Origin of the sequence: Cohnella sp. WQ 127256 (assembly GCF_024519285.1) — a bacterium.
Lineage (GTDB): Bacteria > Bacillota > Bacilli > Paenibacillales > Paenibacillaceae > Cohnella.
The window spans coordinates 749729-790735 of record NZ_JAMZCY010000004.1; the positions used below are offsets into that span (position 1 = coordinate 749729).

Sequence of the window (41007 nt, forward strand, 5' to 3'; positions counted from 1 at the left end):
GTAATGATCATATACCGATCGGAAGATAGCCGACGTAAGAGCAGTCCGTACTTCAGAGCCCATTCATTGATCTCACCTGTAACCTTGGATAACATCAATGCGCGCTGTTGCTCATCCATTCCTTGAGCGACCTCTTCGAGATTGTCCATCATGACGATCCCTAGCGCTAGCTTCTCTTCGTCATAGCGTTTCTTAATCATCCAACGTTCAGTGATATCCATGACATAGATAACGCGCTCGTTCGCTCGGAGCGACAACTGAAATACACGACCACTAATCGTAATCTCTATTGGTGCTTCCTTATCTTTACTAGGATGCTGGAGTACTGGAAAATGTGTGGCAAGCGTATCCCCAACAATGGAGGATCGACCTATTACGGTAGCAATGAACGCATTATGCCATTGAATTTCTTTTTCCTCGTTATAAATGATAATACCGAACGGAAGATGGCTTATGACTTCATTGCTAACGTTCTTAATCCGATGCGATAAGGTGAGTACATAATCGTCTAAATCCTTACGAAACGCTTTCTCCGCTAGTATAGCGTATACGGCGACAACTCCACCAAACAACAGTCCTAACAATCCGAATATCCATTGGTACCATGCGAGCGCAACAGTTAACATGAAAATAAGGACTAGTGCCCAGACAATATGCATACCGTGCCAACGCTGCGCAAGAAACTTGGGCATAACCACTTTCGCTCCCGTCTATTGGTGAGGGGGAGCAGGGTGCATTTCAAGCATCCTGCTCTCTGTTCCCACACTTTATTTCACGAAGTATTTGCGCAGCGGGAAAGCTGCGTCAATCAAACCAATAAATACGTAGAGCATAGGAAACACCAAAAATGGTATGCACATTAACAAAGGTACCACCTTGGGCCATTTCTTATTATCTGCAAGAAAGAAGAAAAATCCGATCGCTTGTATTATAAAGACAAATTGCAAGATGGGAACTAGGTTCGAGATGACGATTGTCCAATACCCGCTAGCCCCTTCCGATAGGCCGAAGCTTGCAATCATAGCAATTAAATAATACAGCACTAAGCTTCTAGGTACTCTCCACGTTCGTGCTTTCGGTAAGGCTGGCACTTCAATGGCTTCTTTCCGAAGAACAGCCCGTGACAACCCATGTGTTACGATTGTAAAGAGGAACGCCGATGTCAGAAGTAACATAGGCAGCATCATCATAATCGTATCCCCATAAGCTTTTGCGGAATCCACAGCCCAACCTGCATCAACCAAGTTTGCCGATTCAAACTGCTTAAAGCTATCCGTCAGCATAGCCACAAGTTCCGCTTTAAGGTTGATATCAAATAGCACGCTAAACAACACGAGCTCGAGCAATAACTGCGCTAGAACAACAACGAAGCCAGCCGTAATGGCGTTTCGAGCCGTTTTCCCCTTCTTGTACATATGCCCCATAACAAGCGATGGGACTAGGAAAAAGATGGCCAGCGTCACTACGATCGGACCAAATCCCCCTGATAAGAAGTAAGCGATAATCCCAATGGGGATTACATGTAGTACGAATTGCTTCGGGTTAAGCATTGTGTACAGGACAACGAACGGAGTCATCACTAGAAAAGTCGTAATAAAATTAAACGGTGACGCTAGGGTTAGCAGTAATACTACGGTCACTGCACTCCAAACCAGCGACTTCCAGCTCATATTCAATACATTCACCTCATGCGGATATGTTCGGACAGTTTGGCCTAATTTCACTGTCTCTGATGCAGAAGAACAGAAAACTGCAAACTTTATTATATCATAAAAAATGCACCCCACGGCAAACAGACGAAAACCCGGAAGCAAATGCCGCGACCGGGTTTTCCATAATCACATATCTACGATAAAGCAGCTTCCAACTTAAAGTCCGAGCCTTCTTTCGTCAGCTTCCATCCGTGCGCTTTCAAAGCCGAGAGGGGTACATAACTCCGATCACCAACGGATAACAGCTTATTCGTGGTAGCATGACCATCATCCCACACCGACTCATAGCCCCGCTCCAATATAAGCTCTCCTACTTGCGGCTTCGGAACACTAAGCTTAGTTGGCTTTGCCCCGCTCGTTATCGTAGCCTTGTGAGTAACCTTGTCCCACTTAATCTCATATCCAAGTGCTTTCAATGCCTCAAGATCAACATAATTTGCACTTCGATATTCCAGTAGGGTTGCTTGGCTCCCCTCCCAAGAGAGAGTTGAACCACCAGCTGTTACCCTAAGGAATTCACTTTTAATTGGCTCTCCTGCACGAATATCCTTATGGATACCTTGCTCATCTAAAGCCACTTGTCCGTTCACGAGCACATACTCGATACCCGCGGACACAATTTCCGGCTTCTCAACCGTGGACATATCGCTAATCTTGTCATAATCGAACACGACAATATCTGCGTCCATGCCTTTGGCAATGCGACCCTTCTTCTGCAAAGCAGGAGCTTGCTTCTCTAGCCGTTGCGCCGGCATAAGCGACATCTTAGCGATGGCATCTGAGAGTGAGATGACCTGCTCCTCACGAACATAGAGACCAACTGTCCTAGCAAAGGTTCCCGATGCCCTTGGGTGATTATTGAAGCCTGGTTCAAGAATCGCATCGCTGCCAATCATGACATAAGGTGCTTTAAGGGAATCAATAACATCCTGCTTCGGAATCGCATAGGCGACCGCAAGCTTGCCTTGCTTCTGGTATGTCCTGAACGATTCGGCTGTTAGCCGTTCCTTCGTCCCGGCAATCTGCAAGTCATTGTATGTAATGCGGAATCGGTCTTGCCAGCCTTCATCGAATCTTGCGGAATTCAAGTATGTACCCCAGTAATCATAAGGGTAAATACAAGACGTAATGTCTAAGCCTTCTGCGATGGCATCCGAAACCATCTTGAGCGATTGCGTCATGGAGAACGTTCCGCCCGTACTATTGATGTGATCAATATGTACCGCAGCGCCTGAAGCTCGAGCATAGCCGATCAATTCCTTGATCGCATCAATGTTCGTCCCCGGCTCTTCCATATCTGAGTACCTGGCGTGAAAGTAAACAGGAACATTATACTTATACGCCAGATTCATCATAGGTAATATTTCCTTATCATTAACACCAGGTACATATTCCAAACTGAACGAAAGCCCGAGCACCCCATTGTTGAGTGCTTTCTCTGCCTGATCTACCAACGTTTGCGTTTGTGCTGGCTTAGCTGTATCGTAGCGGCTCAGCTTGAACTGATTGCGAGCTTGTGTGTAGAAGAACGATGCACCGAAGTGTACAGGCGTTTTGTTACGCGTGTAGTAGGGATACCACTTCTCCGGACTAGCCGTTCCACCATGCATGGCCGTATTTGTTGTTACACCATCCGCAATCTTGTTCCATACCCCAACCGGATTTGGGTCATACGACAGATTGTCGATGAATCCAGGTGCAACAACTAACCCTGTTGCATCAATTTCCCGTTTGCCTTTAAGCTTCTGATCTGTGACCAGAACGATTTGACCATCTTGAACGGCTACATTAAGTCCTTCACGATCAAGCTTGGTCTCTGGATTAATCACCCTACCATTCGAGATGACCACATCATAAGTTTTGCCTAGCTCAGAAGCCGTCGGCTGATCAATTGCAGCCTCTTCCTCTGTAACTGGGATAACCGTTGCTGATGGGTCATTACTCGCAGGTCCTGAACTAGAGCTACCTTTAGTCGTCGAAGTGCTATTGGCACTGGGGCTTGATGTGGACAGCTTCCCCGAATTCTCTTCTCCAAATAACGAGGTTGCTGCCCATGTGCCACCCGCGATAACTACCACAGCGATTACGATTAGAAACAGAAACTTTCTGAGATTGCGTGGTTTGTGCCGGCTGTTAGTCATCGTTCCTCCAAGTGTAGTCCCGTATTTTCCTACGCTTCCCTCATTAACTCATCTTTTTTCGAAAGAAAGGGAAGAAGCAGCTTCTCGCAATAATCAATAATGTCACTCCGACGAACAATCCCGATAAACCGGTTCATGTCGTCCACTACAGGCACAAAGTTCTGTGTCTTAGCCAGTGAGATTAGATCTTCCATATTTGCATCAATACGTACAGCAAGATTATTCATTCTTAACGGAACATCACATAAGGATACACGATGCAGTTGATCGAAGCTTAATTCTGGATGAGCTTTCAGGTGCCATAGAAGATCGCCCTCTGTAACTGTAGACTTATATTCCCCCGTTTCGCTAATGACGGGTACCGCTGTATAACGATGACGCTCCATTCGTTCCAGTGTCTGACGCAATGTTGCATCTTCATTTACACATACAACTTCTTGTTTCGGTAATAGAAAAAAAGCGATATTCATGGTTTCCTCCTCCGTCCAAGCCGTGGCCGCAGTATTTTTATTATAACATGCGCGACTTGCGATTCACCATTGTTAGTGCCACATCTTGTCATTTTATGCAGCATTTTTTGGCGTTGCACTGGAATCTGTTGCTTGATTTGGATCCTGTGGAACCGTTAATTGCTCAATAGGTGTTTCGGGATTTAACCATGTTGAGATTGTCGCACGTACATGGTTTAAGTCATCTTCATCCGTTACAAAATACCACAAATTCTGCTTGCCCATCCGCTTGCCGTCACCCTTCAGCGTATAGCTCTGGATTTCATGACCGGTTTGCAGGAACTTCTTAGCTAGCTCATTCATTGATTCCGGCGGTAAATCCGTGCTGAAATTTTCTCCTGCAATGTCCAGAACTTCAGGAATTCTATTCCATTGTTTCAAGGATGACGCTCTATGCACGAGCTCCTCCAGGAATACGCGGTTGCGTTCAGTACGGGACATATCTCCACCCGCATCTTCACGATAACGCACATAGTTTAGTGCTTCAACACCAGTATAGCTATCCTTGTTTGCTTTTACAGTAAACTTCTCATGGTCCGCACCTTTGTTGACAATATCTTTACCAATCGGCAGATGAATGCCCCCAAGCGTATCTACGACTTGAACAAAGCCTTGAAAGTTAATAGAAGCATAATGATCAATCTGCGCATCAAGTAGCTTCTCTACACTATTCACGGCCATCTCTGCTCCACCGAATGCATATGCATGAGTAATTTTGTCCATCTTATCCTTACCCACAATATCCGCATACGTATCACGTGGGATTGAAACCATCAGCACATTCCCATCTTGAGGACGAACAACGGTATAGATCATCGTGTCCGAGCGACCTCTTTCTTGGGCTCGTGCATCTACTCCCATCAGCAGAATACTAAATGGGTTTTCGACTTTAGGCGCCTCCGTGGCCGTTGGACGGTCTGTTAACGGCTGATAAGAACCGGCAAAGCTAGCCTCGACTTTATCTGATAAGAATAGATCATAGCCCCAAGCTGTCAATGCATCCCGATTAGCATATCCGACTCCTGCCAATACAAGTAACGACATGCAAGTTGATATAAGTGCAATTTTAAGACGACGATATTTACGCATGATTTCTCTCTCCTTCTGTCTCTCCAATAAGTCTATTTTCTCTATCTCTATTAATCTCTCTTGCACCTTCTTAACTTCTAATTAAACGATTCACATTAAAAGATTGTTACATATTCACCTTAAACTTTCATTAAATTCATTAAATCAATTCCACTCTCTCCAAGATAAACCACAGCATTAAGCGATAATAATATTCGACTAAGGTCTAGTATTGAACTCACCTTGAGTCGATTTTATAATCGTTACGGCGGCGGTATAATTTAGAAATGTAATCCATACAGGGAGTTGAAGCAACATGCAGGAAGCTGTTTTGCAGCTACGAAACGTAACAAAGGTAATCGGTGGGCGTAAAATTGTCGACGATCTATCCTTTGATGTCCCCGCTGGGGAAGTATTTGGTTTTCTGGGTCCGAATGGTGCAGGAAAAACAACGACGATCCGTATGATCGTTGGATTAATATCGATGTCGAAGGGCGAGGTTTTTGTAAAAGGAATCTCTGTTCGCAAGCAATTCGAACAAGCGATGACCCATATCGGAGCGATTGTTGAAAATCCCGAAATGTATAAATTTCTAACGGGCTATCAGAATTTAGTTCATTTTGCCCGTCGGCATAGCGGTGTATCCAAGCAGCGTATCGATGAAGTGGTCAAGCTGTTAGGCCTACAGAACCGCATTCATGAGAAGGTGAAACGGTACTCTCTCGGGATGAGGCAACGACTTGGTGTCGCTCAGGCAATCTTGCATAAGCCTTCCGTTCTTATTCTGGATGAGCCAACCAATGGTCTTGATCCCGCAGGAATTCGTGAATTGCGCGACTACTTGAGCAAGCTTACTAAAGAAGATGGAATCGCCGTTATTGTCTCTTCTCACTTGTTATCAGAGATGGAATTGATGTGTGATCGTGTCGCTATTATTCAAGGAGGCAAGCTAATCAATGTTCGCTCCTTACAGGATGGCCATGATTCCATGCAGTCAAAAGTCGTGATCGACGTGAGTAACCTTCCTTCTGCCTATCAGCTTCTTACTGATTCCTTCAAGGATATTGAAGTATCTATTATTGGCAATCAGCTCGAGCTGAAGACGGATAAAGCCCGAATCCCTGACATCACTAGGGTGTTGGTTAAGGCAGACTTCGATATCTATGGGATATTTGCATCACAGCAATCATTAGAAGAGCAGTTCTTGGAAATGACCGGGGGTGAGATGGTTGTCTAGCCTTAAACATTTGATTCAGAATGAAAATATGAAAATATACCGTCGCCCCCGCACGTGGCTTATGATCGGATTCCTTGTGTTAGCCTTAGCTCTAATGAGTGGCTTAATGAAATGGGATGAGATCCGGTATGGAGACGATAATTGGAAGCAAAATATGACGCAACAAACCGAGCGTTTGCAGAAGGATCTTGTAGATAATAAGGATACCAACCCTGAATATACTAATTATTTGGTGGATGAGATCAAGCTAAACGAATATTACCTCGCAAATGACATCAACCCACATGAGCAGTCGCTATGGGATTACGTCAACAACTCGGCAATGCTCATTCTTCTGATCACGATATTAACCGTTATCGTTGCTGCAGATATGATCGCAGCAGAATTCTCATGGGGAACGATTAAGCTGTTGCTTGTCGGACCCGCATCGCGGACTAAAATTATGTTAAGCAAATATATCGCAACGATGGGTTTTGCATTGCTACTGCTTATAATCTCATTTGTTGTAGCCTTTATCGCAGGAGCAATACTTCAAGGCTTTAGCGGGGTAAGCGTACCGGAGTTATCGATTGGTGCAGACGGTTTGATCCATGAAAGCTCTAAATTTATAACCTCTCTTCAGAAGTACGGATATAGTATCGTTTCCCTTCTGATGTATGTAACTATGGCCTTTATGATCTCAGCAGCATTCCGTAGCTCTACGATGGCAATCGCCTTTTCACTATTGTTCATGCTTGTTGGTAATAGCCTGACGGCGATCTTTAGCTCCTATGAGTGGGTGAAGTACCTGTTGTTCGCCAACATTGACCTTACTCAATACCTAGATGGAGCAACGCCAATTCGACCTGATATGACTCTCGGCTTCTCGGTCATGATACTTGCAGCCTATTATCTTTTATTTCAACTGGTTTCATGGATCTTGTTTACTCGCCGTGACGTTGCGGCCTAATCACACAGAAACGCCTCCTAATTTTCCATTAGGAGGCGTTCTTACTTTCTATAGCTCGATTCCATTCTTTTTTCTACTTTCAAGCTCTCTAATAATGTTATTAAATCTATCCTTTGAAACATTGAGCTTCCATGCACATAGAATCGAGATGACGAAGCAAACGGCTGGAGCTACTGCCAATAAGATTCTTATTGCAGTCAGTGCTGTCTCAGGCTGTACAATAGCTTGTGCTGCACCAGCCGTCTCATCTGCTTTGACATAGCCATAAAACTCGATAATCAAGCTTACACCCGCTATGGATAGCCCCGTGGCAACCTTTTGCATGAGCTGTAAAATGCCGTTGAGTGCTCCTTCTCTTCGTATCCCGTTTTTGTGTTCATCGATATCAATGATATCTGGAATAATGGACATCGGAATGATCTGGCAAGCAGAAATGCCTATTCCCGCCAGTATACAAACAATCGTTGTATATAGAACATTTTTTTCTGGTAATAACAATACAAGAAGCATCACAAGTGATAAAAAAATAGAGCCAATAATATAAGCCAATCTCTTCCCGTACCGATTGCTCATCTGATTCCAGAAAGGTGCACACACGATCGCTGAGACCAGAGGTATCGCCATGAATAGAGTCGCATCGCCTTCCACCTTTAATACGTCACTAAGAAAGAAGATAAATAGAGCCATAATAATTCCTACGCCCACATTGTTGAAGAGGAATAGACCATACGTATTTCGGAATTCCTTTAGTTTAAGGAACGAATGAATCGTAGTAAAAAAGCCTTCATAATTCGTTCTTTCTCCATTTACTCTTTCTTTGGATACGATGCCCGTTAAGATCAGTAGAAGCATAATAATGATCCCAAATATAATTCCCACATATCCGAAAGCATCCGCTTTGCTGTAAGACTTAAACATAACATCAGTCATCAGGACAATGCCGGCTGCGGCTATGAGTGTCCCTACGAATGACAGCCCCACTCTATAGGTCGATAGTTCCGTACGTTCATCATAGTTTTGCGTCATTTGTGCCATCAGTGACCCATATGGAATCGCCACAATCGCCAAAACCGTGTTAAAAATCAGATAAGTAACCAAGAAATAAAAGAATCGGCCTATCTCTTCAAATGGAGGTGCGTACCAAATCGCGATGAAGCTTAAGCCCAGAGGAATCGCTCCATAAATAATATAAGGTCTACTTCTTCCAAGAGGATGTTTTGTATTATCGGATAAGCGGCCAACCACATAATCAAAAAAGGCGTCCCATACCCTTGCCACCAAAAAAATGATACCTGCCCAAGCTGGAGATATGCCGCCAATGTTTACAATAAACCAGAGCATATAAAAACTAATACTTCCGAACGCGATGTTAATTGCCAAGTCGCCAACGCCATATGCCACTTTTTCACTCGTAGGAATCACATACCCCGTTTTCATACAGGTCCCCCAAATCATTCATATATTCAGAGATTTTCTAAAGCGTGAGTGAATTCAGCTATCCCATTGGCAAAATTTCTGGCACCTTTTCACCTGCGTTATTCATACATCGTTTTAACCTTTCGGCTAATTCTGCTCTCATATTCATATAATATGGCTCTTTCACAAGGTTAGTCATCTCATGAGGATCACTTGCTAAATCATAGAGATAATCTTCTGTGTAGACATCGCTCGAGGACTCCCGTCGTCCATTTTTATCTAAAGCTCGAACCGCATATTTCCACCTCTTTGTCCTTATCGCCCTTCCGACTTGGGTTTCACTTATCTGTATAAAAACCTCTTCAGGCCATTCACTAGCTTCATCCTGTAAGAGCTTCTGTAGTGACTCCCCCCTCATGGAATTGCTCTCCATTTTGGCACAGGACAAAAGCGTGGGCGGAATATCCATTAGGCTTACTAATTCCTTAACAACCTTCCCCCCATAAAACCCCGGTCCATACGCAATCATCGGAATCCTTATGGAAGCATCGTGGCATGAACGCTTGTACTCGCTATTCCTTGTCTTGAAGTGACTGCCGTGATCACTGGTGTAGATGACAACAGTATTATCTTCAATTCCTTGCTCCTTCAAGGTATCCATCAATCGCCCCACATTGTAGTCAAGTCGGTTACAGCAACCGAGATAATCTGGATAGCACCTCTTCCAATTCCCTCTCTGTCCTACCAAGTCTCCAGGCGCTTCAAAGTTTCGGAACATCTGCTTGGAGCCTCGCGGACCTTCGTATCGAAACCTATCATTTTGATGGTGAGGCTCAATATGGGACAAGAACAAGAAAAATGGTTTATCATCCCTTCGGTTTCGAATGAAATCGAGGGCGAAATCCGTTATACAATCCGCTCGATAGCCCTTAAACTTTATCTTGTTATTATGCTCATCATGCACGTATCCGTTATATCCGTGAGAGGTAAATTCAAGAATTTCTGATGCTCTGTAGTAGCCATTATATCCACCTCTTCTTTCAAGTGGGATCGGCTTTTTGCTGTAGTTCTGTTTGCGACCTTGCGATGCAAGATGCCATTTCCCTACATAGGCCACTTCATATCCCGCTTCTATGAAGTAATGAGCAAGCGTCTTTTCATCTAGCGGTAGCGCTATATCATTTTTGTAGCATCCTGTCTCCGTTCCGTATTTGCCCGTTTGCACGCACGCTCTTGCTGGGGCGCATACGGGTTGGCAGGTAAAGGCATTCTCAAACCGAACGCCTAGCTCTGCTAGACGATCTAGATTTGGCGTAATGTTGAGCTTCTGACCATAACACCCCAAGGTATCCCATCGTTGCTGATCTGAGAAGAAAAAGACAACGTTCGGTTTTCTCTCCATACACACTCCCCTTTAATCAGAAGTCAGAGTCAACTCATGGGTAAGAATTTCTCTATCATTGCATCTGTGACTTTACATTCTCTGGCCAGTTCCCCATAGAATTGTCCGCTCCTTCTTATCGTCCGTTCCTGCGTCTCGTAATTGACCTCTATTAATCCGAATCTTCTCTGCAGCCCTTCATCCCATTCAAAGTTATCCATTAAAGACCAGTGATAATATCTTTCAACAGGTACTCCTTCTTCGACAAGCCTGGATATCACCTTGAGATGATCATAGATGAATGCTGCTCTTTGCTCATCCGTGGCATCGCAAATCCCATTCTCGGTAATGTAGATCGGCTTTGCGTAGATGTCCCAGTATTTACGGCAAATACGATACAAGCCCTCCGGGTATATTTCCCACCCCATATCGTTTATCTCGGAGCCCTTATTAACTTGTAGCTCTGCAAATAATCGAAGTGGGTTCCAAGAAAAAGCGACAATGTCTCTCGAATAATAGTTCACACCAAAGAAGTCGCAATAGATCCCCTTCCCATACGGATATCCACCGAATCCGATTGGGAACATAAATTTGCCGTTAATCATACCTTCCAAAAATAGAATATGAAAGCTGTGCTCCAGCAACTGTTGTGACAGCTTTGAGAGAAAGCTCACCTTCTGCACGTCGAATACCCGAATGTGTAGCGCAACGCCGACTTTTGTACCTGTATCAAATCCCATTTTCTCTCTTATATCGTGTATACGTTTATAAGCTTCAATATGGGATGCCGTCATATTTCTTAAGCCTTTGAAATAGTGAATAATAGATGGCTTTTCAGGTGGAAAAATAGCACTGCTATATGTACTTTCCAAATATACATTGGGCTCATTTATCGTAATCCATTCGGCAACAAGATCCCCTAGATAAGAGACCACTTTTTCCGCAAAGCATGTAAAACAGGCCACCGATTGTGGGTTCGTCCAGCCCCCCATATCCTCAAACCAAATCGGTTGTGAGAAGTGATGCAGCGTAACGAGCGGTTGGATATTATTATCCAGTAGCTTTTGAATTTCAGCACGGTAATGAATGAGCGGCTCTTCGAGATATTTACCCCGCTCCGGCTCTATACGGCTCCATTCGATGCTCATTCTATATACCTTATGATTTAATTGCTTCATTAACTCTATATCTTCTTCATATCGATTCCAGTGATCATCCGCAACGATGCAGTGAGTACCATCCTTTACTTTCCCCTGCTCACAGAACCTGTACCAATTGTTGGTTATGTCTCCACCCTCGATTTGCACGGATGCTGTCGCCGAACCAAGAAGTAATGAATGCGGAAGATTAAAGGCTTCAAAGCGGGTACTCTCTCTCTTAGGCATTAACATCCCTCCCCATATGAAGATCTATTACGCTTCCTTTACCTCAAGGCTGCTTAGTATAATATCGATCGCCTCTTCTAGTGCTTCAACATAGGTCATATTGTTGACCATGAGAAACTCATCATCAATGAGACTTCGATAAATACCCAAGATAATCTGCCTGATTAAGTTTACATTTACAGAGCGTATTACTTTTTGCTCGATCGCTATCTGTAATAAATCAAAAACGATTCCCCACTCACCGGAAAGATGGCCATCTATCTTTGTGAATAGCTTAGGATAATATTTTTTAATTTCATAAACCTTCTTATAATTGATGCCTATACTATTCTGAGGCATTAGACAAACAATCTTCTTTATCTTCTCGATAAGATCAAGCTCTTGATCATTAGCGATAGCACTATGCTTATCTTTAATATCTGCAAAAACCGAATCTATAATTTCAGCTATTAGCTCCTCTTTGGAAGAGATGTGCTCATACAAAGTACGTTTACTGATCCCCATCCTGTTCGCCAAATCATCCATCGTAAATCGAATTCCATTTTCATCAAACTCTTCTAATGTCGCAGTAAATATTTTGGTTTTAATACTAATGACTCCTTTCTAAAATCATAAAACTCATTTCTATTTTTTAGTTTTGTTAGTTAGAAGATATCCTTATTGTTATATGTTGTCAATATATTCCACACGAAAAGACTTGCCGTAATTGCCCTTTTATAGCGCACGCAAAAAGTCCCTCAAATCTACAGAAACTGTAGACTTAAGGGACTCTTAATTAATAGGCTTTATTCAAACCTATTCAGTTGTGTAAGGAAGCAATGCCATTTGGCGGGAGCGTTTGATCGCTACCGTCAACATACGTTGATACTTAGCTTTCGTACCAGTTACACGACGTGGCAAGATTTTGCCGCGCTCGCTGATGAACTTACGAAGCAAGTCCAACTCTTTGTAATCGACGTGTGTAATTTTATTTACAGTGAAGTAACAAACTTTCTTACGTTTGTTACGACCGCCACGGCGGAATTTACGAGGCTCGCGTTGCTCGCCACGGTCTCCACCACGATCTCCGCCGCCACCGCCGCCTGTACGGCTGTGCGCTGGGCGTTCTTCACGTGCTGCTGGTGCTGATTGTTGTTGTTCGCTCATTTGTTATCCGTCCTTTCCAGTTAAAATGGCAAATCATCGTCCGATATATCTATCGGTCGCCCGTCATCTGCGAAGGGATCACTACTGTTACCGCTACTGCGTGAGCCAGAGCTGCGGTTGCCGCCACTGTACCCGCCACCACTTGAGTTCGAGCTGCCAGCTGCACCTTCGTCTCTTCCTTGACTGCTACCCTCGCGGTTAGCTGATTCGAGGAATCGAACGTTGTCGGCAATGACCTCTGTCACATATACGCGTCGGCCTTCGTTGTTTTCGTAGTTGCGCACTTGAATGCGCCCTTCTACTGCGGCCAAACGGCCTTTACGAAGATAATTGGCACACGTCTCAGCTAATTGCCTCCAAGTTACAATCGGGATAAAATCCGCTTCGCGCTCTTCTTTACTTCCAGAGAACTGACGGTCTACCGCTAATGTAAATTGTGTAACAGCAACACCTGCTGGTGTGTAACGCAATTCGGGATCCTTGGTTAGGCGCCCTATGAGAATAACTCGATTCAACATCGCGGCTTCCCTCCACTAAACATGACATTAAGGCTTACGGCGGTTATCCGCCTGGTTCTGTGTGGCTTACGCGGTTTGTTCTCTGACAATGATATGACGGATAACTTCATCCGTAATCTTCAGAACGCGTTCCAACTCCGTCACTATTGTTGACGGCGCTGTAAAATGAACCAACACATACGTCCCATCGCGGTGTTTGTTGATTTCGTAAGCTAAACGACGTTTACCCATAATGTCGTGCTTCACGATCTCTCCGCCGTTCACGATGATGCCCTGGAATTTTTCCACGACAGCTTGAACGGTTTCTTGTTCCACGTCCGGACGGATGATGTACATCAACTCATAGTTGCGCATCTTCCGTTCACCTCCTTAAGGTCTTTGGCCCCCCACTTGGTATACCGATGTTTCTACCCACGCCATCCTAAGAGGGCAATAGAGCTTGTCATGCGGCTGGGAAGCAAGGAGCATGCTTTTATTTGCATGCCTGAATACTTTATCACAATCGCCCGAATATCGCAAGGAATTTCGCGTCACACTATCTTCAAGGACAGGGGGTGATGACAATGGGTGAACAAACACAGTTCGAGCCTGGTCAACGTGCACCAAATGATGGTGAGTATATGGAGGTTGGAGAGGATTCTTTCCACATGGGGATCAACAATCCCCAGCACGTAGAGCTTCAGAAAGGACAACCTTTCCCTGATACAACGAATCACAATCGCAAGTGGAAAAAGGTCAAACGACAGCATTAGATTTTTTATTTCATGAGGGTATATTACGTGAGCAATTGAGCCATTCTATATCTGGCGACGAAATAAGAGAGGTGTGGTTCCCTTGAACGACTGGGTGCAACAACCGCAAGAGTTGGCGTTCCATCGGAGTAGGTAAACGGAAGCGAGGCGTTGTGCTAAAGACACACATCTGCATCTGTAACACGAAGTGTTAGAGAATCCGGTCAACCGAAGCGCTGAGTTAAATCAGCAACGTTATGGTTACGAATCTCAAATTGCAACTCATTAAACGTCGCCCGAAGAACCCTGCAAAGGGTTCTTCGTTGTTTAAAATGTATCTGTTTGGAGACATCACAATCCTGATGGGCTCTGGCAACACTTAACAGCGTGACTTGATCTGCTAGTTTGGGTAACTGCGGTTTGGTTTTGTCTAGTTTCCATGCCACCTTACCTCCCCCTCCTCTCACCCGACTCTAGTCACTGGGAATCCCCCCACCTAACTGTGTGACACCGCATAGATACCTTACAAGAATAATTAAAGAGGAAAAATATGATAATTTTAGGGGATTTAGTACTTTAGCGTCGAATTACTATAAATTATAACGAATAGAAATATACCGGAGGCCATAACATGGAGCAGCAAGCAATGCATGGAGAAGAACTTCCATATCATCAGCAATATGTTGTACAGCAGACATCTTTGCTTCAGCGAATAGCATTAATTGCCTCATTAACCCTAGCCTTTCTCGCTATATGTGGGTTGGTGCTTCTAAATCAAAATGCGATAGAAACAAGAGCGGACTACAATGATCAACAAAAATTGATTGAAGAACAAAGAAAAGAAATTGCAAGCTTGACTAGAAGTACGAAAGCTTTAGAGAAAAACGCTGCACTAATTGCTGGCATCGATAATAAGACGATGTCTTTAGCATCAGCATTGTTCTTGCTTTACGTGCAACACGACGTTGAGGGCGGAGTCGTAACAGACGATTTCACCGTTGAAAAGCTACGCTTGAATGTTACAAATAACAATATACTCTCCATAACAATTGACGTAGAAAACCAACCGCAAATGGCCGTCAATTATAAAGGAAGTGGCGGATATGACTTAGCAGACCGTGAATTACGTGCGAAGAGTAAGGAGATTATCGCTGCGGTGAAAAATCGTTATAATCCAGCAGACGATTCCTTGCCACGATGGGACGATAGTAATGTATATCTCACTGTGAAAAACTACGCGATCGGGGACACAACATCGGGTGAATTTATGTTAGTAGGTGAGAAGTAACCCACCTCTTATCCCCATTAATCATGAAAAAACCTCCTACGCAATATTAAACGTAGGAGGTTCAGGAATCAGTTAGGCGTTAACTAATCAGCTAGCGCTCTAATATATGTAATTCGATATGATACCGTGTAGCTTTCTCACCACATAACGTGCTGGATAAGTTGATACAGCGGACTTTTGCGAGTAATGGCGGAGAGGGTGGGATTCGAACCCACGCACGCCTTGCGACGCCTAGATGATTTCGAGTCAACCCCCTTGGGCCACTTGGGTACCTCTCCGCAGTAATAAAAATAATACCACATTTAGGTCACTCGCGCAACTAAATTACATCCCCATTATCGATACTTAATCGTCTACTCACTATCCGGTAATTTTCCTGCCTCCGCCGATCTTAACACCTTCTTCAGGCTCTTCTCAAACTTTGCCCGAGGCAGTAGTATGCTGTGCTTGCATTTCACACACTTGATTCGAATGTCCATTCCCATACGGATGATCTCCATCTCATTAGCCCCACAAGGATGCTGCTTTTTCATGAGAACAACATCCCCGAGCTCAAATGTTTTCCGTTCCATTACAATCCCCCCTGTTCGTACATGCAATGGTCCGCTCGCTTCATCTTATACCGTAGTGTCTGTTCTTGTCATTTCGAAAGCTTTCTTCACTTCCGTGTTGATAAGACGCGTTACTTCTCCTGTTGTGTTAGGCTTGCAACGTGCCGTTATTCTTATCGTCATTTGATTTACTGCCAAGGTCTGTATACCTAGCACTTCCGGAGTAGCCGTAACATTCGGGTCACTAATCTGATTGAGTACACTCCGAATTAATGCCATCATCTCTTCAATTGTATTATCATAAGCAGCCGTAATATCAATGACCGCTAATAGTGGATTTACAGAAAAGTTAGTCACTTCATTGATGGATCCGTTAGGAATGATGTGGACCTCGCCCGTCCAGTTTCTAATTCTAGTCGCTCGTAATCCGATCAGCTCCACCGTTCCTTTGAAATCCCTCGTCTGAATGACATCGCCAACGGAGAACTGATCCTCAAGGACAATAAAGAATCCGGTAATAATGTCCTTAACCAAGCTCTGAGCACCGAATCCAATCGCTAGACCTATCACTCCTGCTCCTGCGAGTAATGGGGCAAGCTCAATGTTGAACTCTCCTAAAATTAATAAGATGGCGATGAAGTTTAGGATATAGGAAGCGGTGTTTTTCAGCAAGCGTCCCATCGTTTTTACGCGTTTAGTTCGTAGCTTCAATTGCCTCGACCTTTTATCATTCATTACATGATCGATAAATCTGTTTATTACGATGAGCACCAAACGGGTTACAACTATGATCAGAATAATCCGGATAAGAACTGTGGCTGCCGAAGTCCACATCTCTGTATCTTGGATCAGATTCCAGACCTCGTCCCAAAAATTTCTCCAGATGTTCCCTTTGGGTATGCTCTCTTCTACCATAACTACGGCACTCATAAAACTTCAGTCTCCTTTATCTCATTGAATCTGTTCATAGCCATCGGACGTCTTCTCAAATAGTCCACGGATTTCAACATTCTCTGAGAGGATGATCTGCTTAACCTGTACCAATTCGGAGCTTGGAAATGCAACTGATAAAGCGCAACCTGCCGTTATTTCTTTTGGCGTAGGACATATATCAATCTCAATATCCGCATATTCCAGCAGCATCTCTGCACGTAAAGCCTGTTGCGTGGAATCGAATGCAATTAAGAGAGTTTCCATATTGTATTCCTCCTGCTAATACAGTGTAAACATACAACATTCTGAATCATCTATAAATCTTAACCTTTCTTTCTGCCCAAGTATAAAAGAGACCTTCTATCCATATACTAGTAACATATTAGGGTAGGAGGCGAATCGGGCGAATGAACGGCGCGTGGGAGAAACGTTCGGGCTCCGCACCAGAATCAGCGGCGCTCTCTTTAAAAATTCCTTTTAACGAACCAACCGTCTTAAACCGATTATCTCAGAAGCTTGAGTATTACCTTGAAGCTCTGCCCCAAGATCGCCGGATTGTTATCGTCTGTGTAGGCACGGACCGCTCCACTGGTGATTCGTTGGGACCTTTAGTCGGAACAGCCTTAGCACGTGAGTACAGCTCGCTATTTGACTTGTATGGGACGTTAGAAGAGCCCGTACATGCCATGAACTTAGGAGACACATTACTTAAGATCATGAGAACCTCGCGGCAGCCCTTCGTCATCGCAGTAGATGCCTGCCTTGGACAAGTATCCAGTGTAGGATGTATCCAGGTCTGTTCAGGTCCAGTACGTCCTGGAGCCGGAGTCAACAAGGAATTACCCCCCGTTGGTGATATCCATATGACAGGCATTGTGAACGTTGGTGGCTTCATGGAATACTTTGTCCTGCAGAACACGCGATTAAACCTAGTTGTTAAGATGTCTGAAATTATTGCTCAAAGCCTCTTAAATGCTGTACATAAAACACGATTTAATGCTTCTATTCCTTTTGCATTGCCTGATTGATAGCTATTTTCTCTTCTGGTGTTAACATGTAGGCGGATTGGCCTTTATCAATGGGTTTCGCGTAAAGGAACGTCTGTTCTCTTCCGTGTATCCCTGTAATGACGACTCCATCTTGTTCCTCATTTACGAATGCGATTGAAAAGCTTAGATCGCTGCCCGACTCGGAAAATGCATTAAACCGATGAACGCTTACTCGTCCCTTCAGGGTCGATAGGCGTTTTTCATGTTGATTCATTTTATCACTCTGATGCACTTGTGTATGTTCCACGGAGGAGAGCTTCGCATGAACGGTATTCAGAATTTCCTCTATATTATGTACTCCTGTATCACCCATTATCTTGTTATGTGCTGCTTTTAGCTTTCGTAGCTTACTTGTAACAACAATTAACCATATGAACATGACCAAGAGAAGTATGCCTACTCCTCCAGCGATTATGAGTACAATTTGCTCATCCCAACCATCCATGTTTCCTGCTGCCCCCATTGTCTCTTGTTGAACACTTATCTTCCGCCTCGGAGCGTCCGAGTAATTTCCTTCACTGCCTCAACCATTGATACGATATCCGATTTCTCTGTAAAATATCCCGGGCTTGCTCGAACGGCACCTGTCTCGATAGACCCCGCTGTTTCATGACCTAAGGGCGTACAATGAAATCCCGCTCTCACAGCTATTCCATATTGTTGATCCAATAGGAATGCCATTTCTGAAGGATCTACCCCCTCTAGTAGAAAGGATACAATCGCTGATCTCTCCACCCCGACATCTGGACCAAAAAGAGTTATCCCCTCTATGCTTTGCAACCCCTCCATCAATTCGAAGGTCATCTGTTGTTCTTTAGCATGTATAGCTTCTGGTGTCTCTTTCAAAATAAAGCTAACGCCTTCTGCTAATCCAGCTATCCCAACTGTATTCGGTGTGCCGGCCTCATAACGATCCGGACGCACCAATGGCTGTTCAGGAGCTTCAGATTTACTCCCTGTCCCACCCTGCATCAGGGGCTCTAATTCGAGGTTAGGATTAATATATAAGCCACCCGTCCCTTGCGGCCCCATTAAGCCTTTATGACCTGGGAAGGCCAAGAGATCAACCCCCATGCCCCCGACATCAATAGGAAGCACTCCAGCGCTCTGTGCAGCATCAACCAGAAGGGATACTTTCCTCCGACGTGCAATTTCTCCTATTTCTCGAATAGGAATGATGGTCCCAAGAAGGTTAGAGCTATGTGTAACTGCAATTAGTTTAGTCCGCGCTGTAATTGCGGCTTCTACTTCTTGAACATTAAGATTTCCTTTAATATCCGCAGAAACATAAGTAACTTCAATCCCTAGCATACGCTTTAGAGTTTCCAATGGACGCCTGATCGAATTATGCTCTATAGTCGTCGAGATAACATGGTCCCCTTGCTTAAGCAAGCCGTGGATCGCAAGATTTAAAGCATGCGTCGTATTTAGCGTAAAGGCGATATCATTAGGGTTACTCACCCTAAACAATTTCCCTAATCGCTTACGCGCCTCAAACAATACCCTACTCGCTCTGACAGCCATCGCATGGCTTCCACGCCCTGGATTAGCTGCGCTTTCCCTCATGTTCCTTTCCATCGCTTCAATAACCGCTGGAGGCTTCGGCCAGCTTGTCGCAGCATTGTCCAAATAAATGATTGTTTTATTGTCCTGCATTCATTTTCACCGCCTTAACGCAACAATAGCATACCTAAGTTTAATCCTTCCTTAGGAAGATTTCAACTTAGGTATGCTACCATTTTAGGTGTCGTTCTCAGGTTTATTCGAGACACTAACAAACAGGATTTTAAACCCATGTTGCTAGTGTTACGCCATTGTCTTCAGTAGTTCTAATAGTCGCTCCAGATCGCTCTTCCCGAAATAAGATAACTCTATTCTACCTTTATCTTTATTCGCTTTAATCCGAACTGTCGTTTGGAACTTTTCACGTAAAGTCTCTTCGATCTCCTCGATGAACGGATCGCGTTTTTTGGCCTTTGTTTTTGCTTTCGCATTAACACTCACATTAGTTTCTAGTTTTTGGACCGCTTCCTCTAACTCACGAACGCTCCACTCACTAGTAACCGCTTGTTTTGCCAATTGACGTTTAATCGAATCATCTTTTATTCCTGCTAATGCACGGGCATGTCCCATCGACAATGTTCCACGTGAAACATAATCTTTTATCTCATCTGACAAGGACAGTAGTCTCAAGAAGTTCGCAATATGTGAACGCGACTTTCCAACCTTAAGCGATAACTCTTCTTGTGTCAGTTTGAACTGATTCATAATCGCTTGATAGGCAACCGCGACCTCAATCGAGTTCAGATCTTCACGCTGCACATTCTCGATTAACGCAATTTCCATCACTTGTTGATCATTATAAGCCCTTACGACTGCCGGGATTGTTGCATTTCCTAGCAATTGGGAAGCCCTGAACCGTCTTTCCCCTGCAATAATCTCGTATCCTCTTAAAGCTTGACGGACAACAATGGGTTGAATAACTCCGTGCTCGCGTATCGATTCAGCCAATTCCTTAATTGCTTCTTCTTGAAAGGTTTTACGTGGCTGATACGGATTCGCGCGAAGCTGTGTTAATGGAATTTCAACAATTTTGTCATCCTCTTTAATCGAAAGAGAGGTAATTAATGCATCTAACCCTTTACCTAGCCGCTTGCTCATACGAAATCACTTCCTTCGCCAACTCGAGATACACTTCTGCACCTTTGGACTTCGGATCATACGTTATAATGGACTGTCCATGAGAAGGAGCTTCACTTAACCGCACATTACGCGGGATAACCGTCTGATATACCTTTTGTTGAAAATATTTCTTAACCTCTTCAATAACCTGAATGCCTAGGTTTGTTCTCGCATCGAACATCGTCAGCAACACGCCTTCAATCTGCAATGTTGTATTCAGATGTTTCTGAACAAGTCGAATTGAGTTCAGGAGTTGGCTCAAACCCTCTAGCGCATAATATTCGCATTGAATAGGGATCAACACAGAATCAGCTGCAGTTAAAGAGTTGATCGTAAGAATACCTAGAGAAGGAGGGCAATCGATCAATACGTAATCAAAATCATTACGAACGAGTGCTAGTGCCTTCTTCAGTCGTATTTCACGGGACATCGTAGGAACTAATTCAATCTCCGCTCCAGCCAATTGAATCGTTGCGGGTATGATTTTAAGATTAGGAATAGCCGTGTCAGACACAGCTTCTTTAGGATGCACCTCATTAATAAGGACATCATATATGCAATAGTTTACATCGGCTTTATTAATACCGATTCCACTTGTCGTATTACCCTGCGGATCGATATCGACGATTAACACTCTCTTACCGAGCGATGCAAGGCAAGCACCTAAGTTAACTGACGTCGTAGTCTTGCCTACTCCGCCCTTTTGATTAGCAATCGCAATAATTTTAGACAACCAAATTCACCTCAATATTCATCGCATAAGTAAGCCAGCTTCGCACCACCCCTTAGGACAGCGACACATGTAACTATCGAGCTTTTAGATGGGCAAGCCACTATAAGCCCAATAATAAGCTATAAAGAAGAAACAAAAAGCGGTCCTATGTTGAACGCTCACCACTCATCCGCTCAATGGCAAGCGCATCTTCATCAAACATAGGTATCCGCAATATACTAACGTTTAGGAATTCTAATAATAATCTCGTAATGATCTTCGCAATCTTTTTCACTCGACTTGATCGGTATACCCGATCCCGTAACCATATCCACCGATTGACGAATCGTATTTAAGGCTAAGCGTACATCCTTCGTAAAAGAGACCCGCTTTGATTTCTTCGGCTTAGTAGCTTCCAAGTAAAACGCGATCCTAATCTCCGTTTGCTTAACATTAAGATCCTTCTCAATGATCTCACTAAGCATTTTGTTCTGAGCGTCTTCATTAGGAAGAGACAGCAAAGCTCTGCCGTGCCGTTCAGTAATCTTTCGTTCAAGTAAAGCTTGCCGCACGGTTTCACCCAATTGTAATAAACGAATCTTATTAGCAATTGTAGATTGGCTCTTACCCAACCTCTGTGCCAAGCTTTCTTGCGTCAACTGGTGCAAATCGATTAAATTTTGATACGCGATGGCTTCTTCTAGTGCAGTTAACCCTTCGCGTTGCAAATTTTCGATAAGAGCCACGGATGCAGCCTGTGAATCATTAATTTCCCTAATGATCCCTGGGATATAATCCATCCCAAGCTTCGTAACCGCACGCCAACGACGTTCACCTGCAATGATTTCAAACTTACCATTACGCACCCTGACTACAATTGGCTGAATAATACCGTGGGTTTTAATGGTTTGGCACAATTCATCAATTCGATCATCATCAAATACGGACCTAGGCTGATATGGACTAGGCACGATTTCATGAATAGGTAACTGTTTAACTTCTTCTTGATTGCTTCGCTCAGATAAGCCGAGCAGTCTTGAGAATTGCTCTTTCATTTCTCTCGGATCACCACATTAAGTAAGATAGGCGGATAATTTATGTGTCCATAGCGACGAAAAAGCGCCGCTAATTCTCGCCAGAAGGCGCATATGCGGCACACTAATCTGTTAATCTATTATATTCGCTATCCCTGCCCTATTCTCCTGCCTAAAATAAAACTTTAACAATAAGCAAATAGAGTTAGGTTACAGCTTGAATGCTCCGATAATACCAAGGTTATCACTATTGTTTAAGACTATCAAACGCCAAAATGTTCCACGTGAAACATTGCGTCTAGCGAGTGCAATGTTTCACGTGGAACATTTTGTTTGGGCATCATTCATTATTTTATGGTGTTGGCTTTTTCCGGCTTCAAAAGCGGTGTTTTCAGCGGGATTCCCGACTTCCGTGGGTAAGTCGATGGAGTTGGTCCCTTTTTAGAACAAATGATCAAATGACGATCTGCGCCCTCCGTTGGGAGCATTAACTGTTTTACATCTAGGATCTTAGCGTTAAGCTTCGTCAAGCTGTATCGAGCTTCATCCAACTCAGTTGAAATATCCGTACCCTTCATTGCGATAAATACTCCGCCTGGACGTACAAAGGGTAGGCAAAGCTCATTTAGTGCTGCAAGTCGAGCAACAGCCCGAGCAGTTACAACATCATACTGATCTCTATGCTCCCTCTTTCTTGCCACATCTTCTGCGCGTCCATGCAAACAAGTAATATTGGTCATGCCTAGTTGCGAGGTAACTTCTTCTAGGAATCGTATTCTTTTCGCCAACGCATCAATAATCGTAATCTGCAGATGAGGAAAAACAATGGCGAGCGGAATTGAGGGAAAGCCTGCTCCCGATCCAATATCCGCTAAAGATTTGGTTGTATCGAATGGAACGACTTCGGCAAGGGTTAGAGAGTCAAAGAAATGTTTCTCATATACTGCATCTCTGTCCGTTATGCCCGTTAAATTCATTTTTTCATTCCATTCAACCAGTAAACAATAATAAGTCTCAAACTGAGCCAACTGTTGATTCGATAATTGAATCCCTAACTTCCCGACTTGTAGCGAAAATTGCTGTTGAATGATGTCCGTCATGAGCTGTGTGACGCCGCAGTTACTCGGTTATAATGCTCCAAATGGACGAGGAGAATTGATAGATCCGCTGGGTTAACTCCAGATATTCTTGACGCTTGACCAATAGATAGCGGTCGAATCTTGCTTAGTCGTTGTTTAGCTTCTGTAGCCAAACCATAAATGATGTCATAGTCGATGTTGTCGGGAATACGCTTTTTCTCCATTCTCTCCATACGATCAACTTGAATTTGCTGTTTTTCGATATATCCCGTGTATTTCACCTGGATTTCGACCTGTTCCTTCACATCCTCCGATAACGTAATTGGAGAAGGATTAAGGGTTTCCAAATGAGCATAAGTAAGCTCAGGTCGACGAAGTAAGGTTAGACCATCAACCGAATTATTTAGTAGCGACGATCCTGCTGCTTCAAGCATGGCTTGAACAGCTTCGTCAGGACGGAATCTTGTTTCTTTTAAGCGCTCGATTTCAGCTTCAACAAGATTTTTCTTCTCCACAAACTTTTCGTAACGCGCTTCAGAAATCAATCCGATCTCATGTCCAAGTGGTGTCATCCGTAAGTCTGCATTATCATGACGAAGCAGCAAGCGATATTCCGCACGCGAAGTGAGCAAGCGATAAGGCTCGTTAGTCCCTTTCGTTACCAAGTCATCAATCATGACGCCAATATATCCTCTGGAACGTTCGATAATAACAGGCTCTGCCCCTTGAACTTTACGTGCTGCATTAATCCCTGCAATTATCCCTTGCCCTGCTGCTTCTTCATATCCTGAGGTTCCATTAATCTGACCCGCAGTAAATAAATTCGTAACTAATTTTGTTTCTAACGAAGGCCATAATTGAGTCGGAACAACAGCATCATATTCAATGGCATAACCAGGACGCATCATCTCGACCTTTTCCAAGCCAGGGATAGATCTTAGAATATCAACTTGGACTTCTTCCGGCATGCTTGTGGATAGTCCTTGCACATAATACTCTTTCGTATTCCTGCCTTCTGGCTCTAAGAAAATTTGGTGCTTTGGTTTATCTGCGAAGCGAACGATTTTATCTTCAATAGATGGGCAATAGCGAGGACCTGTCCCCTCAATTAGACCAGAGAACATAGGAGCACGATACAAGTTATCGTTAATAATCTGATGTGACTTTTCAGAAGTATACGTTAACCAACAAGGGATTTGATCCTCCGAGTGAGCCATATATTCCGTTTCGTAGGAAAAATACTTCGGCTTATCATCCCCAGGCTGAATTTCAGTTTTGCTGAAATCAATGGAATCCTCATGCACTCGTGGTGGTGTACCCGTCTTCAAGCGAGCAAGCTGAAATCCGTTGCGTTTCAACGATTCCGATAGCTTAACCGCCGGTTGTTGATTGTTCGGACCACTCTCATACATCAACTCACCAAGGATTACTTTTCCGCGCAAATAGGTTCCCGTTGTTAGCACTACGGACTTAGCACCATATTCAGCACCCGTTTTGGTCACAACCCCCACGCAGACTCCGTCTTCAATAATTAAGTCCTCAACCAAACCTTGACGTAACGTCAATCTTTCTTGACCCTCAATCGTTTGTTTCATTGTATGCTGATATAAGAATTTATCCGCTTGCGCTCTAAGGGCATGGACAGCAGGGCCCTTCGCCGTGTTTAACATCCGCATCTGGATAAACGTTTTATCCGTGTTACGTCCCATTTCTCCGCCTAATGCATCAATTTCCCGCACAACATGTCCCTTAGCCGGTCCACCAATAGATGGATTGCAGTACATGAACGCAACCATATCCAAGTTAATGGTCAATAACAGCGTCTCACAACCCATCCGAGCAGCGGCTAATGCAGCTTCACAGCCTGCATGTCCTGCCCCTATTACAATGACGTCATACTCTCCTGCACGATAAGACATTTGGTTTCCCTCCTCACATTCACTTTTATTATTATTTCCCTAGACAGAATTGGGAGAAAATCTGATCAAGCAAAGAATCTCCCGCAGCCTCTCCAAGTATTTGTCCTAATGACTCCCACGATGAAGTAATATCGATCTGAATTAAATCAATCGGCACACCTTCATAAGTGGCACCAATCGCATCTTCTAACGATTGTTTGGTCTGATGTAGTAACGAAATATGACGCGCATTACTCACATAAGTGATGTCCCCAGATTCAACCGCACCACTGAAAAATAAACCTGATACTGCTTTCTCCAGCTCATCGATACCGTTACCTTCCTTAGCTGACAAGAATACAATCTGATCCTTGGTGAAGGTCTGCTCGACTTCTGCTATTTCCAAATGGCCTGGTAAATCCATTTTATTCACAACAACGATCGTCGGGCGATCCTTTAACTGCTCAATCAATTTACGTTCGTCTTCATGCAAAGCCTCATGATGATTCAATACAAGCAAGATCAAATCAGCATCATTCAGAGCGTCATGGGACCGCTCTACACCGATCTGTTCCACTTTGTCACTCGTCTCGCGAATTCCAGCCGTATCTAGAAGCCTTAACGGAATTCCCGATAAAGATACGGATTCCTCTACAATATCACGAGTTGTTCCTGGAATGTCCGTAACAATAGCTTTATTATCCCTAGCAAGAGCATTTAATAAAGAGGATTTACCGGCATTAGGACGGCCAACAATAACCGTCACAATACCTTCCCTTAGTATTTTGCCTTCGTTTGATTTAATTAACAACTCGTTGACTTGTTTAAGTACAGAACCACAATTCGAGCGGATAAAATCCGTAGTGATATCTTCTACATCATGCTCCGGATAATCTATATTTACTTCAACGTGCGCAATCAATTCAATAAGATGTTGTCGCATCGGTATTATTTGCTTAGATAATGCTCCTTCAGCTTGCTTACGGGCAACCTGAAAAGCGCGATCCGACTTCGAACGGATCAGGTCGATAACTGCTTCCGCTTGAGCTAGATCAATTCTACCGTTGAGGAACGCACGCTTCGTGAATTCTCCCGGTTCAGCTAATCTGGCTCCATGACGTAGAACCAGCTCCAGCACAGACTTTACAGCGACTATCCCACCATGTGTACTTATCTCAACTACATTCTCTGCAGTGAATGTTCTAGGACCTTTCATTACGGTAACCAATACCTCATCCAATACAAGCTCATTATTTGGATCAACAATCCATCCATATTGAACTGTATGTGATGCAACATCACGTAAATCATGCTTAGACTTAAACAACTTTGCGACCGTTTCAATCGCATTTTCTCCACTTACCCTCACAACTGCAATACTGCCTTCACCTAATGCAGTTGCAATCGCAGCAATCGTATCCTCTTTCATAGCTATCCCTCTTTCAAGTGAACACAGCTACCGTCTTTAAGACGGCAATACACATGAATATACAAAAACGCAATGACCCCCAACGTTGCGGAAGCCATTGCGTGGTCTCTTAATCCTTAAAGCCAATTACAATGCGTCGATTTGGTTCATCTCCCTGGCTGAAAGTCTTCACACGAGGATTGTTTTGCAATCTCGCATGAATAATCTTTCTTTCCTGGGAAGTCATCGGTTCAAGCATAACTTCTTTACGTGTTCGAATGACCTTCATGGCCATACGATCGGATAATGCTTCTAAAGTCTGGCGACGGCGTTCACGAAATTGCTCGGCATCGAGTACGATACGAAGGCGATGATTCGAGTGGCGATTAGCCACGATGTTCACAAGGTATTGCAGAGAATCCAATGTCTGTCCACGTCGACCGATTAGAATGCCCAAGTCGGAGCCTGTAATGTTAATCCGCACAGCATCATTCTCATCCACCCGCTCAACAGAAACGGCAAGTTCCATCGCTCCAGCTATTTCTTGTAGAAAATGAATTGCTTCTTCTACACCATCTGGTAACAATTCCAACTCTACTTTTGCATCTCTTGCTCCAATGAGCCCGAACAGCCCTTTGCTTGGTTGTTCTAATACCTTAATGTTCACCCGGTCTTCTTGAATGCCCAATTGGGCAAGACCATTACGAACTGCATCTTCTATCGTTTTTCCCGATGCCAGGAGCTTTTTCATTTTCCGTTTGCCCCCTTACCTTTGCCTTTACCTTTACCCTTACTTAAATTTGGTTTTGGTTGAGTTGCTTCTTCAGCTGGTTTAGGAGAATTTCTATACATAAAGTAGTTTTGAATAATGGTGTAGATATTACTGTAAATCCAGTAAAGCGGCAATGCAACTGGGAAATTAATCGCCATGACGAAGATCATAACCGGGAAGATGTACATAAGACCCTTCATCGGTCCAACCATTGTTTGCTGCTTCGACATCATCATGGATTGAATTAGCGTCGTACATGCAGCAGCAATTGGAATGAGGTAGTAATACCAATGACCCGAGTTACTAGGCGTTAAACCAAGTTCAAATCCAATAAAGGTATGCTCTCTAATTTCTACATTCTTATAGATGGAGTTATATAGCGCGATAAAGATTGGCATTTGAACAATTAACGGAAGACAACCTGCCAACGGATTTACTTGATTGGTTTGGTATAGCTTCATCATTTCTTCTTGCTGTTTCTTAGGATCATCCTTGTACTTCTCACGAACCTTTTTCATTTCCGGTTGAAGGGCTTGCATGGCTTTCGTATTCTTATACTGTTTAATCATTAATGGAAGGATAATTGTCCTTACAATAATAGTAAGCAGTAAAATCGACAGCCCGTAGGATCCACCGAACCATTCAGCGAACTTATCCAGCATGAATGAAAACCAATAAACTACATTGCGCGTCCACCATGAACCGCTATCCTGCATTTCAACAGTCGTTATTGCAGTCGTCGTTGGCGAGCAACCCGCCAGAAGCACCATCAGTGACAGTGCACCGATGATCGTCCACCATTTGCGATTTCGCAACAAAACTAAAAACTCCCCTCTTAAATGCCCGGCATGCCGAAATATTCAATTCAATTTTCCACCCAAATACATCCAGTACATGGATATAACTATTCATGTCCACTATAACATAAGAAAGAAGGCAAAGAAAAGCTAGGCTTGTTCACAATACCTCAGCTTATTTGCCTTGTTTACCGTTGCGATGATTAGGACGGTTCCCTCTTCCAGCTGATTGAGATGAACCACCGGCATTTTGACTTGATCCTTTTAATAAACCTGCCTTTCGCAGCACATGCAAAATGCTTCCTTCCATCTGCTTATATGGAAGAGATAATGCAGGCTTACGAACAATCAAGATCAAATCCGTATCCTCAAGCAGCTTAGACGCGTTTAATCTTACAATTTCCTTCACCATTCGTCTTAAGCGATTCCGTACGACAGCGCCACCTAATTTACTACTGGCAGATACGCCCATGCGAAAAGATCCCCGCGTCGACCGCTTCCGCCAATACACAACAAATTGTGAATTCGCAAACGAGCGTCCGTAGCGGTAGACCACATTAAAGTCTTCTCTTTTCCGAAGGCGCAGTTTCCTATGCATCTCTCACCGCTCCATCTTTCCGGAATAATAAAGAAAAAAAAGACCACGTGAGGTGGTCTTTCATTAACTATGCTGTCAATTCTTTGCGACCTTTATGACGACGAGCAGCAAGAACTTTACGACCGTTCTTCGAGCTCATCCGGCTACGGAAACCGTGAACCTTCTTACGCTTGCTTACATTCGGTTTAAATGTAGGACCCATGATTCCAACCCCCTTACTTAAAAACTCACGTCCATCTATTTAACCATGTTCGAGCCAAAAAGTCAATAAAAAGCCCAATGACATTCCGCTAGACTTATGCACATGTGTATAAAATCGAATTTGCTGAAAGTTGAAGTTGAACATTGTCGAACAATTACACATCTTATCAACAATATATAGTACTGTGCACAGTTTTCATCCACAAGTTCTTGAAATTGTGGATAACATGGTGAATTTCGTTGAATTTAGAGGGTTAGTCTGCTATGATTAGTCCATACTTTCGCAGTGGATGACGTAAAAATAACCGTATTTTATCAACAGCCTGTGTATAACTTTGTGAACAAACTCCCGTAATGGTGGATATCCCTATATTTAATTAAGGGGAAACTGTGGATAACTAGTCGAACAGCTTTCGACTTTTCGTTCTCCGCTTATTTTTTGTCCTTACGATGGGTTAAAGGAGAGAAATTGTCGTGGACAACCGCAACAGCGAAGTCTGGCAACAAGTGTTGTCGGTCATCCAAACGAAACTCAGCAAGCCAAGCTTCGATACTTGGTTTAAAGCAACGAAGGCTTCCTTCTTAAGCGATCAAGTCGTTATTGTGACCGCACCAACAACTTTTGCCGTTGAATGGCTGGAAACACGTTATACAAAGCTGGTATCTTCAACGCTTTCTGATTATATTGGTAGAACTGTTGAGGTTAAATTTTCTATAGAAGAAATTAAACCTCCTGAATTCCATGAAACAGCTCCTCAGATCGTCGTCAAACAACAGCCTGCCCTCGAAGAACCAATGATGCACATGCTCAATCCAAAATACACATTCGATACGTTCGTTATCGGAGCTGCCAATCGCTTTGCACATGCCGCATCTTTGGCGGTAGCGGAATTGCCGGCTAAATCCTATAACCCTTTCTTTATGTATGGAGGCGTAGGACTAGGCAAAACCCATCTTATGCACGCCATTGGGCATTATATTTTAGAGCACAACCCTCATATGAAGGTTCTGTATCTCTCCTCTGAGAAATTTACCAATGAATTCATTAATGCGATCCGCGACAACAGAGGCGAGAGCTTCCGTAACAAATATCGCAATATTGACGTTCTGCTCATTGATGATATTCAATTTCTCGCCGGTAAAGAAGGAACCCAGGAGGAATTTTTCCACACCTTTAATGCGCTGCATGAAGAGCACAAACAGATCGTCATTTCCAGTGACCGTCCTCCCAAAGAAATTCCAACTCTCGAAGAACGACTACGTTCACGTTTCGAATGGGGATTAATTACCGATATTCAGCCACCTGATTTAGAGACGAGAATTGCCATTCTGCGCAAGAAGGCGAAGGCAGAGAATCTCGACATCCCTAATGAAGCTATGATGTATATCGCCAATATGATTGATTCCAACATTCGAGAATTAGAGGGCGCTCTTATACGAATTGTGGCCTACTCATCACTAACAAACCAAGATATTTCCGCGCATCTTGCCGCTGAAGCCTTGAAGGACATCTTGCCTACAGGGCGCAACCGGCTTATCACCATACAGGATATTCAGCAGCGGGTCGGAGATTACTACGGTTTAAAACTAGAGGATTTCAAAGCTCGCAAACGAACAAGAGCTGTTGCTTACCCTAGGCAGATCGCCATGTATTTATCACGTGAACTCACGGACTACTCTTTGCCTAAGATCGGAGATGCTTTCGGAGGGCGAGATCATACCACCGTTATTCATGCTCACGAGAAAATTTCGCAGCTGCTTAAGGTCGATCAAGATCTCTACAAAATTATCAACAGTCTAACAGAAAAAATCAAAAATTTAACGTAAAAAAGCTGCTGCGCCTATGCACAACTCGTCCACATGTGGATAGGCGTTGTTTTCGAGCTTTTTCGCGGTTATCCACATATCCACTGCCCCTACTACGACTTAAAGATTTAAACATGCTACAATATACAAAATTGAAGAGGTGAAACCATGAAATTGACGATATTGCGCAATGAGTTAAATGACGCTATTCAACATGTATCCAAAGCCGTTGCCTCAAGAACAACGATCCCTATATTAAGTGGGATTAAATTGGATGCTAGTCCAACTGGGGTTACCTTAACCGCAAGCGATACCGACATTTCCATACAAAGCTTCATACCACTCGAAACTCCGAATAAAACAATTGGAACGGTTATCAGACCCGGAAGTGTTGTTCTTACAGCTAAGTTTTTTGTGGAGATCATCAAGAAGCTTCCTCATGAAGAAGTTCATATTGAGGTTGGAGACCACTTTCAAACGTTAATTACATCCGGAGCAACAGAGATACAGCTTGTAGGGTTAGATCCTGAAGAATTTCCAGTGCTTCCATCCATACAAGAAGATCAGGTTGTGTCGATTCCAGGTGATCTGCTTAGAGACATGATCCGACAAACTGTTTTCGCGGTAACTACGAATGAATCGACACCCATTTTAACGGGGGTTTTGTGGAACCTTCACGATGGTGTGTATAAGTTTGTCGCTACGGATCGACATCGCTTGGCAAGTCGAACGGCAACAGTCGAATTGTACGATGTAAGATTCTCAAATATTGTTATATCTGGGAAAACTCTAAATGAGTTAGCGAAGATTGTACCGGATCAGAACGTAATGGTGGATATTGTCGTTGCGGAGAACCAGGTACTATTTAAGCTTGGTAACGTATTGTTCTATTCCCGCATGTTGGACGGGACCTATCCGGATACTTCCAAGATTATTCCGCAAAGCTTCAAAACAGAACTTGTTTTGAATACAAAGTCACTTAGTGATTCGATTGATCGTGCTTATTTGCTCTCTAGAGAGGAAAAAACGAATATTGTTCGTTTAATCACGACGGATAATGGAGGAATCGAAATTTCCTCAAGCTCGTCCGAGCTAGGTAAAGTTACGGAGCAGTTAGAAGTTACTGAAATGCGCGGCGAGTCGTTGAAAATTGCTTTTAACTCTAAATACATGTTAGACGTCCTAAAGGTTATTGATAGTGAGGAGCTGTTCATCGGATTTAACGGTGCAATGAGCCCTATTATTATTAGACCTAACGACCATGAGAACAGCCTGCATCTAATTCTCCCTTACAGAACGACGAATTGAGGCGTACAGAGATGAAAAGTATCGGAATTTCCACAGAATATATTACGCTGGGCCAATTTTTGAAGCTTGCGGATTGTATTGGTACAGGCGGAGAAGTGAAGCATTTTTTACAGGAAAATAGCGTTCGAATTAACGATGAGTTAGATAATCGTAGAGGACGTAAGCTTAGAGTTGGAGACAATGTTAAGGTTGAAGGATTCGGAGCGTTTACCATTAGTGTCCGCTAATCCTGACCTCGCAGCCTCCGAAGTCAGTTGGAGAGGTATATCCTATGCAGTTAAACTCATTGGAGCTTCATGGATATCGTAACTATGAGTCATTAAAGCTATCAACTGAGGGTGGCGTCAATATTTTTATTGGGCCGAATGCCCAAGGGAAAACGAATTTAATTGAAGCCATTCATGTGTTGTCTTTAACGAAGTCCCACCGGACCTCGAAGGATAAGGAATTGATTGGCTGGAATCATTCAGCGGCTATCATTAGAGCTCAAATGAATAGAAAGCTTGGCGATGTAAGTCTGGAATTGCAGTTATCGGCACAAGGAAAAAAGGCTAAAGTTAACGGATTGGAGCAGCGCAAGCTCAGTAGCTTCGTTGGCACGTTAAATGTCGTCTTGTTCGCGCCGGAGGATCTGGATATCGTCAAAGGAGCACCGGGAGTGCGCCGCCGGTTCATGGACATGGAAATCGGTCAGGTGCATCCCGGTTATTTGTACGACATGCAGCAGTATCAGAGAATTTTGCAGCAAAGAAACAATTATTTGAAATCAACTGATATCCACAGGGCTTCTCCAGAAATGCTAGATGTATGGAATGAGCAACTTGTAACGTCAGGTGTTAAAATGATGCAAAAAAGGAAAAACTTTATTGTACAGCTGCAGAAGTGGGCAGAAAAAATACATTCCGGAATTACGGGGAGCACTGAACATTTTACCGTGGAGTATAAACCCTCATTCGGTTCCTCGTCTGGAATGGATAACCAAGAACAATCTTCTTTATTCGATCAATTTATGTTAAAGTTATCACAGGGCAAGGAACAGGAATTTAGGCGGGGAATGACGCTGACCGGTCCGCATCGCGATGATCTGAGCTTTGCCATTAACGGCAAGGATGTTCAGTCATTCGGATCCCAAGGACAGCAGCGAACAGCGGCATTGTCATTAAAGCTGGCAGAATTAGAACTCATGCATGAAGAAATCGGGGAATACCCGATATTATTGCTGGATGATGTTCTATCTGAATTGGACCAGACTCGGCAAACTCAGCTTATTGAAACCTTTCAGAGCAGAGTGCAGACGTTTATCACGACGACGGGTTTGGAGAGCGTTAATATGAGCCGTTTGAAGGATGCTTCTATTTTTCACGTGAGAGACGGCCAATTGCTGCGTTAATGTTAGGAGGAGCTCCGTGTACATTCATCTGGGCGGGGAAAAGGTTATTCGGACGTCGCAGCTCGTGGCTATTTTTGATATATCCATTGAGCAGTCTTCCAAGCTATCGAGGCAATTTGTCGTGCATGCGCAGAAGAACAAAGAAGTGGAAACAATCGGGGAAGAAGATCCTAAATCGATTGTTGTAACGGAGCATAAAGTTTATTACTCTCCAATATCCACGGCCACTCTCAAGAAGAGGGCGCACTATTTGGAAGGGTAAGTACTTCCTGAAATCTTTAATAAGCAGCGGCTAGTAAAGAAGGCGGTGGAAGGTTTGTCCGTTAATTCACAGCATAACACATACGATGAGAGTCAGATCCAGGTACTAGAAGGATTAGAGGCGGTACGCAAACGTCCTGGTATGTATATCGGATCTACGAGTGGTAAGGGCTTGCACCACCTCGTCTGGGAAGTTGTCGACAATAGTATTGACGAAGCGTTGGCTGGTTATTGCAACCGGATCGACGTCATCATAGAAGAAGACAACAGCATCACTGTTATTGATAACGGTCGCGGAATTCCGGTCGGAGAGAACACTAAGTTAAAGAAATCAACGCTTGAAGTCGTTATGACCGTCTTGCATGCGGGTGGTAAATTCGGTGGCGAAGGCTATAAAGTATCGGGTGGATTGCACGGTGTTGGTGTATCCGTCGTGAATGCTTTATCTGAGCAGGTCATCGTAACCGTTAAGCGTGATGGGCGCATTCATCAGCAAGAATATCGTCGGGGTGCTCCCCAATATGACTTGAAGGTTATCGGTGAAACAGAAGAGACGGGTACGCAGACACGTTTCAAGCCGGATCCTGAGATTTTTACGGAAACGACGATTTTTGAATATGACACACTCGTTGGCCGTATTCGTGAGCTTGCATTCCTCAATAAAGGAATTGAACTCAATCTTAGTGATAAGCGTACGGGAATGAGCGAGACGTTCAGATATGAAGGCGGAATCGTGGAGTTCGTGCAATATTTGAATCGCAACCGCGAAACGATGCATGAGCAGCCTATTTATGTAGAAGGCGCCAGAGACGCTATTCATTGCGAAGTAGCTATGCAATACAACGACGGTTATTCCGAGAATTTGTATTCCTTCGCGAACAATATCAATACTCATGAGGGTGGAACTCACGAATCTGGATTTAAGAGTGCCCTTACTCGTATCATTAACGAATACGCCCGTAAGTCAGGCTTCGTGAAGGAAAGCGAGAACAATCTATCTGGTGATGATGTCAGAGAAGGTTTGACGGCAATCATCTCCGTGAAAATTCCAGAGCCGCAATTCGAAGGACAAACGAAGACAAAGCTTGGGAACAGCGAAGTTCGTGGAATCGTGGAATCTTTGTTCAGCGAGAAGCTGTCTCAATTTTTGGACGAGAATCCGGCTGTTGCTCGGAAGGTTATGGAGAAAGGTCTTCAAGCAGCGAGAGCAAGGGAAGCTGCGCGTAAGGCTCGCGAATTAACTCGTCGGAAGAGTGCGTTAGAAGTAAGCGCACTTCCAGGTAAATTGGCGGATTGCTCCTCTAAGGATGCTTCGATTAGCGAAATATACATTGTCGAAGGAGACTCTGCTGGCGGTTCGGCCAAGCTAGGTCGCGATCGTCACTTCCAAGCGATATTGCCGTTGAAAGGTAAAATTCTCAACGTTGAGAAGGCGCGCCTGGATAAGATTTTGTCTAACTTGGAAATTCGGGCCATGATTACTGCGCTTGGTACGGGGATTAGTGAAGATTTCGATATTGCCAAGGCTAGATATCATAAGATCATCATTATGACCGATGCCGACGTCGATGGTGCACATATACGTACATTGATTCTTACTTTCTTCTATCGCTACATGCGCAAATTGATTGAAGAAGGCTACGTTTATATCGCTCAACCGCCGCTCTTCAAGATTGAACGGAACAAGACAGTCCGTTATGCAATGAGTGAGAAGGAAAGAGATCAGATCGTCGCTGAGTTCGGAGAAGGCGTTAAGCTGAATATTCAACGTTACAAAGGTTTGGGTGAGATGAATGGTACCCAGCTTTGGGAAACGACGATGGATCCGGATGTACGGACGATGCTACAGGTTCGCATCGATGATGCGATGAAGGCAGATCTTATGTTCGATACTTTGATGGGTGAGAACGTGGAACCACGTCGCGATTTCATTCAACAATATGCGAAGTATGTTAAGAATTTGGACGTATAGTACAAACAATGAGTTAAGCACACGCAGGGGGTATCTCTAGATAGAGGTACCCCCTGCGAATTACCCTTTGCGTTTACGGACCTTGAATCGACCGTAGGCTACGGCATAGGAATAGATTCTTCGGAACACGGAGCGATTAGGTAGTTTCTTAAACAGAAACGGGTCAGGCAATGTATTGACCTCGAGAATCCACGGCTTCAAAGTGTGGTCAACGGCCACATCTATCCCGATTTCTTTAATCCGAGGGAATCTCTTCTCCATTGCAATAGCGACATCTACCCCAAGCTTACGGAGACGAGCTTCATAGTGAGTCCATTTCTCTGCAGATAAGGAACGCTTCAACAAGGTCATGACAGGTTTGGGCGTACCTCCGGCATGATAGTTCGTTACGATTTTACGAGGATGGGCGACACGACCGATCATCCCAGTTGCCTCCCACTTCGATTGCGGGTTTTTCTGAACCATAATTCGAAGGTCGAATCTTCTTCCGGAGTACTTTAACAAATGAATCCCTTGTTGGGCTAAATACGCTTTGTTCTTCTTCACAACAAGAAGCTTTCGATACATGTCGCCAAAGGTAACGAAGGAATATTTAGCCTCACCTGACTGAAAGAAGTAAGGGCGATTGGCTCCGATGTTCTTCTCCACTCGTATGACCCCATTGCCGAAAGTGCCATTAACCGGTTTTACATAAATCATTCCATAATGATCAAGCATTTGTTCTACGGTTGACCTCTGAAAGCTTCGGGTGGAAGGGACATATTCTCTTAAAATGGGATCGGCAATAAGAACGTTGGTTTTAGCCCATTTACTGCGAACGCGCTGAATCGACATCGGGGTTCATCCAACCTTTCCCTTCGGCAATATGGTATAATGGAATTATTGTATATTTTCTAATCTATGACGGAAATCGCCTTGCGGTGAGTATTCGTAAGAGCGTTCTTATCCGCTTGTATATTGTTAAGGAGGATCCTCATGTCTGAAGAACAACGCTCCCAAGTCCGCGACCGCGATATCGGGGTCGAGATGAAGGAATCGTTCATGGATTACGCAATGAGCATTATCGTCAGCCGGGCTTTACCGGATGTTCGTGATGGATTGAAGCCAGTTCATAGACGTATTCTCTATGCGATGTCTGAATTGGGGATGTCCCCGGACAAGCCTTACAAGAAATCGGCGAGAATCGTCGGTGAAGTTATCGGTAAGTACCATCCACATGGTGACTCTCCAATCTATGAGGCCATGGTACGTATGGCACAGGATTTCTCTCTCCGTTACATGTTAGTCGATGGCCATGGTAACTTTGGTTCCGTTGATGGAGACGGAGCAGCTGCAATGCGTTATACGGAAGCTCGTCTCTCCAAGATCGCAATGGAGATGCTTCGCGATATTAACAAGGAAACCGTTGATTACAGACCTAACTACGATGGTGAAGAGATCGAGCCTGTCGTTTTACCAGCAAGATATCCGAACTTGCTCGTTAACGGTAATACCGGTATCGCAGTAGGGATGGCAACGAACATTCCGCCTCACAACCTGAGAGAGGTCATTGAGGGTACTCAAGCGCTGTTACGTGATCCGGAATTAACACCTTATGATCTAATGGAATATGTAAAAGGTCCGGATTTTCCAACGTCTGGTCTAATTCTAGGTCGGGTAGGCATCCGTCAAGCTTATGCAACAGGACGTGGTTCTGTTACGATGCGAGCACGTGCCACAATTGAGGAGAACAACGGCAAAGCCCGTATTCTCGTTCATGAAATCCCATATCAAGTCAATAAAGCAAGACTCGTTGAGAAAATTGCTGAGCTCGTACGCGAGAAGAAGATCGACGGAATTACAGATCTTCGCGATGAATCAGACCGTAATGGTATGCGGATTGTAATCGAGCTACGCCGTGATGTAACACCGACGGTAGTACTCAACAATCTGTATAAGCAAACTCAGATGCAAACAAGCTTCGGAGTTAACATGCTGGCGCTTGTTAATAATGAGCCTAGAGTACTTAACCTGAAGGAAGTTCTATATCATTACATCCAGCATCAGGTTGAAGTCATTCGCCGTCGTACGGAATACGATCTGAAGAAAGCAGCAGCGCGCGCGCACATTCTAGAAGGATTGCGTATTGCTCTTGATCATCTCGATGAGGTCATAGCGCTCATTCGTGCTTCTCAAACTACGGAAGAAGCTAGAGAAGGCTTGATTTCACGATTCGGTCTTTCCCACGATCAAGCTCAGGCTATTCTGGATATGCGTCTACAACGCCTTACAGGCTTGGAGCGCGATAAGATCGAACAGGAATATAACGAATTACAGACGAAGATTGCTGAATATAAAGCGATTCTAGCTGATGAGAACCTCGTTAATGAGATCATTTATGATGAACTTGAAGAGACGAAGCTCAAATATGGTGACGATCGCCGTACGGAAATTACAGTGAGCGACGACGAGATATTGGATGAAGATCTGATTCCTCGAGATGATGTTGTCGTCACGATGACGCATACCGGCTATATTAAGCGGCTCCCAGTGTCTACTTATCGCAGTCAAAAGCGTGGGGGTAGAGGGATTGTGGGTATGGGAACAAAAGATGATGATTTCATCGAAAATCTATTCGTCTCTAATACTCACCATTATCTATTGTTCTTTACGAACAAAGGTCGCGTATTCCGGATGAAGGCTTATGAGATTCCGGATTTAAGTCGGACAGCTCGAGGCACGCCGATTATCAACCTAATTCAGATCGAACAGGGCGAAACGATTAACGCGGTTATTCCAGTTGAATCTTTCGAGCCTAATCAATTCCTATTCTTCGCTACTCGTAACGGTATCGTGAAGAAAACACCGCTTGATAATTACGCGAACATTCGTAAAGTTGGTCTGATCGCCATTTCCTTGCGTGAAGACGATGACCTAATTGGTGTTAAATTGACAGACGGTGAACGTGAAATCGTTATGGGGACTAGCCAAGGGATGTCTATTCGTTTCTCTGAGGCAGACGTTAGAGCGATGGGTCGTTCGGCAACCGGTGTTAAAGGAATTCAATTAGCGGATGACGATAAAGTAATCGATATGGATATCGTATCAGCGGAGCAAGAAGTGTTGATCGTAACGGCTAAAGGTTATGGTAAGCGGACTCCAATGACGGAATATCGGATTCAGACACGTGGCGGTAAAGGGATCAAGACCTTGAACGTTACGGAGAAGAATGGAGCTATCGTTGGATTGAAGGTCGTTCACGATGATGAAGATCTAATGATCATGACTTCCTCTGGAACCTTGATCCGTACAAGTATGGCAGGAATTAATACAATGGGACGTATAACCCAAGGTGTTAAATTGATTAATATTCGTGATGAAGATTCCGTGGCTACAGTTGCTCGGGCTCCGAAGAACGAAGAAACAGATACGGATTCTGAAGATACGGAAAGCGAGACGGAAGACAACGCATAAGTTGTCTTCCAGAACCGTTAGCCATCTAAGAGAGGGAAATAGTGATGCCGATTATTCCGACTATGCAAGTACAAGTGGGTGATCGTCTTGCCAATGATGTTCAGACATCTCTCGGAAGCGTGCTGCTTCAGCAAGGCCGAATCTTATCTGACAGAGATAAGGAAATATTGCAGGCTTTTCTCATATCAAGCGTAGATGTCAGACGGAATGGTCTAGAAGCGCAGGAAGTGGAGAAGGCGGAGGAAGTTACTCTTGCCGCCACAGAAGTCAAGATCACTTCTTTGCAGCAACACTTTCTCAGCATGGAGAGTCTTCTTAAGCGTATCATGTCAATGGTTAGCTCCGGACTGAAGATTCCCATATTGGATTTGCGTAATGAGCTAACTCTAATGTTAGCTCGTATGGATGAATATAACGTACTAACATTTGTATGTCCCCCAGCAGTTGGGACAGAAGATGTATTAGTTCGTAACAGTGTCCTCTGCGCAATGACCTCTTATCAATTGGCTAAGTGGAGCAAACTCCCTGAGAAAGATTGGCTTCAGATTTCGATGGCGGGCTTGCTACACGATATTGGTAATGTGAAGGTGGACAAGGCGATCCTTAACAAGCCTTCACGCCTTTCTTCAGAAGAAACAGAAGAGATGAGAAAACATACTCTTTATGGCTTCAGATTGCTCGAAGGTAGTACTTCGATGAATCAGGGTGTATGGCTTTCAGCGCTTCAGCATCACGAGAGAATTGACGGCAGCGGTTATCCTATGAAGGTAAAAGGGGAAAAGATTCATCCTTTTGCGAAGATCGTTGCAATCGCAGATATGTACCATGCCATGACATCCAATCGCAACTATCGAAAAGCGGAGTCCCCGTATCTTGTGCTCGAGGAGCTCCATTCCGGATCCTTCGGCAAGTTAGACCCGCTATTCGTTCAAACCTTTATTGAGAGAACGACTCAATTCCATAATGGCGTTTTCGTTAAGCTAAACAATGGTTCCATTGGAGAGATCGTGTTCACAGATCGTAACGACCCGACTCGTCCGATGGTATCGGTAAATGGTCAGATTGTGAATCTGGGTCAGAATCGTCAGATGTTCATCTGTGAAGTGTTTGCAACTCCCTAGAGGAGTGCATCTATCTATTGAAAGACCGTAAAGTCAGCCAAGCGCTGATTTCACGGTCTTTTTCTTATTTCCAAGCGAATATAAAGACTGCTTTAGCGTGTTAGAAAGAGGTACTAAAAAGCAATTGAAAAAGAAATTGAAATAATTATAAAAAAGGGTTGCAATCGTCTAGGTGGCTGTGATATATTATTTAAGCCGCTTCAAGAGGGCGCACGACAAGCTGACAAATAGCGAGTCGAACGAAACACGAATTGTTCTTTGAAAACTGAACATCGAGCGTAAGAAAACGAACAAAACGTCGGAAGATGGCTTCGGCTGTCGGAGGACAAACCAGTTGTAAAGATTGAGCCTTCAAGGCTCTTTAATACGAAGCTTCGGCTTCACTATTATGGAGAGTTTGATCCTGGCTCAGGACGAACGCTGGCGGCGTGCCTAATACATGCAAGTCGAACGAATCTCTGATGGAGCTTGCTCCTGATGAGGTTAGTGGCGGACGGGTGA

General features: G+C 44.0%; 41 protein-coding genes, 1 tRNA gene, 1 rRNA gene and 1 pseudogene (1 of these 44 running past the window's edge). 14 read left to right on the forward strand and 30 right to left on the reverse strand.

Features of this window, described 5'->3' with window-relative positions; all coding sequences use genetic code 11:
* From M1K58_RS14755 to M1K58_RS14775, 5 genes are all read right to left on the reverse strand, one after another.
* Positions 1-692, reverse strand: the 5' end (the start) of a protein-coding gene (locus M1K58_RS14755) for a DHH family phosphoesterase (protein WP_256759613.1). It extends 1273 nt beyond the left edge of the window; 692 of the gene's 1965 nt are visible here — the first part of the coding sequence; the start codon lies at positions 690-692; its stop codon lies off the left edge, out of view.
* Between the two features lie 75 nt (positions 693-767).
* On the reverse strand, positions 768-1670 hold the full coding sequence (locus tag M1K58_RS14760; RefSeq protein ID WP_256759679.1) for a DUF2232 domain-containing protein: 903 nt from the start codon (positions 1668-1670) through the stop codon (positions 768-770).
* A gap of 176 nt (positions 1671-1846) precedes the next feature.
* Entirely contained in the window at positions 1847-3853 is a 2007-nt protein-coding gene (locus tag M1K58_RS14765) for an amidohydrolase family protein (protein WP_256759614.1), read from the reverse strand.
* 29 nt (positions 3854-3882) lie between these two features.
* Positions 3883-4323, reverse strand: a complete 441-nt coding sequence (locus M1K58_RS14770) for a CBS domain-containing protein (RefSeq protein ID WP_256759615.1) — start codon at positions 4321-4323, stop codon at positions 3883-3885.
* 93 nt (positions 4324-4416) lie between these two features.
* Entirely contained in the window at positions 4417-5451 is a 1035-nt protein-coding gene (locus M1K58_RS14775) for an LCP family protein (protein ID WP_256759616.1), read from the reverse strand.
* 295 nt (positions 5452-5746) lie between these two features.
* On the opposite strand from M1K58_RS14775, the gene M1K58_RS14780 reads away from it, so the two are divergent.
* Entirely contained in the window at positions 5747-6667 is a 921-nt protein-coding gene (locus tag M1K58_RS14780; protein WP_256759617.1) for an ABC transporter ATP-binding protein, read from the forward strand.
* Positions 6660-7616, forward strand: a complete 957-nt coding sequence (locus M1K58_RS14785; protein WP_256759618.1) for an ABC transporter permease — start codon at positions 6660-6662, stop codon at positions 7614-7616. Before M1K58_RS14780 ends, M1K58_RS14785 begins: the two co-directional genes overlap by 8 nt.
* A 48-nt stretch (positions 7617-7664) precedes the next feature.
* On the opposite strand, the gene M1K58_RS14790 is transcribed toward M1K58_RS14785, so the two are convergent.
* From M1K58_RS14790 to rpsF, 7 genes and pseudogenes are all read right to left on the reverse strand, one after another.
* The gene (locus M1K58_RS14790; RefSeq protein WP_256759619.1) at positions 7665-9053 is read right to left on the reverse strand and encodes an MFS transporter; all 1389 of its coding nucleotides are present in this window, start codon (positions 9051-9053) and stop codon (positions 7665-7667) included.
* Positions 9054-9111: 58 nt separating this feature from the next.
* The gene (locus M1K58_RS14795; RefSeq protein ID WP_256759620.1) at positions 9112-10434 is read right to left on the reverse strand and encodes a sulfatase family protein; all 1323 of its coding nucleotides are present in this window, start codon (positions 10432-10434) and stop codon (positions 9112-9114) included.
* A gap of 29 nt (positions 10435-10463) precedes the next feature.
* Positions 10464-11798 (reverse strand): glycoside hydrolase family 1 protein, encoded by a 1335-nt coding sequence (locus M1K58_RS14800; protein WP_256759621.1) that lies wholly within the window; start codon positions 11796-11798, stop codon positions 10464-10466.
* 27 nt (positions 11799-11825) lie between these two features.
* The gene (locus M1K58_RS14805) at positions 11826-12392 is read right to left on the reverse strand and encodes a TetR/AcrR family transcriptional regulator (protein WP_372339163.1); all 567 of its coding nucleotides are present in this window, start codon (positions 12390-12392) and stop codon (positions 11826-11828) included.
* Between the two features lie 201 nt (positions 12393-12593).
* Positions 12594-12827 (reverse strand): annotated as a pseudogene (rpsR, locus tag M1K58_RS14810) (30S ribosomal protein S18); the annotation flags it as partial.
* A gap of 137 nt (positions 12828-12964) precedes the next feature.
* Positions 12965-13462, reverse strand: a complete 498-nt coding sequence (gene ssb / locus M1K58_RS14815) for a single-stranded DNA-binding protein (RefSeq protein WP_256759622.1) — start codon at positions 13460-13462, stop codon at positions 12965-12967.
* 66 nt (positions 13463-13528) lie between these two features.
* The gene (rpsF, locus tag M1K58_RS14820) at positions 13529-13816 is read right to left on the reverse strand and encodes a 30S ribosomal protein S6 (protein ID WP_256759623.1); all 288 of its coding nucleotides are present in this window, start codon (positions 13814-13816) and stop codon (positions 13529-13531) included.
* A gap of 209 nt (positions 13817-14025) precedes the next feature.
* On the opposite strand from rpsF, the gene M1K58_RS14825 reads away from it, so the two are divergent.
* A complete protein-coding gene (locus M1K58_RS14825; protein WP_256759624.1) occupies positions 14026-14214 on the forward strand; it encodes a YjzC family protein in 189 nt (62 codons plus the stop codon).
* A 203-nt stretch (positions 14215-14417) separates the two neighbouring features.
* Here the strand turns inward: M1K58_RS14825 and M1K58_RS14830 are convergent, their stop codons facing one another.
* Positions 14418-14639: a hypothetical protein gene (locus tag M1K58_RS14830; RefSeq protein ID WP_256759625.1), complete on the reverse strand. Its 222-nt coding sequence runs from the start codon at positions 14637-14639 to the stop codon at positions 14418-14420.
* A gap of 185 nt (positions 14640-14824) precedes the next feature.
* Between M1K58_RS14830 and M1K58_RS14835 the strand changes: the two genes are divergently transcribed.
* The gene (locus M1K58_RS14835) at positions 14825-15481 is read left to right on the forward strand and encodes a hypothetical protein (protein WP_256759626.1); all 657 of its coding nucleotides are present in this window, start codon (positions 14825-14827) and stop codon (positions 15479-15481) included.
* A 187-nt stretch (positions 15482-15668) separates the two neighbouring features.
* Here the strand turns inward: M1K58_RS14835 and M1K58_RS14840 are convergent.
* The 4 genes from M1K58_RS14840 to M1K58_RS14855 all read right to left on the reverse strand — a co-directional run bounded on the left by M1K58_RS14840 (position 15669) and on the right by M1K58_RS14855 (position 17229).
* Positions 15669-15759 (reverse strand) — tRNA-Ser (locus tag M1K58_RS14840).
* Between the two features lie 75 nt (positions 15760-15834).
* Positions 15835-16053 carry a DUF951 domain-containing protein gene (locus M1K58_RS14845; RefSeq protein WP_256759627.1) on the reverse strand — a complete coding sequence of 73 codons (219 nt, stop codon included), beginning with the start codon at positions 16051-16053 and terminating at the stop codon, positions 15835-15837.
* A gap of 45 nt (positions 16054-16098) precedes the next feature.
* Positions 16099-16962 (reverse strand): mechanosensitive ion channel family protein, encoded by an 864-nt coding sequence (locus tag M1K58_RS14850; protein ID WP_256759628.1) that lies wholly within the window; start codon positions 16960-16962, stop codon positions 16099-16101.
* A gap of 21 nt (positions 16963-16983) precedes the next feature.
* Entirely contained in the window at positions 16984-17229 is a 246-nt protein-coding gene (locus M1K58_RS14855) for a putative Se/S carrier protein (protein ID WP_256759629.1), read from the reverse strand.
* Between the two features lie 143 nt (positions 17230-17372).
* On the opposite strand from M1K58_RS14855, the gene yyaC reads away from it, so the two are divergent.
* Positions 17373-17993, forward strand: a complete 621-nt coding sequence (yyaC, locus tag M1K58_RS14860; protein WP_256759630.1) for a spore protease YyaC — start codon at positions 17373-17375, stop codon at positions 17991-17993.
* On the opposite strand, the gene M1K58_RS14865 is transcribed toward yyaC, so the two are convergent.
* The 12 genes from M1K58_RS14865 to rpmH form a co-directional block, all read right to left on the reverse strand.
* Positions 17968-18459: a DUF4446 family protein gene (locus M1K58_RS14865; RefSeq protein ID WP_256759631.1), complete on the reverse strand. Its 492-nt coding sequence runs from the start codon at positions 18457-18459 to the stop codon at positions 17968-17970. The two genes, yyaC and M1K58_RS14865, sit on opposite strands and share 26 nt — an antisense overlap.
* A 35-nt stretch (positions 18460-18494) precedes the next feature.
* On the reverse strand, positions 18495-19670 hold the full coding sequence (locus tag M1K58_RS14870; RefSeq protein ID WP_256759632.1) for an aminotransferase class V-fold PLP-dependent enzyme: 1176 nt from the start codon (positions 19668-19670) through the stop codon (positions 18495-18497).
* A gap of 150 nt (positions 19671-19820) precedes the next feature.
* The gene (locus tag M1K58_RS14875; protein ID WP_256759633.1) at positions 19821-20675 is read right to left on the reverse strand and encodes a ParB/RepB/Spo0J family partition protein; all 855 of its coding nucleotides are present in this window, start codon (positions 20673-20675) and stop codon (positions 19821-19823) included.
* Positions 20656-21429 (reverse strand): ParA family protein, encoded by a 774-nt coding sequence (locus M1K58_RS14880; RefSeq protein WP_256759634.1) that lies wholly within the window; start codon positions 21427-21429, stop codon positions 20656-20658. The genes M1K58_RS14875 and M1K58_RS14880 overlap by 20 nt, the downstream gene beginning before the upstream one ends.
* Positions 21430-21647: 218 nt before the next feature.
* Positions 21648-22463, reverse strand: coding sequence for a nucleoid occlusion protein (gene noc, locus M1K58_RS14885; RefSeq protein WP_256759635.1), 816 nt, complete (start codon positions 22461-22463; stop codon positions 21648-21650).
* Between the two features lie 326 nt (positions 22464-22789).
* Complete coding sequence (gene rsmG, locus M1K58_RS14890; protein WP_256759636.1) at positions 22790-23542, reverse strand: 16S rRNA (guanine(527)-N(7))-methyltransferase RsmG; 753 nt, start codon at positions 23540-23542, stop codon at positions 22790-22792.
* Positions 23539-25440: a tRNA uridine-5-carboxymethylaminomethyl(34) synthesis enzyme MnmG gene (mnmG, locus tag M1K58_RS14895; protein WP_256759637.1), complete on the reverse strand. Its 1902-nt coding sequence runs from the start codon at positions 25438-25440 to the stop codon at positions 23539-23541. The genes rsmG and mnmG overlap by 4 nt, the downstream gene beginning before the upstream one ends.
* A 31-nt stretch (positions 25441-25471) precedes the next feature.
* Positions 25472-26848 carry a tRNA uridine-5-carboxymethylaminomethyl(34) synthesis GTPase MnmE gene (gene mnmE, locus M1K58_RS14900; RefSeq protein ID WP_256759638.1) on the reverse strand — a complete coding sequence of 459 codons (1377 nt, stop codon included), beginning with the start codon at positions 26846-26848 and terminating at the stop codon, positions 25472-25474.
* Between the two features lie 109 nt (positions 26849-26957).
* A complete protein-coding gene (gene jag / locus M1K58_RS14905; protein WP_256759639.1) occupies positions 26958-27578 on the reverse strand; it encodes an RNA-binding cell elongation regulator Jag/EloR in 621 nt (206 codons plus the stop codon).
* The gene (locus tag M1K58_RS14910; RefSeq protein WP_372339164.1) at positions 27575-28369 is read right to left on the reverse strand and encodes a YidC/Oxa1 family membrane protein insertase; all 795 of its coding nucleotides are present in this window, start codon (positions 28367-28369) and stop codon (positions 27575-27577) included. The genes jag and M1K58_RS14910 overlap by 4 nt, the downstream gene beginning before the upstream one ends.
* 202 nt (positions 28370-28571) lie before the next feature.
* Positions 28572-28994, reverse strand: coding sequence for a ribonuclease P protein component (rnpA, locus tag M1K58_RS14915; RefSeq protein WP_256759641.1), 423 nt, complete (start codon positions 28992-28994; stop codon positions 28572-28574).
* Between the two features lie 67 nt (positions 28995-29061).
* Entirely contained in the window at positions 29062-29196 is a 135-nt protein-coding gene (gene rpmH, locus M1K58_RS14920; protein ID WP_256759642.1) for a 50S ribosomal protein L34, read from the reverse strand.
* A 473-nt stretch (positions 29197-29669) separates the two neighbouring features.
* Between rpmH and dnaA the strand changes: the two genes are divergently transcribed.
* The 6 genes from dnaA (at position 29670) to gyrB (ending at position 35932) form a co-directional block, all read left to right on the forward strand.
* Positions 29670-31022 carry a chromosomal replication initiator protein DnaA gene (gene dnaA, locus M1K58_RS14925; protein ID WP_256759643.1) on the forward strand — a complete coding sequence of 451 codons (1353 nt, stop codon included), beginning with the start codon at positions 29670-29672 and terminating at the stop codon, positions 31020-31022.
* 147 nt (positions 31023-31169) lie between these two features.
* Positions 31170-32309, forward strand: a complete 1140-nt coding sequence (dnaN, locus tag M1K58_RS14930; RefSeq protein WP_256759644.1) for a DNA polymerase III subunit beta — start codon at positions 31170-31172, stop codon at positions 32307-32309.
* Positions 32310-32320: 11 nt separating this feature from the next.
* The gene (gene yaaA / locus M1K58_RS14935; protein ID WP_256759645.1) at positions 32321-32536 is read left to right on the forward strand and encodes a S4 domain-containing protein YaaA; all 216 of its coding nucleotides are present in this window, start codon (positions 32321-32323) and stop codon (positions 32534-32536) included.
* Between the two features lie 44 nt (positions 32537-32580).
* The gene (gene recF, locus M1K58_RS14940; RefSeq protein WP_256759646.1) at positions 32581-33699 is read left to right on the forward strand and encodes a DNA replication/repair protein RecF; all 1119 of its coding nucleotides are present in this window, start codon (positions 32581-32583) and stop codon (positions 33697-33699) included.
* A 16-nt stretch (positions 33700-33715) separates the two neighbouring features.
* The gene (gene remB, locus M1K58_RS14945) at positions 33716-33961 is read left to right on the forward strand and encodes an extracellular matrix regulator RemB (protein ID WP_256759647.1); all 246 of its coding nucleotides are present in this window, start codon (positions 33716-33718) and stop codon (positions 33959-33961) included.
* 54 nt (positions 33962-34015) lie between these two features.
* A complete protein-coding gene (gene gyrB, locus M1K58_RS14950) occupies positions 34016-35932 on the forward strand; it encodes a DNA topoisomerase (ATP-hydrolyzing) subunit B (protein WP_256759648.1) in 1917 nt (638 codons plus the stop codon).
* 60 nt (positions 35933-35992) lie between these two features.
* On the opposite strand, the gene M1K58_RS14955 is transcribed toward gyrB, so the two are convergent.
* A complete protein-coding gene (locus M1K58_RS14955; protein ID WP_256759649.1) occupies positions 35993-36766 on the reverse strand; it encodes a YheC/YheD family protein in 774 nt (257 codons plus the stop codon).
* 141 nt (positions 36767-36907) lie between these two features.
* Here M1K58_RS14955 and gyrA point away from each other — a divergent pair, with 141 nt between their 5' ends.
* The 3 genes from gyrA to M1K58_RS14970 all read left to right on the forward strand — a co-directional run.
* Entirely contained in the window at positions 36908-39385 is a 2478-nt protein-coding gene (gene gyrA, locus M1K58_RS14960) for a DNA gyrase subunit A (RefSeq protein WP_256759650.1), read from the forward strand.
* Between the two features lie 44 nt (positions 39386-39429).
* Positions 39430-40506: an HD-GYP domain-containing protein gene (locus M1K58_RS14965; protein WP_256759681.1), complete on the forward strand. Its 1077-nt coding sequence runs from the start codon at positions 39430-39432 to the stop codon at positions 40504-40506.
* Between the two features lie 385 nt (positions 40507-40891).
* A 16S ribosomal RNA gene (locus M1K58_RS14970) occupies positions 40892-41007 on the forward strand; the annotation flags it as partial.

Coding starts and splice junctions, on each gene's coding strand:
- M1K58_RS14760 (WP_256759679.1), bottom strand. CDS start 1,670: ATGAGCTGGAAGTCGCTGGTTTGGAGTGCAGTGACCGTAGTATTACTG.
- M1K58_RS14765 (WP_256759614.1), bottom strand. CDS start 3,853: ATGACTAACAGCCGGCACAAACCACGCAATCTCAGAAAGTTTCTGTTT.
- M1K58_RS14770 (WP_256759615.1), bottom strand. CDS start 4,323: ATGAATATCGCTTTTTTTCTATTACCGAAACAAGAAGTTGTATGTGTA.
- M1K58_RS14775 (WP_256759616.1), bottom strand. CDS start 5,451: ATGCGTAAATATCGTCGTCTTAAAATTGCACTTATATCAACTTGCATG.
- M1K58_RS14780 (WP_256759617.1), top strand. CDS start 5,747: ATGCAGGAAGCTGTTTTGCAGCTACGAAACGTAACAAAGGTAATCGGT.
- M1K58_RS14790 (WP_256759619.1), bottom strand. CDS start 9,053: ATGAAAACGGGGTATGTGATTCCTACGAGTGAAAAAGTGGCATATGGC.
- M1K58_RS14795 (WP_256759620.1), bottom strand. CDS start 10,434: ATGGAGAGAAAACCGAACGTTGTCTTTTTCTTCTCAGATCAGCAACGA.
- M1K58_RS14800 (WP_256759621.1), bottom strand. CDS start 11,798: ATGCCTAAGAGAGAGAGTACCCGCTTTGAAGCCTTTAATCTTCCGCAT.
- ssb (WP_256759622.1), bottom strand. CDS start 13,462: ATGTTGAATCGAGTTATTCTCATAGGGCGCCTAACCAAGGATCCCGAA.
- rpsF (WP_256759623.1), bottom strand. CDS start 13,816: ATGCGCAACTATGAGTTGATGTACATCATCCGTCCGGACGTGGAACAA.
- M1K58_RS14825 (WP_256759624.1), top strand. CDS start 14,026: ATGGGTGAACAAACACAGTTCGAGCCTGGTCAACGTGCACCAAATGAT.
- M1K58_RS14835 (WP_256759626.1), top strand. CDS start 14,825: ATGGAGCAGCAAGCAATGCATGGAGAAGAACTTCCATATCATCAGCAA.
- M1K58_RS14845 (WP_256759627.1), bottom strand. CDS start 16,053: ATGGAACGGAAAACATTTGAGCTCGGGGATGTTGTTCTCATGAAAAAG.
- M1K58_RS14850 (WP_256759628.1), bottom strand. CDS start 16,962: ATGAGTGCCGTAGTTATGGTAGAAGAGAGCATACCCAAAGGGAACATC.
- M1K58_RS14855 (WP_256759629.1), bottom strand. CDS start 17,229: ATGGAAACTCTCTTAATTGCATTCGATTCCACGCAACAGGCTTTACGT.
- yyaC (WP_256759630.1), top strand. CDS start 17,373: ATGAACGGCGCGTGGGAGAAACGTTCGGGCTCCGCACCAGAATCAGCG.
- M1K58_RS14865 (WP_256759631.1), bottom strand. CDS start 18,459: ATGGATGGTTGGGATGAGCAAATTGTACTCATAATCGCTGGAGGAGTA.
- M1K58_RS14870 (WP_256759632.1), bottom strand. CDS start 19,670: ATGCAGGACAATAAAACAATCATTTATTTGGACAATGCTGCGACAAGC.
- M1K58_RS14875 (WP_256759633.1), bottom strand. CDS start 20,675: ATGAGCAAGCGGCTAGGTAAAGGGTTAGATGCATTAATTACCTCTCTT.
- noc (WP_256759635.1), bottom strand. CDS start 22,463: ATGAAAGAGCAATTCTCAAGACTGCTCGGCTTATCTGAGCGAAGCAAT.
- rsmG (WP_256759636.1), bottom strand. CDS start 23,542: ATGACGGACATCATTCAACAGCAATTTTCGCTACAAGTCGGGAAGTTA.
- mnmG (WP_256759637.1), bottom strand. CDS start 25,440: ATGTCTTATCGTGCAGGAGAGTATGACGTCATTGTAATAGGGGCAGGA.
- mnmE (WP_256759638.1), bottom strand. CDS start 26,848: ATGAAAGAGGATACGATTGCTGCGATTGCAACTGCATTAGGTGAAGGC.
- jag (WP_256759639.1), bottom strand. CDS start 27,578: ATGAAAAAGCTCCTGGCATCGGGAAAAACGATAGAAGATGCAGTTCGT.
- M1K58_RS14910 (WP_372339164.1), bottom strand. CDS start 28,369: ATGGTGCTTCTGGCGGGTTGCTCGCCAACGACGACTGCAATAACGACT.
- rnpA (WP_256759641.1), bottom strand. CDS start 28,994: ATGCATAGGAAACTGCGCCTTCGGAAAAGAGAAGACTTTAATGTGGTC.
- rpmH (WP_256759642.1), bottom strand. CDS start 29,196: ATGGGTCCTACATTTAAACCGAATGTAAGCAAGCGTAAGAAGGTTCAC.
- dnaN (WP_256759644.1), top strand. CDS start 31,170: ATGAAATTGACGATATTGCGCAATGAGTTAAATGACGCTATTCAACAT.
- yaaA (WP_256759645.1), top strand. CDS start 32,321: ATGAAAAGTATCGGAATTTCCACAGAATATATTACGCTGGGCCAATTT.
- recF (WP_256759646.1), top strand. CDS start 32,581: ATGCAGTTAAACTCATTGGAGCTTCATGGATATCGTAACTATGAGTCA.
- M1K58_RS14955 (WP_256759649.1), bottom strand. CDS start 36,766: ATGTCGATTCAGCGCGTTCGCAGTAAATGGGCTAAAACCAACGTTCTT.
- gyrA (WP_256759650.1), top strand. CDS start 36,908: ATGTCTGAAGAACAACGCTCCCAAGTCCGCGACCGCGATATCGGGGTC.
- M1K58_RS14965 (WP_256759681.1), top strand. CDS start 39,430: ATGCCGATTATTCCGACTATGCAAGTACAAGTGGGTGATCGTCTTGCC.